This is a genomic window from Cytobacillus oceanisediminis 2691 (genome assembly GCF_007678455.1).
Taxonomy (GTDB): Bacteria; Bacillota; Bacilli; order Bacillales; family Cytobacillaceae; genus Mesobacillus; species Mesobacillus oceanisediminis_A.
Genome location: NZ_VEEP01000003.1, coordinates 192,912 through 250,582 on the forward strand (window position 1 = coordinate 192,912; position 57,671 = coordinate 250,582).

Sequence of the window (57,671 nt, forward strand, 5' to 3'; positions counted from 1 at the left end):
CATTTCTCCATTTACCTCAAATCCAATCCCTAAAAGCCTTCCTGTATAATGGAGCTGTTTTTTTGACCCTTTAAGCGCCTTGATCACATGGAAAACTTGATTTCTTTCTTCGCTTGAAAGATTTTCAATTTCTTTAAGAATATCGCTGGCAGCTGTCGTGATTCTTAACCCTCCTCCCTTTAAAGCTTTCTTACCCTTGTAATAATAGGATACTGGATCCAATTAAAAACGTCTACACTTTTCTGAATTTTTTAATAATGGTGAATAAAGCAATTCTCAACACTAAAATTTCCTCTATAAAATTATTAATAATTCTGATATAATATTTACTAAGATAGTAAAAATCTATAATTATAGTTGAGGATGACGTTAAATGGATATTAAACAATTAGAGGTTTTTAATACGATTTATAAACACAAGAATTTTTCAAACGCAGCTAAGGAGCTTTTCATTTCCCAGCCGACCGTAAGTGCTCACATTAAAAGCTTAGAGGAAGATTTAGGTATGCAGTTATTTAACCGGAAAAATAAAGCAATGGGCAATTTAACAGATGCGGGAAAAATTCTTTATCAATATTCTACCCAAATCCTTTCTCTTGTTAAAGAAGCTGAAAATTCTTTGGCCAATTATAAACAAGGACATACTGGCTCCTTGTCATTGGTAACCTCCCACTCCTTTTGTTATTGGGTCTTACCTAAAATATTAGAAAATTTCAATCATCTCTATCCTTCAGTGGACATTATCCTGCATACAGAATTCACACCAAAAATGATTGAAATGGTCTATAACCGGGAGGTTCATTTTGCAATTGCACGAACCAGTACTCCAGACTTTAGCGACGAGTTTCTTCATAGTGAACTCATTGGACAGGATCCCTCTGTATTTGTTGTTTCACCACATCATCGACTGGCCGATGCAACGGATGTATCAATTGATGATATTCTTCAGGAACAATTTATCGTGTATGGAAAAAAATCGAGCTATTGGCCACAGATTCAAAGTATGTTTGTCAATATGGGGTATACGCTTAAAACTGGCATGGAGTTAAATGATATCAATGCTGTAAAGAAAATGATTGAAATCAACATGGGTATATCCATTTTACCGCAAATATCTGTCCAGAATGAGCTTGAGATGGGAACAATCAAGATGGTGAAAGTAGAAGGTGTTCCCCAAATGATGCGGTACTCCAACTTAATATACCAAAAGGATTTAATTATGACAGGCGCTATCCAAAATTTCGTCAAATTTATTCATGATACCAAGCCTTACTCTTTGAATGGATAGAATTCTGTAAAGAAGCTGTTTTCGCATTGATTGGTGTTTTTCGTATAAAACCTATTTATTACACTACGCTTCGGGGTACTTTTCTTTCTGCTCCTGCCACTATAAAGCCTAAAGTCAGAAAAATTCAGCTGCTGATTTTTACTTTTCTTTGATAATGCAATAAAGAAAAGGGCATAAAAAAGGGTGTCTAAAAGTATAGCTTGGCACCCTTTTTTCAAGACAACAGCCTTAAAACCAATTTACTCTTCCATTCACCGCGAACCTGTAATGAATCCCCATAATTCCTGTGACTGAATAATTTTTTCTCCAAGGTTTCTGGCCAGAATGGTCTCCGATCCATATTCATCACGCCACGACCATAACCGTCTCGTGCTTTGATGCAGAGGATGCTCATCTGTAAACCCCATTGCTCCATGTACCTGATGGCCAATACGGAAGCCTGCCTCTGCGGCATCACCAAGCTGGATTTTTGCTATGGCAGCTTCTTCTGAACTTATATTTGAGTCTATATTTGAGACAATAAAATCGGCAACAGCCAGCGAAGCTGTTGTTTCACCAGCTAAAACAGCAAGCTGCTGTTGTACAGCCTGGAATTTGCCGATTGGTCTGCCGAACTGTGTTCTTTCTTTGGTGTAATTAACGGACAGCTCCAATGTTCTCTCCAGTGCACCGGCCATAAGCATGACTCTTGTCAAAGAAGCCAAATCAATAAAATCATTGAACATGGATGGTTCGATGGCCTTAACCTCATTATTGTTCAACCGTATTTGCTTCAGAATTACTTCATCACGTGGGTCTCCTGCCAAATTTTCATGATGGCGTACTTCACAAATTTCTATCGGAACACTTCCAATCATATATTGATTCTCAAAGGTCCTTCCCAAAATTATAATTGATTCAGCGTTTCTGGCCCATGGAACATATTTAGCAGTGCCAGCTAGCAACCAGCCTGAGTCAGTTTCGTCAAACTCAATTTCATTTTCAAGAGTGAATGTACTTATATGATTATTTATTGGCAGGCCAGCTTCTGCAAGGGCTAAATTAGCAAGAATATGTTCAGCCAAAGGGACAGGCAAAGCATAATAACCGGCAATCTTAACCATAGAGAAATAGTCGCCTAAATCTCCACCAGAGCCGCCTTTCTCTTCACTAATTCCCACCGAAACCACACCAAGCTCTTCAAGTGTGTTCCAGAGCATTGTAGGGAATGCACCTTTTTCTGCAGAAGCAATTAACTCTTTTGTACAAAGATCTTTTAATACCTTGCTAACGGTATCCTCAAGCATAGCTCTTATTTCACTCATCGAACCCCTAACCCCCTTGCGATTATTCCCCTCAATATTTCAGTTGTTCCACCCCGAAGAGTAAAGCCAGGGGCATGAAGAATGGCCTGGGCCAATAATTCATCAAACCTTGAATCTGCTTTTACAGAAGGATGGCTTGGAATCAGCAGTCTTGCAACCTTGATGATCTCATTTTCATATTCAGTTCCTAGATCCTTTACAAGTGCTGCTGCAATTTCCGGTGACTTTCCCTGTTCAAGTAAACCGGCTACACCTAAAGACATTTTTCGGAGTGTCCATAACCTGGCAACAAGTCTTCCAATTGCCACGCTGGCATAGTCGCTGTCAGAACCTGAAAGTCTTCTGATCAACTCTTCAAGCAGCGGATAAGTACTCATAAACCTCTCAGGGCCACTGCGTTCATAAGCAAGCTCAGCCATGCTTTGCTTCCAGCCTTCCCCTTCTTCTCCAATGATCATATCCTCTGACACTTCAACGTCTTCCATAATTACTTCGTTGAAATGATGCTCTCCTGTCATCAGATAAATCGGTCGAATCGTTATGCCTGGTGCTGACAGGTCCAGGAGGATTTGGCTTAATCCCTCATGTTTTTTATCTCCTATAGAAGTTGTCCGAACTAATGTGATCATATAATGAGCATGGTGTGCCCCGCTTGTCCATATTTTGCTGCCATTAACAATCCATTTATTGCCTGACTTTTTAGCCTTTGTGGAAACGGAAGCAAGATCGGAGCCGGAATTCGGTTCGCTTAAGCCTATCGCAAAGAAAATTTCTCCCCTGGCGAGTAAAGGCAAAAACCGCTGTTTTTGTTCTTCTGTTCCGTAACGCAGCAACAAAGGTCCTGTTTGCCGGTCTCCAAACCAATGTGCCGCCACAGGCGCCCCTGCTGCAAGAAGCTCTTCAGTCACCACAAAACGTTCCAATGCAGATCGTTCATGACCCCCATATTTTTTTGGCCAGGTCATTCCCAGCCAGCCTTGTTTACCTATTTTACGGCTAAATTCTGCTGAGTAGCCGCCCAGCCAGGTGTCACATTTCGGTTCAAAACTCCCAATCTCTTTTTCCTTGTTTAAAAACTCCCGTATTTCCCTACGTAATAATTCAGCTTTATCCGGTAATTCGGTATTGGGCAGAGTTAACTCCTTCACAATCTTACCTCCTATTCTTGTTTACCTGCCTTCAAATACAGGTTTACGTTTTTCCTTAAAAGCAGCAAGCGCTTCATTGCGGTCTTCTGTTTCCAAAACTCTTTCATATGCTTCAGCTTCATAAATTAGACCTTCATCCAAGCTTACTGACCGGCCATAATTAATTGCTGCTTTTGATTCTCTTACTGAAAGAGGTGCATTCTCGTTAATTTCTCCTGCTATTTCAAGGGCTCTTTCCAGAACTTGCTTCTCTGATACTGTCTCATTGATCAACCCAATGTTTAATGCCCTTTCCGCCGTTATCTTTTTGCCGGTCAGGATTAGCTCTTTTGCATATAAATCACCGACAGCTCTTAGTAGCCTTTGAGTGCCTCCAACGCCAGGAATGATTCCAATTTTGACCTCCGGCAGGCTAAATAAACTATGTGTGGACGCTATCCGTAAATCACAGGTCAGTGACATCTCTACCCCCCCGCCTATGCATAAACCATTTACAGCAGCAATTACAGGCTGAGGAAGATTCTCTATTTCACGGTAGGTTTCCCTCGCTTTTTTCAGGTAATCTTGTACTTCCTGTGAATTCATGTTTATCCTCTCTTTTAAATCCGCACCAGCTGTAAAGGCTTTTGCCCCTGAGCCTGTAATAATAACTGTTTTATAATAATTGGATTCCTTAATCTTCCCAAGCGAATCGTACAGCTGCAAGAAAGTTTCATAGTCTAGGGCGTTATAGCCATTTTCCCTATATAGCTGCAGGATTGCCGTCTCGCCATTTTCCTGAAAAATGATACTCAATATACTCCACTTCCTTGATAGCCTTTTTTAATAATCGTTTTAGCATATTGTTAGATTGCTTTTACCATGCCCCCATCAACCAATAAGGAAGTTCCGGTAACAAATGAGCTTGCATCCGATGCAAGGAAGGCAACTACTTTTGCAAATTCTTCCGGGTTGCCATATCGGCCTAAAGGAATCGTCTTCTTAGAGGCTTCTTCTATTTCTTCATGAGTTTTCCCCTGGCTGTCTGCTTTCATTTGATCAAGAAAAGCGACACGATCAGTCGCAATTCTGCCTGGTGCAACCGTGTTAACGAGAATATTATAAGGGGCCAGTTCTTCTGCCAGGCTTTTAGCCAGCCCGACAACTCCCAATCGGAAAGTATTAGATAAAATAAGGCCAGGAATTGGCGTTTTAATAGAAGAAGAAGCAATATTGATGATACGGCCGCCTTCCTTCTTTAGATCCGGCATGGCAGCCCGAATGAGTCTAATATAGCTTAATAGATTCAATTCGAAGGCATTTTGCCAATCTTCATCCTTAAATTTTTCGAATCCCCCTCCTGGAGGACCGCCAGCATTATTCACCAGAATATCTATCTTACCCAACTCTTCCTTTGTTTTTTGAACCAGAGCCTGGATCTCAGCAGGCTTTGTAATATCGCACTGAAAATAGGAGACTTTGCCTTCACCAAGAGTATTCAGTTCTTCTTTTACCTGCTGCAGTTTATCTTTATTCCGGCTCGTAAGCATAACATGTGTGCCTTCTTTGGCTAATTCTGCTGCGATTGCTTTTCCTAATCCCTGGCTCGATGCCACTACTAATGCTACTTTTCCTGCTAGATTAAGCTCCATTTAAAGACCGCCTTCCTTTTTCGATTTAATTTTAATCATTCTGCCTTCAATCTACGGCAGCCGGGTTACACAGAATTGTTCATCATGACCCAGAACTTCTGATTTTACATATTTACCTGAGGCCACTTCTAGAATCTCCTGATAAATTTCATATCCCATCTGCTCTAATGTTTTTTCTCCAGTTAATACCTGGCCGGCATTAATATCGATGTTCTCCCTCATTTTCGAGTAAGTTTTTGGATTGCCTGTGATTTTTATTACCGGGACACCAGGAAAGCCAGTTGGAGTTCCCCTTCCTGTTGGGAAAAGAATGATTTGGGCGCCCGCTGCCACTTCCCCTGTCGATACCTCTCCGTCATGGCCAGGAGAATCCAGTAAGAATAGCCCTTTGCTCTCAGGCTGGTGTCCATATTTAAGAACACCAGAAAAAGGAGCATTTCCAGATTTCTTCATGCTCCCGAGAGATTTTTCGACTACACTGGATAATCCCCCTGCATAATTGCCTGTAGATATTAAATGTGTTCTTTCCTTATTCGTAGAATCTTGAGTCTGTCTTTTTAACTTTTCTTCGGTCTTAAAAATGGTTTCTCTAATTTTTTTCGCGACCTCTTCATTGATGGCTCTTCTAGCCAATATATCTTCAGTGCCAATTAACTCGGTAATTTCACTTAAGATCGAGGAGCCTCCCTGGGTTACAAGCTTATCAGATGCTATTCCTAAAGCGGGATTGGCAATTAAGCCGGAAGTCATATCAGAACCTCCGCAATTTAATCCAATCATTAATTCCCTAACTGATACTTCTTCACGTACCTGTCTTGAAGCAATTTGCTGCATTTCCCTCGCAATTCTGCTTCCTTTTTGGATCGCAGCCAGAGAATCTCCTTCCGTCTGAATGACGACGGTCTCCAGCATTTTGTTTGCGGGTGCAATTCCATCTGCCAGTTCATATGGAGAGAATCTTTCACAACCCAAACCGACAACTACTACTCCTGCAAAGTTCGGGTTTTTCCCTATGGCGATAAGAGTTTTGGCGGTAACCTCCAAATCTTCTCCAACCTGGCTGCAGCCCACTGGATGCCTGAAATACACACTGCCCGGGACTTGATTGGCTATTCGCTCGGCCACTTTAGCTGAACAAAATACAGATGGAATGATCGCTATTTGATTCCTGACACCTACAGAACCATTTTGTCTCTGGAATCCCATAAATGTATCGGTCATTATTTCAGTCCCCTTTCGCAGTACATATTATGAAAATGAATGTATGCTCCTTTTTGGACTGCGACCATCATTTTTCCAATTTCTTCACCATATTTTAAAACGCTTTCACCCTTGTACAAATCACAGATTGCCAATTTATGGCCAAACGGTATGTCTTCAAGAAGTACTGCCATTTCATCACGGTCATTAAACCGAAGAGTGCACTCTTCTCCTTTTTTTAGATCTGCAAGCGCAACAGCAACATTATCAGAGCAATCTATCACGAGAGCAGCTTTTTGAAGATTAATAGCATTTTCCATCGCTAACCTCCTTAATTAACTAAACTGGTGCACAGTCAATTTCCTCTGTAAATCTCCGTTCTGGTCAAATGACAGCTTATGGGTGTCTTTAATATTAAACTTGCGGTTTGATTTTTCCATTTCCTTTATCACGGGTAATGTTGCAAATATACGATTTAAATGAAGTGTATTGGGGATTTGGACAATTTTAATTTTTTCCATGGCGATTTTTGGGCCAAGACTGTAGACGGCTGTTTCCACTGCTTCCTTTTCTGTATCATAAATCATCGGGAGCATTGCCCTCCTCAAATACGTTGCCGTAAGAGCATTCGTATATGTTGATTTACGGTCCATTTTGTCCACCAGTTTTTGTGTCGTAAAGTCAGCCAGTCCTATTCCCTGGGCATTGCCAAAAGATTTTTCTGCCAAATCAAGTACAGCCAGCTTACTGACAGCAGGATATTCCGGTTCCTGTACTCCATCAATCCTCCATCTTCCAATTATGTTGGGATCCATGCCAGTACCGCTAAAGCATTTGCCCATTTCTTCTACTAAAAGCAGATCGATTTCATTCACCGGCAGGCTTGGCATCATTGCTTTGGAATAATGGAGTAATTCCTCTTCCCTGGAATGCCAATTTTCCACAGATACACCAGCTATATCAGCCGTTTCATCATAACCATTTTCAATGATGGCCAATCCCATCAATACTGGACTATTCTTAAGGGCAAATAAAGAAACCTCTTCAATATTTCCGGCCATTTTTAAAGCACCATCACTATGGACAAAAGTAGCTCCTTTTATTTTGCCGAGTCCAATGGTAACCATTTTGCTCAAGCCGCTTTCGACTCTTCCTCTAAAAGCTGTATGTGCTTTTATACGGTTAATTACCAGGATGCCATCTGAATGATAGGCGTTTTTGTCCATATAAACCGGCTGACCTTTTGGTGTATGCCCTAACAGTTCTACCTCCATGGAAGATCGTATTTCTGCTCCAACCGTGTCCTCTGTAATGCCTAAATGTCTCAGTACCTCTATCTGTCCTTCAGCTGTTGCTCGTCCATGGCTGCCCATAGCTGGGACAAGAAAAGGCTTGAATCCTCTGTTCTTTAGGAAATCTGCTGTTTCTTTAAGGATAGGAACAATATTGGATATTCCTCTGCTTCCAGCTGTAATTGCAATCTCGGCATTTTTGGGCAAACTTTTATTTTCAAGATGTCTTTTTAGCTCGCTGTGAACCTTCTCTTTAAGATTAGAAAGTTTATCATCCGGAAACTGCTGTTCAATTTCATAAAGCTCGAACAACCCCTCACTCCCTTTCTTATTTTCCAACGCATTTATCTTTACGAAATTGGTATATATCTACTTTGAGTATAAAATGTTTCTGAAAATTAAGTCAATAAATTATTGATTTATTTTAATGATTTAATATATTTTATAGAAAATACCAATAGAATGAAATATAATTATATTCATAATTTTCAATTAAGTTTTCTTCATGATGGAAAAAAATAAAAGGTAAAAGGAGAAACAAACTATGACATCTGAAAATAAAGAAAAAAAACTGACCTCATATGGAGATAAAGGGTTTAGTCAGTTTATTAGACAAGCTTTTAATCGGCATCTGGGGTATGACCCGGAGGATTTTACAAAACCCGTGATCGGAATTTGCAATACGAAGAGTGAAATTAACCGCTGCCACTCTCATATCGAACCATTAGTGACAGCGATAAAAAACGGTGTCCTAATGGCTGGCGGAATTCCCTTAGAATTTCCAACTATTTCGTTAGGTGAAATTAACACAAGTCCAACCACAATGCTTTTTAGAAATCTCGCAGCAATGGATACAGAAGAAATGATTCGTGCCCAGCCGATTGATGGGGTTGTATTAATTGGCGGGTGTGACAAAGTAACGCCTGCTCAGCTAATGGGGGCCGCCAGTGCCAATATTCCTTCCATCCTTATAACAGGCGGGCCTATGAATAATGGAGAGTATGAGGGCCGGACATTGGGAGCCTGTTCTGACTGCAGGTTTTTCTGGCAAGAATATCGCGGTGAAAAAGTGAATGACGAGGAAATTAATGAAATAAATAAAGCGCTGGCTCCTACTGCCGGACATTGTATGGTTATGGGGAGCGCAAGTACAATGGCCGTATGTGCTGAAGCAATGGGGATGATGCTTCCCGGAGGCGCTGCTATCCCTGCAACACACAATCGCAGGCTTGAACATGCTGTTCAGACTGGTAAAAAGATTGTCGAATTAGTTAACAAGGAAATTACCCCTTCACAAATCATCACAAGGAAGTCCCTCGAAAATGCGATACGAATGTTAATGGCAGTTGGCGGTTCAACAAATGCCGTCATTCATTTAATCGCCATTGCAGGGCGATTAGATATCGAACTTCCACTCGAGCTTTTTGATGAACTGAGCAGAACCACGCCATTTATCGCCAACCTGCGTCCGGCAGGTAGATTTCAAATGGAGGATTTCTTTAAAGCCGGCGGTGCCCCTGTTGTAATGAAGGAACTAGAATCTTTGCTCCATACTGAAGAAATAACGGTCACAGGTAAAACGGTCTTCGAAAACCTAAAGGAAGTCAAATGCTCTGATACATACAGGGAAATTATAACAAGATTTGAAAAACCATTGCATAAGGAAGGAGGCATCGCTGTATTGAAAGGGAATCTTGCACCGCTTGGAGCTGTCATAAAACCAAAGGCAGCATCGAAGAACCTATTAAGCCATAGAGGCCGGGCTATTGTTTTTACATCTTTGAAAGATCTTGAAGAAAGAATCGATGACCCAGAGTTAGATATCACACCTGAAGACATTATGGTTCTTCAAAATGCAGGACCTGTGGGCGGACCAGGCATGCCTGAAGCAGGAATGCTCCCGATTCCCCATAAGCTTTTGAAACAGGGGATACGGGATATGATTCGCATTTCAGATGCAAGAATGAGCGGCACTGCCTTTGGTACGGTCATACTCCATGCAGCCCCGGAAGCTGCTGTGGGCGGTCCTATTGGCCTTGTTAAGACTGGAGATATAATTGAGCTCAATGTTGAGGAAAGGATCCTTCAGCTTCATGTTTCACAGGAGGAACTGGAAAAGCGCCGGATGGAATGGAAGGCGCCGGCGCATTTTGAAAGAGGCTACACTTCCCTTTACCAAAAACACGTTTTTCAAGCTGATAAGGGGTGTGACTTTGACTTTTTGGTATACAAGCCAGATAAACTTTTATAATCGAAAAATGGGCTGTTCTCAACGTGGAGAACAGCCCATTATTTAATTTACTTTCAGATCTTTCACTGTATTTTTTAATGTTTCAAAGCCATCAATCTGGCACTCTACTACATCACCATCACGTATCACAACTGCGCCTGGTGTACCCGTAGAAATAATGTCACCCGGAAGAAGTGTCATAACTTTTGAATGGAAGGATACTAAGTGCCAGGGATTAAAGGTCATATTTGACACAATGTTTTTCCGGTGCAATTTTCCATTAATGACAGTAGCAACATTTAAATCAAGAATATTGGTCACTTCATCAGGTGTTACCAATTGAGGGCCAAAACTAAAGAAAGTATCAAAACTTTTTGACCTGGTTAAATACCGGGGATTTAGCTGCAGGATATCTTCAGCCGTCATATCTATAATAGTAGTAAAACCTGCAATTACATTTGGTGCATCCTCAATGGAAACATCCTTGCATTCTTTTCCGATGATAACGCCCAGTTCGGCCTCAGCTGTTGTCCGCTGTGACTGATGCGGTATTTTGATTATATCACTTGGGCCAATTATGGATGTTGAAGGCTTCATAAAACTTGCCGGTTCTGTATTCGGCGCAGATTCACTTAAATCCGCTGCATGTTCGACATAGTTTAGCCCTATACCCCAAATCTTTTTAGGGAATCTGTATAAAGGACCGTATTCAATATTGCTGGCAGGGATCATCTCATGAAAATCTTCAATCACGCTTTTCCCCTCTTTATTATACCATTCTGTTAAATGTTTAAGCTGGCCTGACTCTAATAGATCCAAAACCTTTGTGGCCCAATTTGCATTCAGGTTTTTATTGATGGATTCTACTAGAACCGCACCCTGGCCAGTTATTATTGCAGCCTTCTCTTCTCCAAATCTATCGACAGTTGCTAATCTCATACCTTCATCCCCCTATAAAAATGTTTGATCGCCTGGTAATTTACTTAGCTATTACAATGTCATGTTATTATTTGTTTCTAGTTCAATCCCTTTTTTCCTTAAGATTTCATCCACCCATGACCGGTCCCATTTTCCCTGGCCAATAGAACGCATCGTTTCTTCTTCTTTTGACGTCAGTTCAAGAGCTTTTTCTAAAATAACATGGGCTTCATCCATGGGAATCACAACTACTCCATCGTCATCCCCAACAATAATATCACCAGGGGAAACGGGAACATTCCCGCAGCTAATGGTTGTGTTAACCTCACCTGGGCCTTCTTTATAAGGTCCTCTCGGAGTAGTTCCCTTTGCAAATACAGGCAGTCCCAGTTTCGCTATGCCTATACGGTCTCTGATAGCCCCATCTATGACAAACCCTCCGATTCTCTTTGTTTTTGCATAAAAAGACATGATTTCTCCAATTATTGCATGTTCTGTATCACCGCTTGCATCCACAACAATAATATCCCCAGGCCTGGCAATGTCCATCGCTTTATGTACAAGTAAATTGTCAGAAGCATGGGTACGCACTGTTAAAGCACTGCCAGCCATATGGACGCCAGGCTGATTGATTGGCTTAATCGCATAATTCATTACCATCATTCTTCCCATTACGTCTCCAAAAACAGAAGTGGCAATATTTTTAAATCCATCTACTAAACTCCGGTCCAGCCGGTCAAAATCAACTATTACACGATACCCTGTACTTGCCAATTGCCATACCCCCATGATTCTGTATTGTTGGGTTTCAGCTTTAGCTTAAGCCAATACTACCTCGCTGATAATAGAGTTGTATTGATAAGGGACGGTGGTGTTTCTCCAGATAATCCCCTTACCATATTTTCAGCCGCAAGGAAAGCCATCTTAGTTCTTGTTTCTGCTGTTGCCGAACCCATATGCGGAAGTGTTACTGTATTATTCAACTTCAGCAGCGGATGATTGGGATTTATAGGCTCTTCTTTATAGACGTCAAGTCCTGCACCTGCTATTTGTCTGGTCGTGAGGGCTTTAACCAGAGCTTTTTCATTCACGGTCTCACCCCTTGAACCATTAATAAAAATTGCATTTTTTTTCATTATTTCAAACTCTCGATAACTGATTAGATTCTTCGTTTCCTCCGTAAGCGGAGTCATTAAGCAGACAAAATCAGACTTTGACAGAAGGTCGTCAAGTTCTGTTTTCTTTGCGCCATAAAGTTTCTCAGCATTTTCATTTCTGCTTCTGTTGTGATATAAAATTTCCATATCAAACCCAAGATTGGCCCGTTTCGCGATCGCTGTTCCAATTCTCCCCATTCCGATGATGCCCAGGACTTTATGGTGAACATCTATCCCAAATAGATCTTCTCCTATAAGCCTATTCCACTTGCCATCCTTCACATATCTGTCCATTTCACAAATCCTTCTGGCAGCAGAAAGCAGTAATCCGAATATGGTATCTGCGGTAGTGTCGGTTAAAACATCAGGTGTATTTGTTGCCATTATTCCTCTAAGAGTGAGCTCATCCATATCAAAATTGTTATAGCCGACTGATGCATTGCAGACAATTTTTAATTGAGGGGCTCGATCAAGCAGCTTTTTATTGATGCTCATACCGCTGCCGAGCATTCCATGGGCGTCCTTTAAATCATTTAAGAACTCAGGATTTGACCAGCTTTCGAGATGTTCGTAATAGCTTACACGGCAATATTGTTTTATATAAGAAAGAACTTCCTGAGGAATTTTCTTATAAATAACTACTTTTGGTTTCATATTTGCTCCTTAAATTAACTTTTGAGATTTCAGGGATAGCTTAATCCGCATGATTCAGCAAGTAGTTCAACCAAATGGATCGCTTTGGTTTGCTCAGTTAATTTCTCCCTGTTGATTCCCAGCTTCATTTGAAGCAGGCAGCCAGGATTGGTTGTTACAATTAAGTCAGGCTCTGTTTTTTTTACGTCTATCATTTTATCGTCCAGTATAATCATGGATTCTTTATAGTTAACAATATTATAAATTCCTGCAGAACCGCAGCACATATGTTCATTTTCCATTCTTTTTAGAGATAATCCTTTTATGGAAGCGATAAGTGCGAGAGGCTCTTTTTCAACTTTCTGAACATTTTTCATATGGCATGAGGGCTGATACGTCACTGTTTTGTTTATTTCTTTTTTCAATGGAAGTTCCAGTTTGCTCAAAATAACGCTGATATCAATACTTTTTTTCGCAAATTTTTGAGCCCGCTCCCTCCATTCCGGCTCATCCTTAAGCAAATGGCCATATTCATTCAGCATGGCTCCGCAGCCGCCTGCATTGTTAACTAAAAAATCAAAGGTTTCATTCTCAAATACTGCAATGTTCTTCTTTGCAAGCTCTTTTGCCATTTCTGTTTCACCGCTATGGCTATGCAGAGCTCCGCAGCAGGTTTGTTCCGGTATAATGGTTACTTCACATCCCCCTGCCCGAAGGAGCTTAATGCTTAATTCATTAATTTTATGAAATACTGCATCCATAACACAGCCAGTAAAAAAGGCAACCCTATACTTTACATCACCATCAGGTTTGAGAGTCTGCAAACGTGTATTTCTTAAGGCTGGACTGGGCAATTCAGGGATCACTTTATCAAATGCAGCTAAATTCTCAGGAAGTATATTGATCAGCTTTGTTGAATGTGCTGCACTCTTCATCCCGGTTTTTTGGTAAAACCAGAGCAAGTGGCTAGCCATCGTTAAATTTTGTTTTTTCGGGAAAAGCTGTTTATATAATAGGTTTTTGACTGCCTTCCCGATAAAAGGCATATTCTTTGTCCTATTCCTTTGGAGTACCTCTTTAGCTGATTCCAATATTGTCCCATATTGAACATTTGTAGGGCAGACTCTCTCACAGGCCCTGCAGCCCAGGCATAGATCAATTGGTTCCATTAATTTTTCCAGCGGGATTTTCCCTTCAGCAGCCATCTTCACTAAATTGATTCTTCCTCTAGGTGAGTGAGTTTCTTTTTTCATCGTTTTATATGTAGGGCAAGCTGGAAGGCAATAACCGCATTGAACACAACTAAATGTTTCGTTATAGGCCAGGTTTTCAACATCATTCATTCGAATAACACCAGCTTTTGGCCCTTTTCGGGAAAAATTTTTCCTGGGTTGAGAATATTATTCGGATCCCATGCCTGCTTGATTCTTTTCATCATATCGACTCCATGCTCCCCCAATTCGAGCTCCATAAATGAAGACTTCATGGTGCCAATGCCATGTTCTCCAGAGAGTGTGCCTCCAAGCTCGATTGCAGTCTTAAAAATCTCGCTTACCGCTTTTTCAACTCTGCTCATTTCTTCCTTATCCCGTTTATCACAAATGATATTGGGATGTAAATTCCCATCTCCTGCATGACCAAAAACAACCAATTCTACATTATGCTTTTCCTTGATCTCCTTTAACCTTCTAAAAAATTCGGGGATTTGGCTTCTTGGCACAGTAGCATCTTCTGATATTTTAGTTGGTTTCGTTTTTACGATTGCTGGTGAAACGAGTTTGCGGGCTTTCCATAGTTCTTTTGCTTCCTCATCAGTCTTTGCAATAATACTCTTGACTGCACCATTGCAGTCCATTATTTCTTTTACTTTGATGATTTCATCATTTATCGCAGCCGGATGTCCGTCCAATTCAACTAGTAAAATGGCCTCTGCATCCAGAGGCAGCCCCAGCGGCTGATATTCTTCCACAGCCCTTATGGAAGCCTGGTCCATTAACTCTATTTTCGAGGGAATAATACCAGAGCTGAGAACCTTTGAGATGGCCTTCCCTGAATTGATAAGGTCATCAAATATGGTCATTAAAGTCTTGGATGCAGGTGGTTTTGGAATTAATCTCAAAGTTGCTTCTGTAATCACGCCAAGAGTCCCTTCAGACCCGACAATTAATTTAGTCAAGTCATATCCGGTCACATTCTTTACGGTTCTGCCGCCAGTCCTGATAATGTTTCCTTCTGGTGTGACAACTTCAAGACCAAGTACGTAGTCCTTTGTCACTCCATATTTTAAACCTCTAGGGCCGCCTGAGTTTTCCGCAAGATTCCCCGCTATCGTAGAAATGCTGGAGCTGCTCGGATCGGGCGGGTATATAAGTCCATATCGATTAGCAGCTTCATCAATCCTTGCCGTTATCACTCCTGGGGAAACCACAGCAATCAAATCCTCTGGATCGATTAGAATAAGATCATTCCAAAGTGAAACATCCAAAACAATTCCGCCTTTTACTGGCAGGGGACCGCCGCTCAGACTGGATGCACTTCCTCTAGGAGTAACCGGAATCTTTTCTTTATTTGCAATTTTTAAGACCTGTGATACCTCTTCCGCCGAAATAACCTGAACCACAAATTCAGGCATATAACTTCCAAAAGACGCGTCAAATGAATAACTACAGAGATCCTCAATATCCCTTAAAATTCGACTTTGATCAGAAACTACCTTTTTTAATTGCTGATAAACAGCTTCCGGACTTTTCATCGGATATCTCCTCCATGATAAAGGAACCTGCCGTCACAAGCTGATATTTCCTGGCTATGCATGGCGTTTCCTTTTCAAATGGCTCTCTTAAACTTACTGTTGTTTGACGTTTACACAAAAGGTTAATGCGCATCATTGACCACCCTTCGCTACCGCTCGAAGGGAAATGCGAATTTTTTTTCTTGGACTGAGTGCCTTCTGTAGCAAACAACAAAGTGCCTAACATTTTGGAAAAATTTAAATAAATCTACTAATCAACTTTTCCTTCATGCTTTCGTTCAGTATAAAATTCCCCTGCCTTAACATATTAGTGCCTGATCCTTTTGGCAGTGATTCCGTTAATAACTTTCTTTTATTCCTGTAAAGGACTCCAGTAAACATGCTAGAGGTTTCTTCAACTACATTAAATGCCATGCTCCGATTGGATGGATCGTATCCTTCCTTTTCATCTAAATTAACCAGATTCTTTTTTAAAAACTCATATGTTAATATTTTGTTGAAAGTCACACAGGGGCTAAATACATTGATAAAAGCAAATCCTTTATGCTTTATACCCTGTTCTATAAGAGAAGTCAGCTGCTTTACATCTCCAGAGAAAGCCTGTGCAATAAAGCTTGAACCTGACGCTAAAGCAATTTGCAAAGGATTGATGGGCTGTTCAGGATTCCCGCTAGGGCTTGACTTTGTCTCCATTCCCTGTGGACTTGTCGGTGACATTTGCCCTTTTGTTAATCCATAGATCTGGTTATCCATCACAATATAGGTGAGATCCACATTCCTCCTTGCGGCATGGGCAAAATGGTTTAGGCCTATTCCAAAGCCATCCCCGTCGCCGCCTGCGCAAATCACATGCAAATCAGGGTTAGCGAGCTTGACACCCTGGGCTACAGCCAACGCTCTTCCATGCATGGTATGCATGCTATACACATTTACATAGCCTGAAATCCTTCCCGAGCAGCCAATGCCAGAGATCAGAGCCATATCCTCTGGTTCGATATTGAGATTTACAGCACTTTTTTGAATAGCTGCGAGCACTGAAAAGTCGCCGCAGCCAGGACACCAATTGGGTTTAATATCCATGCGGTATTCTTTTAAAGTAGACATTAGACCAACTCCTTGCAAAATTTCAGGATATCTGACGGCGCAAATGGACGACCGTCAAATTTTGAAAGCTTTTGGATTTTCGAATGCTCAGGTATGTGCTGTTTAATCACATTAGCCAGCTGGCCAGTAAAATTATTTTCAACTACAATTACCTGCCTCGCCTTATTAATCATGCCCTCTAACTGGTCCGCAGGGAATGGATGCAATAAACGAATATGGGCAAGTCCTGTCTTTATCCCTTCTTTATTAAATTCCTCACAAGCTTCCTGGATTGCACCAAAGGTCGATCCAAAACCAATGATTAATAGGTCTTCTCCATTGCCTTCTGCCTTAATATCCTCTCCAAGAGAGACGGTTTCGATCTTTTTCATCCTTTTGATCATCATTTTTTTCCGATTTTCATAATCCTCTGTTGGATGCCCGGTCTGCCCATGCTCTATCCCTGTTGCATGGTGTGTTCCATATTTTTGTCCCGGTATGGTTCTTGGTGAGATATGATCATCCGTAAACGCAAATCGGTCAAATACAGATTTGTTCAGATAAGGTAATTCTTCATCGGCCACTCTTTTACCACGGTCGATTTCAATCCTGATTGGATCAAGTATCTCTGCACTTTGTTTTGATGTAGCCAAAACCAGATCGGCAGCAATAAATACCGGGCATTGATATTTTTCCGCGAGGTTAAAGGCTGTACCAATATCATACATAGCTTCCTGTACAGTACTTGGTGAAATGACGATTCTTGGTATTTCGCCATGAGTCCCTCCAAGCATAGCGTTTAAATCGCTTTGCTCCATTTTAGTAGCAAGTCCGCTGCTTGGGCCTCCCCGCTGGGTATCAATGATAACTAACGGGATCTCTACAGCGCCTGACAACCCAATTGCCTCCTGCATTAGCGAAATCCCGGGGCCAGAAGTTGCTGTCATTGAACGGGTTCCAGCATAGCTTGCGCCAATTGCCATTGCTACAGAGCTTAATTCATCCTCTGCCTGAACAACAACTCCTCCGAAATCGGGCATCATTTTTATCAAATTTTCCAATATTTCCGAAGCAGGCGTAATTGGATAGCCGGCCATAAAACGGCAGCCAGAAGCAAGAGCTCCAATAACGATTGCCTCGTTTCCTGATAAGAACATTTTTTTCGAATTTATTGTCGTCGTCAGCGGGATAGAAAACAGATTTTTTTCTTTGATAAAAGCATAGCCTTTTTCAAAAGCTTCGATATTTAATTGTGAAATTTTAACTCCTTTTTTTAAGAAACGGTCCTGAATGACCTGATGGAAGCTTCCGGCTGGATGGTTAATCAAGGCACAAATCATCCCAAGCGCCACCATGTTTTTCATAATCGCTGATCCAAGCTCAGTGGCCAATTCCTGGAAAGGGGCCTCAAGCATTAACACTCCATTTTCGCAGATGGGCAGGCTGTCTGGTTTCACGCTCTTAGAATCATAAAGAATAATGCTGTTTTTATCCATTTGGTCTATATATATATCTATTGAAGCCTTATCAAACGCGATAAGAATATTGACTTTTTCGGCATTAACATAGATTTCCTTCTCGGAGCTGATCCTTAAGTTAAAGTCTGAGTGTCCTCCTTTGATCCTTGAAGAAAAATTTCGGAAGCCATACAGAGAAAAGCCAATTTGACTTAATACCTTTGTAAGTACCTCACCGACACTTTCAATTCCTTCACCTTGCTCACCGCCAATTACAATCGTAAGTTCTTCCACGGTTTGCCTCCTAACGGATAATGGATTTTGTATCCCTTTTTATTTTGATAAGTTCTATTGCCGTTTTGCTTATAAATTTTCCTTGTTGATATCCGCTGGCATTAGCTTTCTGATGGGAGTGATAGACCCCTAGCTTCGCCGGTTTGGTCTCCGTTTTCGCAGGATTAAAGTACCCTCTGCTACAATCAACTCACCTAGACTGCCTACAAATAAAAAACAAAAATTAATCGACAGCACCTTTTCCGCCATCCACATTTACAGATGTTCCCGAAACATAGGAAGCCGCATCTGAAGCAAGAAAGACTATGACTTTTGCTGCCTCCGAGGTTTCCCCTATTCTTCCCAGAGGAATATCATGGTTTGGATCTCTTGAAAACTCTTCCCAGGTTAAATGGCTCGCCGTTTTCTTCCATTTTTTTTCTTCAATCTGGCTGCTTCTGATTAATCCAATACATACTGTATTTATCCGAATCGAGTATTTTCCTAGATCCCTGCTCATTGCCTTAGTCAATGCAATTCCAGCAGCTCTTGTCGCAGATGTGGGAAGGGATGAAACCGGAGGTGATTTGCCGATAACTGCCGTAATATTAACAATGGAGCCGCCACTATTCGTTTTCATATGCTTTACCGCTTCCCTTGAACAATGAATCGCTCCAAACAGCTTTAAACTTATATCATCTTCCCATATTTCCTCCGTAGCATCCTCAAATGAATATGCTGAAGAGGTCCCTGCATTATTAATTAAGATGTGGAGCGAGCCAAAGTGGGCGACGGTCTCATCTATTAATTTGATACAATCATCCTTTTTGGACACATCTGCCTGAATCCCCAAAACCTTTTCGCCCGTGCTGGCATAGATGGATTGAACTGCTTTATTTAAAGCTTCCTCTCCCCGTCCGCAAATAGCTACTTTTGCTCCTTCTTTGACTAACTGGCAGGCTGTTTCATAGCCGATCCCCTTGCTTCCTCCAGTAATGATCGCCACCTTGCCCTTGAAGCCTAAATCCATAAGGTGCACCTCCTTCTTTCAGCAGGAATCAGATGTTAAATAATCCCTTCTTCTCTTAATCTATTAATTTCCGTTTTATTGATTCCCAACTCTTTTTCTAAAAATTCATCCGTATGCTCTCCTAACAATGGTGGATGACTTTTGGTTTGTATTTGCAGGCCGGAAAACCTTATTGGGCTCTTTACCATTTTGACCATACCTAGAGTAGGGTGTGAAACCTCTTCTACAGTTTCCCTGGCTATTACCTGAGGATGTTGGAAAACCTGTTCTATATTGTTTACAGGACCGGCAGGCACGCCAGCATCGGAAAGTAATTGGAACCATTCGTCCGCTGTTTTCTGATCGAAGACATCCTGGATGAGGCTGGTTAACTCCTGTCGGTTTTCAATCCTTTTATTATTGGTTTTATATTTTTCTTCTTCGGCCCATTCGGCATGCCCAAGTACTTCGCAAAGCTTCTTATACAATCGGTCATTTCCTGCACATACCATCAATGGTCTGTCTTTGCACTGGAAAACCTGATAAGGAACAATGTAACTATGGCTATTTCCGATTCTCTTTGAAATCGATCCTGTATTTAGATAGCTGCTTGAGACATTAGCAAGAGAACTTAATTGAACATCTAATAGAGAAATATCGATATGCTGGCCTTCTCCGGTATGGTCTCTTAGTCTAACGGCTGAAATGATGCTGATGGCAACATATTGAGAGGTCATAATGTCAATCACTGGTACACCTACTCTTGTTGGCTCACCTTCAGAGAAACCAGTAACATCCATAATACCTCCAATCGCCTGAATAACGGGATCAAACCCAGGCTCATGGCTATATGGACCGGTTTGGCCATAACCTGTTACAGAGCATAAGATGATCCCTGGATTAGCTTTTTTAAGTTCTTCATATCCAAGTCCCATCCGGTGCAAAGTCCCTGTCTTGAAATTTTCCAGGACAACATCCGCATCTTTGACCATTTGTAATAATAATTTCCTGCCTGTTTGATTTTTCAAGTTTAGCGTGATAGACCTTTTGTTTCGGTTAGCACACATATAATAAGTGCTTTCTCCGTCCACAAAAGGCACCCAGTCTCTCATGCTGTCCGTACCGTTAGGAGATTCAATTCGAATTACATCGGCCCCAAGGTCTCCCAAAATCATTGATCCCCCAGGACCTGCATAAACCCGTGACAAGTCTAGCACTTTAATGTCCTCAAGTGGCTGCTTCATCTGTTTTTCCTCCTATGTATTTATTAACTTAACCCGGTGATTTACTTAACCAATCTTGTTTACTAATATAAAAATCTCTCAAAAAGGGGCCAAAACCTTATATCAGTTTAAATTTAAGATTTGGTTCAGGGAAAATCTTCCCAGGGTTCAGGATATTGTTTGGATCCCATGCCTTCTTAATTGATACCATCAATTCAATGCCCGCTTTACCTAATTCCATTTCCATGAAGGGAGCTTTCATCGTGCCAATTCCATGTTCACCTGAAAGCGTTCCTCCTAATTCCACTGCACAGCTGAAAATTTCCGCAACAGCTTCTTCTGCCCTTTTCATTTCCTCCCGATCTCGTATATCAGTGATAATATTAGGGTGAAGATTCCCATCGCCCGCATGTCCGCAAACTACCAGGCTTACATTATGCTTTTCCCTGATTTCTTTTAATCTCTTAAACATCTCGGGAATTTGGCTTAATGGTACTGTTGCGTCTTCCGATATTTTAGTAGGTTTTATACGAGTGATTGCCGGTGATATTAACTTTCTTGCGTTCCATAATTGATTGCTTTCTTCTATAGTAGAAGCTATTTTGACCAATTCTGCTCCCATTTCCCGGCACTTTTCAGCTGTTTCTTTAATCTCTTCCTTAGTAGCATAGGGATGACCGTCAACTTCTATTAAAAGAACCGCTTCTGCATCAAGAGGAAGGCCACTGGGTGAATAGGCTTCAACTGATTGAATACATCCCTGGTCCATTATCTCCAGTTTTGATGGCAGAAGTCCTGAAGTAAGAATTTCAGAGACAGCTTCGCCTGCTTTTTCAATTTCTGAAAAAGCTGCCAATAGGGTTTCGGAGGATTTTGGCTTTGGGATGAGCTGCAGAATCGCTTCAGTAATGATCCCAAGCGTCCCTTCCGATCCAACAATAAGTTTAGTCAGATCATATCCGGTGACATTCTTCATCGTTTTTCCTCCCGTTCGGACAATATCCCCTTTAGGAGTTACCATTTCAAGACCGAGAACATAATCTTTTGTTACACCATACTTCAAGCATCTCGGCCCTCCGGAGTTTTCTGCTAAATTCCCGCCAATTGTACAAATGGATGAAGAGCTGGGATCTGGAGGATACATTAGGCCATGCTTTTCTGCTGCTTTATGAATTTCAGCGGTTATTACACCAGGGGATACAATGGCAAGTAAATCATTTGGGTGAATTTCAAGTTTCCCCTTCATTTGGGATAAATCTAAGACGATTCCTCCCCTGACAGGCAGCGGCCCCCCTGATAAGCTTGTGGATTGTCCACGAGGATATATAGGAATTTTGTGCTTATTGGCGAGTTTGACAATCATTGAAATTTCAAAAGCTTTCAACGGCTGAATGACTGCTTCTGGTTGATAGCTTCCCAAAGAGGCGTCAAACGAATAGCTTAAAAGATCAACTTCTTCTGTCAAAACTCTCCTTCTGTCATGGATGATTCCATATAGCTCCTCTAGAATATATTGATCTATTTTCCGATAAGCCACAGCATCCCCCTCTTTTATATCCAAGTTTCTGGTTGGACATATTTTTACTTCCTTATTACCTTCCGCCACTCACAGTAATAATTTCGCCCATCATATACTCCGCTGAATCTGAAGCTAAAAAGGCTACCACTTTGGCGATGTCCTCAGAAGTTCCAGCACGGCCGATCGGAATGGTAGGAACAATTCGGTCTATACGCTCCTGTGTAGAGTATTTATCCTGGAAAGGAGTAAGGATAAAGCCTGGTGCAATTGCATTTACCAGAATTCCATGAGAGGCAAACTCCCTTGCGATTCCAACCGTCAAAGTGTTTACTGCTCCTTTTGCTGATGCATAATGAACACTTTCGCCTGGACCTCCGAGCCTTGCTGCAACTGATGAAATATTAATAATTCTTCCTGATTTTCGAGGAACCATATGCTTTAGAACTGCCTGGGATACCAAAAATACACTTTTAACATTTACATCGTAGGTCTTTTCCCAAAGCGCTTCATCAATCTCTAAAAAAGAACTCCGCTTTATAGCTGCTCCTGCATTATTGACTAAAATATCAATTTGACCGAATGCATTTATAGATCTTTCAACCAGCTCCTCGACCTGTTCCTTTACAGAAACATCCGCTTTGATAAGGAAACACTCACTTCCTACAGCTTCCACCAATCTCTTTGTCTCCTCTGCACCAGCTCGATTGGAATGGTAAGTGGCGATAATCGAAAATCCATTTTCAGCTAATACTTTCGAGGAAGCTTGCCCGATACCTGAACTTGCTCCAGTTATAAGGGCAACCTTTTTAGTATAATCAGCCATTCACACCGCTCCCTTTTTTACTATTCTGACTTTTAAGGCTGCAATGAAATTGCAGCCCGTAAATTCATCTATTAAATATTACTTGTTGTTTCACTTACATCAGGAGAAGCATTTTCTTTTAAAGCCGCTGCTGCCGACACTTTTTGCCAAATAACAACTAGGGCCAATGAAATCAAACCGATCGTATCGGTTATAAGACCTGGATCAACCATTAAGAAGCCAGTTGCCAGTAAGATAATCCTTTGTACGAGGGTGGTTTTGGTTATGAGCCAGCCTTGTAATCCTGCCGCAATGCATACAACACCTATAGTAGCAGTAACCAAAGCGATTAAACTGCTTCCAACGGAATCACCATTAAATAAGAGGACAGGATTGTAAAGGAAAAAGAAAGGCAAAATGAAACCAGTTAATCCTATCCGCACAGCTTCAAGCCCCACTTTGTTAGGTGATGCATTCGCAAGGCCTGCCGCAGCATAAGCAGCCAGCGCAACAGGCGGAGTAATGTTTGATAATCCGGCATAGAAGAATGCAAACATATGGGCAGCCAAAGGCGGTACTCCAAGCTTAACCAATAAAGGAGCTGAAATGGTGGCGACAATGATGTATGCAGCCGTAGCCGGTATTCCCATACCTAAAACTATACTGATCAGCATGGTCAGGAATGCGGCCAGAAATAAGTTGTCCCCTGCAATTGCTAGTATATTATTCCCTAATGTTAAACCCAGGCTGGTAAGAGATATTGTTCCTACTACAATCCCTACAATGGCACAGGCGATTCCCACCGCGATGGCGCCTTTACTTCCTTCAACTAAAGAATCGACAATGGATTTCAAGCCCATTCGAGTCGATTTACGCAGCCAGCTCGCCATAACAGTTGAAACCAGAGCGAAAACAGCTGCATATAGTGGCGTTACCCCAGTACTTAACAAAGCAATTAAAACGACAAGAGGAATTAAAAGATGTCCACCTTCTTTAAGGACTTTCATCATTTGTGGAATGTTTTCCTTTGAAATCCCTGTCAGTCCGATTCTTTTTGCTTCAAAGTGGACAACCATAAAAATAGTTACATAATAAAGAAGTGCCGGAATAATCGCTGCCAGCATAATGGTTCTGTAAGGAACACCCAAAAATTCAGCCATAATAAATCCGGCTGCTCCCATAATTGGCGGAGCAAATTGTCCTCCCGTAGAAGCAACTGCTTCAACCGCAGCAGCGAATGTTGGCTTGTAGCCTGTTTTTTTCATTAGCGGGATCGTAACAGCCCCCGTTGTTACAACATTGGCTACTGCACTGCCGTTTACCATTCCCATAAATCCACTGCCAATGACTGCTACTTTAGCCGGCCCCCCAGCTGTCCATCCAGCAATCGACAAAGCGACATCGTTAATAAAGTCAGTAAAACCACTGTTTTTCAAAAATGCTCCAAATAGGACAAATAAAAAGATATAAGTTGCAGATACTCCTAATGCGATGCCGAATATACCCTGGCTTCCCCAGAACATAATATCTGTTACACGTTCAAAGCTAAATCCTACATGCCCCATTGCTCCAGGAATATAAGGCCCTACGAAGTTATAAGTCAAAAATCCGGCACAGATTATTGTAAGAGCATTCCCTACGACACGACGGGAAGCTTCGAAGGCTACCAGGATGCCAATAGCTGCCATATAGTAATCCATTTCTACATGAATACCAAACCTTTCTCTTGCAAAGGTATCATAGGTCAGCAGCAAATAGCCGATGGAAATGATGGTTAACAGAATACACACCATATCCCATATGGTAGGCATTCTTCTGCTTGCAGATGACTTTTTGGATGCTGGATAAATTAAGAAGGATAGAATAAGGAGGAAACCAAGATGCCACGCACGCATTTTTATAGCTTCCAATATTCCAAAGCTGCTAGTATAAAGCTGAAAAATAGACCAAATAATCAATATGCCTGTAACTACTTTGGCGGTAACACCAATATAATCCCTTGTTCGGAATTCACTGTCATATTTTTTTAGTAACTCTTCTTCATTATGTGACTGGTTGATTAATTGACTCATTTTCATTCCTCCTTTTTAATTCTAAATTCTAGGTTTTTTCTTTATTGACAAATGTTCCAGTGGCAAACGCAACCAACTTTTCCTGCGCATCATAAATTTCACTTTTGCAGACCGTAATGGATCTGCCATGCTGAATTACCTCTCCTTTTCCAATTAAATAGGGGCCAGATGCTGACCTTAAGTAATGAATTTTCATTTCTGCTGTCACTGAAAAAACATGATCTTCCAGAACAGAATTAATTGCTGATGCCATAGTAGCATCTAAGAGTGTTGCCAAAATCCCCCCATGAACCTTCCCAAAAATCTGCAGAAACTCGTTTTTTACAGGCATACCGACTTTTGACTTCCCTTGGTCAGCATCTAGCAGTTCGAGTCCCAAATGAATCCAGACAGGGGAAGATGACAGCGTTTTCAATTTTTCTGTTAACATAAGAAAACCACCCTCGTTATTCTCATTTCCTATAATTCTAGATGTTTTATTTAATTTTATAATAAAACAACGCAATAAATCTACAATTATTTAAAAATTACAATAATTTAATATATTTTATTTATTTTAAATTTTACAAATATAACATTTAGAAAGATTTTTTGATCTCCTTCGCAATTGTATTACGCAATATTTCGTTGCTGCCTCCTGCTATCTCATAGGATTTCGCATCTCTTAAATAGCGTCCAAACGGAGCATTAATGGTCGTCCCGTACGCCCCGCAAACCTGAATGGCATCAGAGCAGACCTTAGTGGCCATTTGTCCCGCAAAAAGCTTGGCCTGGCTTGATTCTGAAATAGATGCTTTTCCAATATCATGAAGATTTGCAGCCTGGTAAGTCAGCAATCTGGCTGCACTTATATTCATGAGCATATCTGCAAACATCCATTGAATGCCCTGAAAGTCTATGACATTTTGGTCAAATGCTTTTCTTGATGCTACCCACTGCAAACTTTTTTCATATGCAGCCTTCGCAATTCCCACGCTGATTGCTGCCGCGGCTGTCCGGCTGCTATTTAAAGTGACCACCGCCTGTTTTACCCCTTTGCCTTCTTCTCCTAAAAGACAGTAGTCAGGAATAATAACATTATTAAAACAAGCATCTACATGAGGGCCATTCCTCAGGCCAAAGGTTTGGGAGTTTTCTCCAATATCAATCGTTATTCCAGGGAGATTCCGGTCAACTGCAAAGATGGAAACACCTTTATCTGTTTCTGCAAGCAAAATAAAAAACTCGGCTGCAGAGCCCGAAGTAATAAACGTTTTTTTTCCATTAATAATCCAGCTTTCTCCCTTTTTTACTGCCTTTGTATCAACACTTCTGATATCTGATCCTTTTTTGGATTCGGTTAAAGAATAAGAAGCAATTAACCCTTCCCGAAATAATGGAAGGTAATGTGATTTGACTTTCTCATTTCCGTAAAGAACCAGCATCGTTTCTGCCTGAAAAATGGTAATAAGGGAAATCGCTGTGGCTGCACAGCCATAAGCGACTTCCTCCATTAATATACAAGCATCCATTTTCGTGCGGTTCAATCCATTATATTTTTTGGGAACAGTTAAAGCTGTGTATCCCAATTTAGCCATTTCTTTAATAATTTCTTTTGGGTAAACATCTTTTTGATCTCTTTCATCAGCGGTAGGTGCAATACTCTTGCATGTAAATTCTCGAATTTCATTCTGAAATAATAATTGTTCCTGGGTCATCTGCAAGTTCATGCTAGACACCTTACTTTCTGTTTTTTTTCATTTCTTCAAGCAGAGTCATGTATTCTTGAATATCTGTGACAACTGCCATATGGGAGGAAACCATGTCAAGATGATTTCTGAGACTTACCTTGTTATGATTCTTAACAAGCCTTTTGATCATCCTTATAGCATTTTGAGGTTTAGAGCAAAGGATTTTTGCAAATTCCAGCGTTTTTTCAAATACTTCATTTTCAGGATAGACGTAATCAACCATCCCAATTTCCAAAGCACTTTCCGCACTCAGCTTTTTACCAGTCCATAATAATTCAAGCGCTTTCGCTTCCCCTACAATTTTTGGAAGGAAGTATCCACCGCCATCTCCTGGAACTAGTCCCAGATGGATATAACCTTCCCCGAGCCTGGCCTGGTCCGCACAAAAACGCAAGTCGCACATCAGAGCCATATCAAGCCCTGCGCCGATGGCATCACCATTCATGCAGGCCAGAACCGGCTTATCGATTTCTTCCATCAGCAGCGGGATTTTCTGAATGTTTTCCCATAGGGATGCTTTTCTCTTAACAGCATCACTCCAAAGATCCTCTTTTGGGTCCCCGATAAAACCATCGCCCTTTGACAAAGCTTTAATATCTCCGCCTGCTGAGAAGGCTTTTCCCGTCCCAGTCAAGATCAGAACCTTCAATTCTTTACTTTCTTTAAATTCAACCAGAGCTTTATACCAGTCAGATATCATTTCATGGCTGAATGAATTAAGATAATCTGGCCTGTTCAATTTTAGTACAGCGATCTCTTGCGTGATATTTTCCAATACAATATGATTATTTTCCATCTCTCAAGCTCCTTTTTAACGATGTATTTTATGTTTTTCTCGATCCCAAACATCTTCAGTGCCTTCGTCTATAAGTACCTGCAATTTTATTTTCTCGGAAGAGGTTTTTTCAAAGGCATTCCGAATTTCCAGATACCTTGGAACCATATGAGAAGGCAGTGTTTCTTTTAACCAGCTATCAAGCTCTGAAATTGATAATTTCTGTCCTTGCCTGCAAACAATACTTAACTTAATTTCCTGCCCGGCAATGGGGTCCCGGATCGGAACAACCGCGTTTTCAAGAATTTTCGGATGCTGCTGGACAAGATTTTCAATATCATAAGCGGAAATGTTTTCACCTTTTCTGCGGATCAAATTTTTCTTACGGCCTTTAAAATAATAGAAGCCATCTGAGTCCTTTTCAGCTAAATCCCCTGTATGGAACCAAAGGTTTTTCATTGCGGACAATGTGGTTTTTTCCATATTGAAATAGGATGTAAACATTGAAAAAGGCACCCGCGGTCTTACTGCCATTTCCCCTGTTTCCCCATCAGGCAATTCATGGTCATTTTCATCAAAAATACGAATGTCATAGAGTTCCCGCGGTCTTCCTACACTGCCAATCTTACATTCATCCAGCGAATTCATTACCGCGAATCCGCCTATTTCAGCCATCCCATAGCCCTCTATAATTTTGGCATTCGTTTTCACTTCAAGGCTTTTCCATATCTCTGCCGGTGCACCACCTCCATATGCTGCCCGGAGGCTGGTACGGATCTGCTGAGGAGTCACTTTGTCTAAAATACTGAGAACAGTCCCTACGTAAGTGAAAAGTGTAACTTCGTAACGATTTACTGTTTCCCAGAAGGAGGATGCAGAAAATTTCCTCCCTAAAACCAGTACTGCACCATTCCGCAGAAGAGCCGGTATTCCCATTAATTGCGGGTTCGCATGAAACAGAGGTAAAAATAAATACAATGTATCTTTGTTGGTCATTCCCACTGCATTGCCAATATCCCTTCCTGAAAGAATAAAGGTTTCGTGGGGATTCACGACACCTTTCGCTGGCCCTGTGGTCCCAGATGTATAAACGATGGTAAGAGGCCATCCAGGCTCCAGGTTATATTCAATTAAATGGTCTTCTATTTCGTTTTCCTTCAAAAGCAGGCAGAAATTAATTATGTGCTGAGATTTAGCATATTCTTTCCTTTTGTCATCTGAAACTATGATTAAATGACACTTGCCTAATTTATAAACCTCCTGGTCAAGTAAAGCGGATAAATATTTTTCTTCAGAAACAATAGCCATGCTCTCACTATTTTTTAATTGATGATTTAAAAGCGATCCTTTTAATCGTGTATCGATTGTAACAGCAATGGCTCCAATTTTCGCCAGAGCGAACCAGCTCCAAATGAATTCCGGCCGGTTGGAAAGTATGAGTGAAACATGGTCCCCTTTTTTAATGCCCTGCTTTGCAAAACCATTTGCAAGCCGGTTTGTGATCTCCCACATGGCCGAATAGGTGTATATTTCATCCTCAAATTTTAAAAAGGTGTTTTGGCCGTTCTTCTTCCTGGCATCTAAGAGCAATGTGTTAAAATTCAATTTTCACTGCCTCCTGATTCGTATTTAGGCACCGGGAGTAATGGCATTAACATCTATTTCCAAATATTCAAGGCACTCGATTACCACCCTTTTGCCTGCCCTGCTTAATGCATCGTAAGTCAGCCCTGCAATATGCGGGGTAGCAATAAAGTTATCGAGAGAAAATAGAGGGGAATGGTTGCAAGGTTCTGTTTCCTGGACATCAAGGCCGGCAAAACGAAGATGATTATTTTTCAAATATTTAAAGAGTGCATCCTCATCAATAATCCCGCCGCGGCCTGCATTTAATAAAATGGCATCCTTTTTCATCTTTTTCATTTCTTCTTCGGCAATCATATGAAAGGTTTCTTCTGTAAGAGGTGCATGAATGGTTACTACATCAGACTTGGCTAAAAGTTCATCAAGTGATACTAATTTTGCTCCGCTGTCTTTTGCTTCCCCTTCTGTGATGTATGGATCAAATGCAAGGACATTCATTTTAAAGCCATTTCGCAAAATGTATCCGACATTCTTTCCAATATTTCCAAATCCAATGATGCCCACCGTTTTCCTATGAAGCTCGAGCGCTGAAGTGAAACCATGCTTATTCCAAATTGAATCCTTCATTTGCTGATATGCAAGGAGAATATGCCTCATCCCGCATAAAAGAAGTGAAACCGTATGTTCGGCCACTGATACCGAATTTACACCAGGAAGATTAATTAATTTAATCCCTTTGGAGGCTATGTAATCCTGATCAAATTGATCAAGGCCAACTGAAGCAATGCCGATCACCTTTAACTTGCCGAAGTTATCCAATAAAGGCTTTTCAATTCTTCCTGTTAAATGGGTTGCACGTCCCAGCAAAATATCATATTGTCCTACGATGGCTGCCAGTTCCTCAGGGGGAAGATTATGATTTATATCCACTTCACAAAATTGATTCAAAAGTTTAATTCCTTCCTCATGAATATGGTCAATCACTAATGCTTTCATATTTCTCCTCCTTTTTTATTTGTATTTTTGAATATTCTAGAAAAACCCTTTCGAATTTCTGTTTTACCTTTAGAGAATGACATTTTAAAAGTTAATGTACAATCCGGTAAGGCTGTATAGAGAAGATATCTTCCCTATACATTTTTTATTGCTCATCCCTTATAAAGCTAGTGAACTTGTATGCGAGAACAGCTGGGTCGTCGTTTATAAAAGAAGTTTTGTGGTTTTCTGGGCTAATTTTCGCATGGATGACGATTGGTCCTTCCTCTTCAATTGACTCCAGCACTGCCCTTTCAAAGTCTTCCACATTATCTGTCTGAATGGCTTTTAAATTGAATCCTTCTGCAACTCTGGAGATATCAATACGGCTGGCCAGGGAGCATTGTCCGCCTGTCGAAGCAAAGCATTCATTATCAAAAACAATCAGCAGCCATTTGCCCGGGTTTAAATAACTTGCTGATGCCAGGGAGTTCGGATTCATTAAAATGCCCCCATCTCCTTCAATCCCGATGCACTTTTTAAAGCCTTTTTTCCTCAGGGTTAAGCTCACACCGATTGCAACTGAGGGGGTTAACCCCATCGTATCCACCATGTATAAATGGTTATCCCGCCTTCCAAGGCTCGCCCACTCTCTTGAAGTATTTCCGCATGAAGATATGACAGGAATATTTTCTGTGTATTTATACAGTATTTTTAAAGCGTCCAGTCTTGACATCATTGTTCAGCACCCCCTTTGATATTGAACATCACTATAATAGGGCGATGAGTGTCCTTCGCATATTGGGCCCCCTGCTTTATCGCTGTACTCCATTCCTTTAATGGCAAACGGTAATCTAGCTTAAACGTTTTTATTCCTGCAGCATCCAAGATCTGCGGCAATGGCTCTGAAAAATGATTCACAGCTGAATTGATTTCGCCGAAGCCTCCCCTGCGGGTAACAAGAATAAGCATTGGAACATGGTATGCCTTGACAAATGTGGTGATTGCCAGGATCGAGTTGCCAATCCCTGTATCCTGAATGAGCATGATGGGAAATTCCCCGCCCAGGCTAATGCCGGAAGCAATCCCTACGCCATCTTCTTCTCTGCTGATAGGAAAGGAAGTAATCTTTTCGGATCCTTCAAAATGTTCAATAACCTGGCCAATCGTACTGCATGGCAATGTTAACAGATAATCAGCCTCTGTCTCTTCAATCCCTTTAATAATTTCTCTGCATGCTAAATCCTGAAATGTCGCCATCTTTATCCCTCCTACCATTTGCTCGGCGGCAGGATTTTGCTTAATTCCTCAATCGATGCGCCGCTTTCAAATAATTTAACTACTTCCTCTTCTCTCCTCGCTGCAGAGATTGTTTTCTCCAGAACCTCTACTGCTTTTGAGCCGGGCACTACACAAACACCACTATCATCGGCAATGATTAAATCCCCTGGATTTACCCGGATACCTGCAATAGAGACAGAGCCATTAATCTCCATTGCTTCTACTCTGTACTTACCAGTTAAAGGTGTTTGACCAGTGCTCCATACTGGATAATCGAGCTTTCTTACCGTATCAATATCTCTTACACCGCCGTCAACAATATTGCCGGCCATTCCCCATTGTTTGGCAACTAGAGTGGAAAGTCCGCCCATGACGGAAATCTCACCCAAACTTGCAGCGTCAAAAACAGCTACATCACCCTTTTCAGCAATAGCATACACATCCCGGTCAGCAAGTTTTGCACGTTCCATTTTGTAATATCCATTATCAGGTGTATTGCTTTCTGGAATATAGCGAATGGTTACGGCAGGACCAACAATCTTTTTGCCAGTAATAATTGGCCGCAGCCTGCTGGCTGAAATTGTTCCTTTAATCCCCATGGAGTCCAGGACATCTGATACTGTAGGTGTTAAACCATCCATTTCAAGGAAGGCTTCAATAACTTCCCTTGGAGGCCGCGCAAATTCCACTTTTACAATCCTTTCTGGCGGGATTAATCCCATTAGCTTATTTTGATAATTGACCAATTCTTCTGTCTTCATTTCTTTGCCTCCTTTTGCTCTGTAACAATATAACTCTATCGATACAGAAAGGAAGATCGATAGAGTTATATTGGTGTTCATCTGAAATTACTTTTTTATTATGCCCTTTTCCTTATAGAACTTCTCAGCACCTGGATGGATCGGTATGCCAGAGGTTCCCTCAAGAGCTTTTTCAATATCAAATTGTGCAATAACAGCGTGGGAACCCTTTAATTCTTCAAGACCTTCCCATAATGATTTTACAAGCTCATAAGCAACTTCATCCGGCATATCAGCAGTAGCTACCAGGAAGTTATTTTGAGCAACTGATAACACATCCTCCGGCTGGTTTTCATAGCTGTTTGCTTTAATTGTATATTCCATCGTCCAAGGGTATTTCTCTTTAAGATAGGCAACAGCCTCCTCAGAATAGGGAAGCAATTGGCCATTTGCTGTTGCAAGCATTTCAGTAACAGCAGATGTTGGAACTCCCGCCATCACCATTGCGACATCAGTTTGTTTATTCCTCATTAAATCAGTTGCTTCTGTAAATCCTACAAAATCTTTTTTCGTGCCTTCATAATCAACATCATAAGCTTCCAATGCCCGCTGGGTTTCAATCTCAGTAGCACTTCCTGTCGCACCCGGAACGATTTTTTTCCCTGCAATGTCAGCAATTGTTTTGATACCTGCATCTTTACGAGCAACCAAGTGATTGACATTTGGATATAAACCGGCAAGAATGCGAACATTCTCAACCTTATTTCCATCAAATGAAGCCTCTCCGTTATATCCCTCATAAAGAGTTCCTGTTGGGGTTAAAGCGACTTGTGCCTCTCCATTTTTAATGAAAATCAAGTTCTGAACGCTTCCGTTTGTTGCCTGTGAAGAAGCTTGAACATTATCGAGCTTTTTGTTCCAAAAGTCTGAGAAGATGGCTCCCAGCGGGTAATAAGTTCCTGTTGTGGTACCAGTTGCAAACATAATGGAATATTTTCCAGATTTGCCTGAAGAACCGGAATCCTTCCCTGAAGCTGAACCTGAGTCAGCTCCGCCGCCAGTACTGCTGGAACTGCAGCCGATTAATGCAAATGCTAGCAATGCGATCATTAAAGTGGCTAAAAATTTTTTCATCTCTAGATCTCCCCTCAATTTTTAGATTGGCATAAAGTTCACTAATTCAGATAAAGAAAGACAGTTACTCTAAATCATCACCTCCCTAAAGTAAAAGATTGTTGACAACGCTTTCAAATTGATGTTTTTATTCCTGGCTTGGGCTAGAAAAATATATTCATAAGATAGATTGAAAGTGATGAAACCAGGATGATTGAGACTGTATAAACTGAATTCCATCTGCCAATTTCCAGTGCTCTGGTCTTAAACAAACTTGATGCAAGCAGGTTGGCTGCTGAAACAGGTGATAATAGAGGAGTGATCCCCCAGCTTATTACTAAAGTTAAGACATATAGTTCAGGCTTTAATCCAATGACATCCGGGGATAAAGTTGTGGCAAAGATTGATATTGGGAGCACCTGGTGAATGAAAAAGGATGAAAGGACACATGTCAGAATAATTGTCATCACCGTTAAAATAAGTGAGAGCTTGCTTATGCTGAAAAAAAGTGCTGATAAATATTCTGGGAAACTTGTAAGCAAGACCATTTGAGAAAAGAATGTGGCAGATATAATCATGATGGATTCTGTATGGACATTAGGTGCCACTTCTGTGAAATAATCTTTTAAAGAGAAAGCGAATTCCTTTATTTTATTAATCGCAAGTGACCAAACAATGGAATATGAGATTGCCAGAATGGAAATAAGCAGCAGCACATTATAGTGAAACCATTTCTCCATTAGGAATAGTGCAAGGAATAATCCCAAAAAAGCAATAATTAATTCTATTCCTCTTTTATGCTCAACCTTTTTCACTTGCATTTCTTGATGCTCATCATCAATACTCACTGCAACCAGCGGATCTGTATTTGTTGTCTTTTCCCTGGAAAGATAATGAAAATTTATAGCCGTTGATAATACGTAACATAATAGAACTGATACCAGGCCATAGGGGAAAAAAGAGACAAAACTTACACCTACAAGATGCAAAATGATTGCTACTCCTGCAAAATAAGGAGACCAGAAAGCTGCCAGTGAAAATCCCTGTACAAGGCTTCTTACAAATATTCTATTCAGGTATCTAAAGCGTACAGCGAACAAATCGTACATGACTCTTATAGAACCCATATTTAAGAAGGAGCTTACAATACAGGTTAGCGCGGTGACAAAGGCGACCCTCTTTATATCCTTGTTTAAGAAGTTAACAACAAAATAATCCATATACTCAATATATCCGCCATTCTTCAGAGGATAGGACAGCAAAGGAACTGTTATAAATAAGGAAACAAGTGCAACATTATCAAGGATGGCTTCTACCCAGTAAGCACCATTGCCATTATTGAGAAAAAAAATCAAGTTTCCGAAAATAAGAAGAACACTGCTCATTACTTTTGGAAAGGGTGCCATCCAGGGCAAGGATATGAAAAAGGCAAGAACCACCAAAGTTACAAGAAAGAGATCGAGAGGCAGCGAGAAAAAAGAGTAGAGCATATAGGACCATGCCAAGGTTAATAAGATTAACCCTCTTGTTAATGTTAAAACCGGCATTAAGTGCTGCATAACTTCACGACCTTACCTATTTAAAATTTCCTTTTGTGGGTTAGCGAAAAAGAAATGGTTATAAACCTCTTTCTTTTCTTCCCATTCTTCCAGGAAAACAGTATGCTGCTGTACAGCAGCCAACGATTTTACTGCTCTTTCAGCACTCGGATATAAAGGGATTTTAGCCCTGCGGAGCTGATTCATCCCTTCTCTCGCCAGTGACTCTGCAATAGTCCATGCCACGTAAATGGGCTTATCTGTTTTTTTTGAAATTTCAATGATATCTTCTGCTGCCTTTGAAGCAAGGGAGCCTCCAACTGTAGTCAGCATCAATACGAGTGCATCAATATTTCCATCTTCAATAAAAACTTCCACACTCTTTTTAAGTGATTCCGGATCATTCAAAATTTGGGCAGTTGTGTCAAAGGGATTCTGAGGAGTAGAAAATTCGGGTGATATTTCTGTTAATGTTTGTATACTTTTTGAAGAAAGATCAGGTACGCTTAAACCATATTTACTGCATTGATCTGTTACGATGGTACATGCACCGCCAGAGGTTGAAATGATGCCAATCCGGCTGCTTTTCGGCTTATTAGGATAATCAAAGGCTATGGCATAATCAAACAAGTCATCTAAATCCTCCGCATTGATGGCTCCCAATTGTTTAAAAACAGCCTTGTAAACCTCATGGTTTCCTGCAAGTACGCCGGTATGTGATTTGACCGATTTTTGGCCAATTTGACTTCTTCCATTTTTATAGATAATGACCGGCTTTTTCACATTGGCAGCTTTAGTAAGCGCTGCTTTAAAGCTTTCTCCTTGATCCAGCCCTTCAAGGAACAGGCAAATCGTTCCGGTAGAAGAATCATCAACGGCATAATGAAGATAGTCTGATGCGTTCAAATCAGCTTCATTGCCTGAGCTAATCCATTTGCTTATGCCTATTTGTTTTTCCCATCCCTGGCTCAGCATCGCTCCGCCAATAGCTCCGCTTTGTGTAATATAGGAGATCTTGCCATTCATCGGTATATAATTGGTGGTCATTGCCATACTGAAGCTTGCAAATACTCGTTTATTTACATTGGCTATTCCAATCGTATTTGGGCCGCAAATCCGGATATCGTGTTCCCTGGCAAACTCTACGATTTGTTTCTGCAGAATTTCTCCGCAATTGCCTGTTTCCGCAAAACCGGAAGCATGGATCATAACCATCTTAATTTTTTTTGCTGAACAGGACTTTAAAGCTTCCATGAGAAGGCTGGGTCCTATTAAAAGGCAGGCAAGATCCGGTGTGACAGGAATGTCTTCAATAGTTTTATAGCAGGTTAATCCCTGAATTTCCCCTCCTTTTGGATTCACCGGGAATATCTCACCCTGGTATTGATGCTTTAGCAAATGCTGAATTAATCTTCCGCCATGCTTTTGAACATTATGCGAGGCTCCTACAACAGCTATCGAAGACGGACTCAGTAATTTTTCTATGGCATCATATTCACTCAACTGGCTGCCACCTCCTCATTTCCATGACCAAGTATGATCCGTGCATCAAGTGCTACTGCTCCCATGCCCTGTTCATGAACCACCACAGGATTTAGCTCAAGTTCTGAAATTTCAGGAAACTCTCGCGAAACTCTGGCCACTTTTTGAATCATTTTCTTCAGACTTGCAAGATCTGCAGGTTTTGTACCACGGAAACCAGTCAATAACTTGCTAGCTTGAATCTCATTGAACATATTCTCAATATCTTTGTCGGCTATAGGCAGTACTTTTAAGGTTATATCCTTTAAAACCTCCACAAATATCCCACCCACTCCAAAGAGAAGCACTGGGCCAAAAACTCTGTCCCTGTTCATGCCGATGATCACTTCTTTATTCCCTCCAATCATTTGCTGAACAGAAACACCGATAATATCCGCTTTGGGATTATACTCCTTGGCATTCTGGATAATTTCTTGATAAGCAGCTCTTAACTCCGGCACGCTTTTAATATTAAGCAGTACCCCTCTTGCATCAGACTTATGGACAATCTCCGGCGAAACGATTTTTAGTGCCAGTGGAAAGCAAAGGGATTTTGCCTGTACCACCGCTTCATATTCAGAACTGGCCAGACGAAAGTCCGGAACAGGTATTCCTAAATGCTGCAAAATTTGTTTCGATTCTATCTCGGTTAGCGCTATCCTATTTTCTTTCTTTACACTGTCAATTATTTTTTGGATCGCTGTCATCGTCATCAAAAATTCCCTTTCTTATTCTTTACTCTTATTAAGATTGCAGTTATCCCACCTCAGGAATTTCTTGTCATTTCCTTAAACCTGAAATGCCAAAATCAACAATAAAAATGACCGAGAGCTATTCAGTTCATTAATATATTGTGTTCCTCGTTAAATGATATAGGAAATGGGCTGCTGAGAATATTAACACGATTATGCGCCTGTGCATTATTCAGCAGACCTTCCGATATCCAAAATTCATTTAAATGCAGCGTATCTTTAATAATCATAATTTTTAGCTCTGAAACTTTGTCTGGCTTTAATGCTTTGAACGCAGTTTGAAATAGATCCAGGTCGTTTTCCGTTATCATTGGAATGGCCACCCGCATGACATTTCCGCTTGTCAGGACATTTGTATAGGTCTTTTGGTAATCAATTTTCTCAGTAAGCCGTCTTGTGGTAAAATCAGCAAGGCCAACTCCAGTCGCATTTCCGTGAGATTCGGGAGAAATATCCAATACCCCGATAAATTTAATGCGCGGTTCAGTTGGTTCAGGTATCCCGTTAATGCGGATTCGGCCAATAATATTTGTATCCATTCCAGTGCCGCTGAAGTTTTTCCCTATCTCCTGAACGATCAGGAGGTCAAGATCTTTAAATGGAATGGAGGGCATCATATTCTTTGCCTCTTTCAGCAATTCCGGTTCCCTATCTAGGATCTTGCTTGCTGGAATCGCTTCAATAATGGCTGTCGAATCATAAGCGTTTTCCACAATAGCAATACATCCTAGCAAATTTAGTTTTTTTAAGGCACCAGTTCCAATCGCTTTAATCGCATTAGGCATATGTTCATTGCCCAATTTGTGGACTGTGGCTGCTCCCTTTTCCCTCCCCATGCCAACTGAAAGCATTTTCAAAATTCCGCTCTCAAATTCCCCCCTGAAGTTTGTATGCGGCTTAATTCGATTTACTGCCAGGACAAAATCTGCTTCAACTGCTTCTTTTGCCGTAAATATGGGCAAGCCCTCCAGATACACATCGCTATAGCCAATACACACTGTTTCAGAAGAACAGGAAATTCTTGCACCAATATAGCCTTCTGTAATCCCCAGGCTTTCAAGCAGTTCTTTTTGTCCCTTGGCTTCTCCTCCACCATGGCTCCCTTTGGCAGAAAACAGAAAAGGTGCATACCCTTCTTTTTGCAGCTTTTCAACGATATATTTAAAGATATCAGCAATACGGTCAATTCCCCGGCTTCCAGCTGAAATTGCGATCGAGGAGCCTTTTGGAACTGAGTCTGTTTTTAAAAGCCTTTCAACATTTTCAAATACAGAGTCTCTTATATTTTTGCAAGTCTTATTAGAAAACCTTTGCTCGGCCTTATAGAAGATAGGCATTTCATCCATGTGCAGATTCTACTTTCCTGCTTTCCCCAATATCGCTGCTCAAAGGAAATCTTCTTTGAATATGATGTCTGTTTGCATTTTTTAATCCTAAAGCATCGTTTGCAATTAAGATCCGCTGAATATTTGCAGAACCTTCACCAAAATGGAGCATGTTTGCATAATTCACATATTTCATGATGGGATATTCATCAGATATTCCATTGCCGCCAAAAATCTCTAGTGCATTTCTGGAAACCTTGGCGGCTACTTCTGAGGCAAAGTATTTAGCATATGAGCTTTCTCTTGTCGCCGTTTCGCCTTTATCCTTCAAAAAAGCACTTCGATAGGTTTGAAGTCTTGCGGCATCTGTTTCCACCACCATGTCTGCAATCAGGTGCTTAACCATCTGATAATCGCCAATTGGGTTCCCGCCAACTATTCTTTCATTGCAATATTTAATGGCTTCCTCTACGCATCCCTGTGCAATTCCAACCAGCCTGGAAGATACAGTAAGCCTCCCATAGTCAAGCGCATTCATGGCAATTTTAAATCCCTCCCCTTCTTTTCCAAGAAGGTTTTCTTTCGGGATGCGGTAATCATCAAAAAATACTTCACAGCTCCTCATCATATAGCCTAATGAGTTGATTTCTATCGGCTTTGCATTATACCCAGGCCGTTTGGTTTCGATGATAAACGCAGAGATTCCTTTATGGCCTGCCTCTAAATCAGTTTTAGCAAACAATACACCAACATCTGCTTCATTTGCGAAGGTAATCCAGGTCTTTGACCCATTAATTACGTATTCATTTCCTTCCAGACGTGCTGTCGTTTTCATGGAACCAGCAGGATCTGAACCGCCGCCTGACTCTGTAAGTCCAAACATACCGATCAGGTTAGCCTTTATTAAATCGGGAACATATTTTTGAATTTGTTCCTCCGTACCCCAATTCAATATTGTAAAAGGACAGGTCATTGACTGCATATTGAAAGCGTATCCAAAAGCAGGGTGGGCTCTTGAAATCTCTTCAGCAATGATAGCCAAATTCAGAAAACCCATTTCGGAACCGCCATACTTTTCGGGGAAACAAGCTCCAAACAATCCTGCTTCCCCCATTTTTTGCAAAATCTCCTTTGGAAACCTTCTTTCTTTTTCATAATATTTTACATGGGGTAAAATCTCTTTTTCTGCAAAAGTCCTTGCCATGCTTTTAACCTGGAGATTATCATCGCTTAAATCAAAGTTCATATAATCATTCATTCCTTTCTTAAAATTTTATTTCCCCAGAATCTCTATCCTTTTTTCTAGTGAGTCTTTATACGGCTGTTCCCATTCAATCAACTGCAGCAGCAGGCCTAGTGAACTTTTAGGATGGGTGAAGAATTCTTTCCTTACTCCGTGTTCTTCTCTGTCCCCTATAATTCTAACTCCATTTCCCTCTAATTGACTATGTACATCGCTGGCACTTTCAACTTTTAAGGCAAGATGATGCAACCCTTCCCCCTTACGGTTTAAAAATCTGTAAATCTCCCCTTCATCACTCAAGGGAGTTTCAAGGCCTATGATTAACTCTCCCAGTAAAAAATAAGCTGCTTTTGCATTTTGTTCAGGTAAATCTAATTCTTTTATAAACCTGGCCTTTAATCCCTTCGTAAGGAACTGTTTGCTGTGTTCCAGGTCTTTTACAGCAAAGACTATGTGGTCAATAGAAAATCCAGTCATTTTAGCCTCCTTTTCAGCAAAGTGACAGCCTAATTAGAATTTTTTGAATGTTTGAAATTAATTATGTTTTTATATTATTATATATATAAATAAAATTCAATATTTTATAGATATTTTCTTATAATGTGAGGATTAAATATAATGTGAAGGGATTGTTATATGTGTTAAATGGGAAACTGGCGGCCAATCCAAAGTTGAAATTATTTAATCCGCTTTTGGCTCAGACCATTTCAGCTTTTGGGGTTCTTACTCTTCCACCTCTTTCAAGTTTCATAGTTCAAGATTTAAAGCTTTCCACTTTTTTAATGGGCTTTATAATGGCTTCATTTTATTTGGGCTGCATTATCTTTTCATTTTTCACAGGCAATATTATAAATTTCTTAGGGATCCAAAAATCAATTGTTTTATCACTTATCATTATTGGATTTTTTATTATGCTAGGCAGCTTGACCCATTCTACTTGGATTATGCTTTTTTTACTGGCCATCGCTGGAATGGGCTATAGCCTTATCAATCCTGCAATTAATCTATTAATCACACAGGATTTCCCGATGGAAGTCAGGGGTTTTGTCATGAGCGTTAAGCAAATGGGAGTAACATTAGGAGGGGTATTGACAGCCCTATTGCTCCCAAAGCTTGCTTTTCTTTTTAGCTGGAGGATCTCACTATTTATTGGCGGAGCACTTGTAATGTGTTTTTCACTATACTTCTTGCATATTCTTAAAGACTATCCTGCTAACTCTTCTAATAATGCGGGCGTAAACCATTTTAACAGCATAAAAATTTTCTTTAAGAATTCCAGGCTGTTCCGCTTAAGCATTCTTTCTTTTTTCTTTGTAGGTGCACAATTTTCTTATTTTATGTATCTGGTTTTGTTTTTGAATTTGGATTTAAAGTATTCAGTGGCCGTTTCGAGTGTTTTGCTTGCCCTGTCCCAGGCATCCGGAGCGATCGGTAGAGTCATCTGGGGAGCGGCAAGCGATCGTGCAGGCGATAAACGAAAAATACTGACAGTGATAGGGATCCTTTCTTCCTGCTCGCTCCTCTTTTTATCGTTGAGTCCTTTTATGTCTGTCCCATTTGTAGTAATGGTGCTGCTGACGATCCTTCTGGGATTTACGGTAAGCGGTTGGAATGGAATTTATCAAGCTGCCATTATAGAATATGGTGGAGAGCAATCTGCTGCAGTATCCAGCGGTGTCAGCTTAACCTTCACCTATTTAGGTATATTTTTATTTCCTCTCTTTTTCGGATGGACTAAAGATACTTTTTCAAGCTTTAGCATCTCATGGATACTCGTTTCTGTATGTTTGGTTATTTCCACATTTATCATCCATAAAGAGACAAAATTACCTTCCAGTAAAATTGACAAATATGCAGGGTAAGGCGCCTTGGCTTATAGAAATTTGGATCTTTTAGTCCTCATAGTCGCAAAACCTTTTAGAAAAGCAGCTTAGTTGCAAAGCTAAGCTGCATATAAGAATACTTAAGATAATTAACTGTTACCCGCTCATATTGTGATATGTCTTTCTCCCCTTTCTCCTAACCATATAATCGTCTACATATCCCGTTCCCAGAACAACACCGACGACTATAAATAAAAAACCGATAAGTTGTTCAAACAGGATCTTTTCTTTCAAGAATAATACAGAGCCAACCAGAGTAAAGAAAGGCATTAGGTTATTAAATACAGAGGTTTGGCCAGGACCGATTTCTTGAATTGCCATATTGTAAAGGAGCTGGCCGAATCCTGTCGCCACGATACCAGACAGGAAAAATATAATCCACACTTTTGTTCCCGGAACAGCCACGCTTGTGACCCCCTTGCTGTCTATAAAAAAACTGCACAAAAACATGACGATGGCCCCTGCTGTAAGCATGATGGCCGTCATGAATTTTGGGTTAACAGACTGAGAGTTTTGTTTAATAAGAATAAAGCTAAAGGCCTGTGTGATCATCGCCATGAAAATTAAGAAATCTCCAGGCGAAATACCGCCGAGCGTCCCATTGCCGTTGAGAATAACAAAAACGACACCACCAAATCCTAAGAAAATTCCTATCATCCTCATTTTGGTAAGCCGGTCCTTTAAAAAGAATATTCCAAGAATAGAAGTGGTTAATGGACTAAGTGCCAGAATAATGCCTGCATTGGAGGCTGTTGAGTGTAAAAGGCCGATTGCAAGAAACAAGTGGTGCCCTGTAACTCCCAGGACGCCTGCAGATATGGTTATGATCCACTCTTTTTTTGTCATCTTCTGCAGGTTTTTACTCCACCAAAAGAACAGGATTAGAAGCAATCCGCCAAGAAATATGCGTGTGCTTTGCATGAGAATAGGCGGAAAGTATTCAATTAATATTTTTATAGCAACTACATTTAATCCCCACATCATCATGACGAATATGAGAATAAAATAGGTGCCAATCTGTGACATAGGTTTCGCTCCCTTATAGCCGGAAATTGCCGAATACGGCTGTATCCGGCAATCTGGTCTACCAATTACTTAACTATCGTAACAACGCGGTTCTTACCAACCTGCTCTGTCGGGTATTGGTCAAAAACGGCAATGTCATGCCCGGGAATAATGCTGTCTACATTTCCTCCGACCAATTCATTTACTTTATGAATGGACATGACTTGTTCAAGATTATCAAGACCAAGTCCTAAAGGTTTATAGTCAGTCGCATTTTCATATGTGTACACGACATCCTGGGCAAGAGCATAAGTTCCTTTCTTTGTTTCAACCGAAACAGCCTGCGTGCCAAATGTATGGCCCTTTGCTTTATGAACCTTTACACCTTCTGCTACTTCAAAATTGTCCTCTTCGATCAGCGTAAGCCTGTTTTCAGCAGCCACTTCCATCAAATCATTGATATGGTCAATATCGGTAGCTAACCAAACCCACTCTCGGACCTTATCTGGGAGTGATAAGGAAGACACCCAGCCATCAAGCTCCTCTTTTTGGACATAAAAGTGGGCTTTGGGAAACTGATCAATATTCCCGGCATGGTCAAAGTGAAGATGGCTTAAAATGATTGTATCTATCTCATTTGGAGTTAAGTTTACTTTTTTCAACACCTCGGCTGGAGCTTCGATATCGGACCCTCCAAATAATTTTGACCAATCCTTTTGGCCATCTGCTGAATCATTTCGATAACCGATGTCAAAAAGGATATTGTGGTCCTTATTTTGGATCAAATTATAAAAAAACGGCAGATAAGTGGTTCCTTGATTATGGGCTCCATATACCAATCCAGATTTCGGATAGCCTTCAATCCCTCCATACTCCAGCAGTTTTACGCTATAGTCGCCTTTTTGAGCCGCAAAAGCGCTCCCCGATAGGATAAAAGAAAAAATTAGAGTGAAAATGAAGATAATCTTCTTCATGACTTCCTCCTCCTTTTAGTTAGGATTTAATTCATCTGACCACATTTCGAAAAGGACACTTTTAATATTGTCATTTGCTTGATTCGAACGTCTAAGAAATTCATCCAAAAACCTTTTATCATCAGTTTCAAAATACTGCTCGAAATATGTGATGGACTCTTTATAAGACTTAACAGATTCCAAGTAGACAGCAAGAATATGCTCCATGGAGGGTGGAGGGTCCAGTTTGATTAATTCATCCTCTATAAATGCAATCTTTTTAGAGGTCTCTTCCCTTACCTGGATAAGGTCTTCTTCATCTGTACCTCCGCTTAAAAATAGTATGCCGGTTCCTGTCATACGCAAGATCATGGTTTTTAAATCAAAATGAAGCGGCCTAATTTTCTTAGCAAATTCCAGCTCCTCCTCTGTCAAGTCATCAACAAACTTAGCATCATGTAATGCCTCTTCTTTTACTGTTTCATAATTGCTGTAATCCTTAATTCCACTCGAGTCGACTGTTTGGTGTTGCACAAAGGTACTTGTTTGCTGAGCATCCCCTGCTTCCCTTTCTGGTGAAGATATCGAACTGCAACTCGTTAGAGTCATTAGCACTATGGTAATAGGTAGAATTTTCTTCAAAAAGGCCACTCCTTGATCCTATCGGCTGTGTATTACTGGGAGACGGTCTTGCTCTCTGGTACGATTACTTCCGCACCGTAAATATGATCAATAAACTCCTGAGACATTGGTTTGGTTAACAGAGTTACCACAACCATTACTGCAGAAGCTACTAAAATGGAATAGCCGGAAGCTGCAAAAGGATTTGTAATCGCTTCAATTCCTGGAAGCCACCCCATATACAAGACCGCGTAACTGATAACACCTACACAAAACGAAGCGATTGCACCCTGTTTGTTCGCTCGCTTCCAAAGAGCACCTATCGCCAGGGGACCGGCAAGTCCTGATACCATGCCTCCTACACCAATCCACAAGAACATCGCCAGTGATTTAGGTGGGTTATACGCAAGAAGAATACCAAGAAGAAGACATGCTACCACTGCAACTCTTCCGATGATTAAAGAGTTTCTTTCTACCTTTTCTTGATCTGGATTGTTTTTCGCAAATGTTTTCCGGTAAAGATCATTCGCAAAGATTTGCGAAAATGAAACGACAAGCCCGTCACCAGTTGAAAGAATTGCCGATAATACGACTACCGCCATCAGGGCAGCTGCAAATGGGGGGAATACTTCAATAAACAATGCCGGGATTACAGCATCAGCACTCTCAAGCGTACCCGGAATCACCGCAGCCCCCAGTAATCCTCCAAGTGCCATCATTGGCATCAGGGCACCGCCAACTATACAAAAACTCAAGAAGATCTTCATTTGCTTCCCGTTTTTTAAAGCAAAAAATTTATTTCCGATATGTGGCAATACGCCAAATGGAATATGGGCAATCAAAAGCAGGAAGATAAGCCAAGCGCTGCCATAAGTAGGATCCCCTTTAATAAAGAGTGTGTCCCATCCGCCCTGCGGATTCTTCGCTGTAATTGCATCATTGATAGCAGAGACTCCCCCGTCTACCCCAAATCCAGTAAAGAACATCACTGTTACAATGACTGCTATAATAAACATTAGGAAACCTTGAACAGCGTCCGTTAAAATATCTGAATGCGATCCGCCAAGTACCAGATAAATGCCAAGAACTATGGCGGTTAGCCAAAGTCCCGCTTCATAGCTTAAGCCCATCATCGTTTGGAACATTAATGCGGCTGCAACCAGCTGGGAAACAATATAGAAAATAAGAAGTAAAGATAGCAATGCCAGCCCAACACGTAAAAATTCACTGTTAAAACGTTCTCCAACAATTTCTGGAATGGTTCGGTTGCTGAATTTGTCGCCCATTTGCTTGACCATTTTTGCTGTTAACAGCATTCCGCCATAAATGCCAATCGGATAGATCAGGGGATACCATAAGCTTGGGAAACCCGAAGTATAGGCAGTACCCGGAATTCCCATGAAGGTAGATCCGGAAGCCGTGGTGGCACATACTGCAAGCCCTAGTGCAATCGGGCCATAGCTTGAACGAGCCGTGGCAAAATCATCCGCATTTTTTGTCATCTTCATTCCTGCATAGCCAAGATAAAGCATTAGTCCAATAAAAATCACCATTAAGATCCATGACCAGGCGATTACTGACATAAACAGCCCCTCCTTTTTAGTCCATTTTAAATAAATCGGTTTTAAAAATTAAATACCCAAGCACTACCCAGGATCCAAAAACGTAAATGGCACCATAATGCAAGACAGTCATATTTTCACCTCCACCATAGGCATTTTGAGTGACAGCGTTTTCAAAATAATTAATTATTGCGATATGCCATACTTTCCAGCCAGGAATGCAATTCTTTCATTTTTCTGGCTTCGGCTGTTACACCGGTTAAAGCTTCTGTGACCATCAGAGTTTTCTTGCCAAATGACTGCTCAAGGAATACGTGGTAAGGAAGATAGATTCTTTCCATTCGGTTCAAATCATAAATAGGCGGCTTTAATGGGCGCATTAATTTATAAACATAATTCTCTAGAGCCCGCCTGCATTCATTATCAACTGACTCTGCCGTAAATCGGAATGGCAAACAGTTCTCTGTTTCTGCCTGAACAGTTTCGTAATCAGGCCAAATTTCTGTTTGAGCTGCAACATTCGTTAAGCCATTCACACCAATTCGTATTAGTGCTTTTCCGTCTTTGAAAAGAAACCTTGGTACAGTCACCTTCCATTCATAGAAGACATACGGGTAATAAAAAGTAACCATAGCAGCACGCTGACTTGCAGAAGCAAAACCAAACCGCTTTTTCTTTCCCGATCTATTTATAATCTCTTCGTGAGTCAGTTCACTCTTTGCTGCCTGAATAGCAACGGTAGGCTTGGTTATAATAGTCTGAGTCATTTCTTGGCCTCCTTTTTATTCTTTTTTCGAAATAACTAGCTCGATTCCTTCAATTTTCATATTTTTTCACTCAAATTCTGAATGCCGTATAGAAACTCTCAGTGTATAATGCACCTGTGAAGTGATTGACTCAGTGTACATGTTAAATTTGAAACGAATACCAGGATAAGTAAACGGCTTTTTATTCCCCTGCTCGACTATTGAGTTTCTTCATACTCCGACCTGCATGTAATACCGCAGAAGGCAAGCATTCCAAGAAGAAAACGCCATGCATTTTCAAAGTTCTCCTGCCTTCCGCCCCTATCAGCAGAAAAAAACAAAAAGGTATAAATGACCTACAAGTTAATAATCACTGTCTTAAGATAAGTCATTTCCTCTATTGCGTAACGCGGGCCTTCTTTTCCGATTCCACTGTCTTTAATTCCGCCGTATGGCATGGCGTCTGCACGGAACGTTGAAGCATCATTTATGATTACTCCTCCCGTTCTGAATTTTTTGACTGCCTTCATTGCTGTGTTGATGTTGGTTGTGAAAATTCCGGACTGAAGACCGTAATTTGAATTGTTGGCCTGTTCAATGGCATCGTCAATATCATCGAAAGGCATCACTGTTAATACAGGACCGAAAATCTCCTGGCAAACCACTTTCATTTCGTGGTTCACATCACTTAAAATGGTGGGTGCCACAATAGACCCGTCCTGTTTTCCACCTGCGATCACTTTAGCCCCCTGCGAAACAGCTTCCTTAATCCATGCCATAACGCGGTCCGCTTCCTTTCTGCTGATCAGAGGTCCGATATTCGTTTTGGCATCAAGCGGATTACCTACCTTTAACTGCTCTGTCTCCGCTTTTAGCTTATCCAGGAACTGGTCATATACTTGCGAATGAACAAGGATCCTTTGGACGGAAATACACGCTTGGCCAGCCGTATTAAATCCCTTAAGCACACACATTTTTGCAGCCAGATCCAGGTCTGCATCATGGTGTACAATGTTTGGAGAATTATTCCCAAGTTCGAGCGAAACAGGGCGGAGTCCGCTATTTTCCTTAATGTAGCGGCCTACTTCTGCACTGCCGGTAAATGTATATTTAGCAATTCTTTCGTCCTTAAGCAGCCACTCGCCGACTTGCGCTCCTGAGCCGCATACAAGGTTTACATAACCTGAAGGCAATCCGGCTTCTTTTAAAATATCTATTAAATGGTACGCGGAAGTGGCAGTATCTGAAGCCGGCTTCCATACAACCGTGTTTCCGGAAGCAATTGCAGGACCGACTTTATGACATGCAAGGTTAAAAGGAAAGTTAAATGGAGTAATCGCCCCAATAACGCCAAGCGGAGTTCGGATTGCATATCCCATGCGGTTCTCAGCCCCTGGGCTTGCTGAAATAGGAATTACTTCTCCGTCAATCCGCTTTGCTTCTTCCGATGATAAAGTGAGCGTTTGGATGGCACGATCCACTTCTCCCCGGGCATCGGTTATCGTTTTTCCGACTTCTCTTGACAGAGTAATCGCAACATCTTCTTTTCGATCCTTTAAGATTTCTGCCGCACGTTTTAATATTTCGTACCGTTGATAAGGTGTAAGCTGGTCCTGGTCAAATGTCTTCTGGGCAATGGATACTGCCTGATTGATATGCTCTTTGTTCGCCTTGGCTACATTAGCTATTACTTCTCCCGTATATTTATCTAAAACTGCAAATTCAGAATCTGTAAAAATTTCCTGGCCTCCAATAATAAGACCTTTTCTTTCCGCAGTTGTTTGTTCTATAGGCATATTGATTCCTCCCTCATTTTTTCTATAACTTTTTTATTTTTCGCCAACAACCACTTTAACCGGAAGCACAATAGAAGCCCTCGTTACTTCTCTGGATGCAGATTTATCAAGTGCCTCCTGAAGATTGTCAAATTCAAACTCTCCATCCATCATATTGACAAATGGATATTTGTCGATATTATTTGAAAGGAATTGCAGAGCCTTATCCAAATACCAAGGATCGTATCGGACAATCGCCTTAATCTCAATTGATTTTCTTGTAAGCAAACCTGGATCAAATTCTGTATACTTTCCTGGAGATACATTTCCAATCGTTACATACTTTCCGCCGCTTCGCACCAGATGAATCCCTTCATGAAAGGCAGCGGGAACACCGCTTAATTCAATTCCAACGTCAGCTCCGAGTCCATTCGTTAGCTCGCGGATGGCTGCTGCCCTTTTTTCTGTCGTATCATATTCGGCCATGCTAATTGTATGGTCTGCTCCAAAATTTTTAGCCAATTCTAACCTTGATTCTACCCCATCAATAATAATTACTTTTGCCCCTTTTTCTTTTGCCACAGCAGTGGCGTTTAACCCTAGGCCGCCTGCACCCTGGATGACTAGCGTGTCACCGTAAGTAATGGCAGCCTTATCAAGGCCGAAATACACCTGTGACAAAGCACAGTTTGCACTTGCTGCAGCAATATCAGGTACATTATCAGGCACCTTATAGAAGAACATATCAGGGTGGATATAATAGTGGGAAGCAAAGGTTCCATGGAAATGAGGAGCTTCCTCAGGGTCTTTGTTCCAGAAGTTATAAGCGTTTTCACAAAGATGGAAATGTCCTTTCATACACATATTGCACTTTCGGCACGTTAGATAATAGACAGTTGCCACCCTATCACCTTCTTTAATCGGGCGTCCGGCATAGTCCGTTGTGACACCTTCGCCAAGCTTTTCTACTACTCCAACCATTTCGTGGCCCAATACACCTTTTCTCTTGGTAGGGTGCTCTCCCCGCCAAATATGTAATTCTGATCCGCAAACATTTGTACGTGTTACCCGCAATAATACAGCACCTTTTTCAGGCTCAGGCAATTCAAATTCACGAAATTCCATCTTCATTGGCTCCACCATTACCGAAACTTTACCTTTCATTAAAACAATCCCCTTTCCTTATTAAATAAATTTTGAAGCTATTCATTTACAATGCAATTATCGTGCCAACTTGGGAGACGTATGAAAACTGGATTTTGGATACAAGAGAATTGCAAATTTACAATATTTTATAAATATTCTGACTCCTTTCAAGAGCAAACAGCTTCACTATAGGTTTTTTAAACTGTTGCAAAACTGCAACACACCTTGCAAATTTACAATCTCAAAAAAAAACACCCACTTTGCAATGGGAGTAAAGTAAGCACATAGCTGTGCCGTTCATCTTTTTTAATATAAAAGTAGAGCCTAGATATTCTTTATCTTTTCCCAAACCTCACTGTAAACTTGTTTTAAAGGAACCTGGTTATTTTTAGCGATTCTTTTGCATTCTTCATATTCTGGTGATTGCTGAATTACCATTCCCTGATATAAACCTTCTTTAACTGTAATATCTCCCCATTTTGTCAGGACAGTAGTAAATCTTCGCTCTAAACGATGGACTGATATAGGATAATAGCGGATTCCAAATGTTGTCGTTTCACTAAATAATATCCTCTTCATGTCATCAACTCTATCAAATTCGCACATCAAATTTAAAAGAACTCCTGGACGATTTTTCTTCATATAAATTGGGGAATAAAATATATCATTTGCGCCTGCTTCCAATAACAGATCCATAATATAGCCAAGCCACTCAGCAGGCATATCATCAAGGTTCACTTCCATCTTTACCATTTGATCATCAATATGCTCTTCAGAATGTTGAAATGGATAGCCCAATTTAAAAATCCCCTTTGCTATTTATTATGACAATTACCAACAATAGCTCTTAGGACATTGGGGTGGTGTTCAAAATCTTTAGATCCAGCACCGTATCCAATACTTGTAACTTCCATTGAAGGAAAACAGGAAAATTCATCAACAATTGTTGCTAAAATGCCTGCACCTGTGGGAGTTGTTAATTCTCCTTTTATATCGGTCGATTTTATAGGCACATTTTTAAGTAATTCAAGTGTTGCTGGCGCTGGAACTGGATAAATCCCATGATCAATTTTAATTCTTCCATTTCCAACAGGTACACTCGAAGAAAAGATCTTATTTACCTGAAGGGAATCAATTCCAATGGCGATTCCCACGATATCTACTATTGAGTCAACCGCACCTACTTCATGAAAATGGACTTTTTCAAGTTCGATATTATGAATCTTGGCCTCAGCTTTTCCGATGTTCTCAAAGATTCCTAATGATATTTGTTTTACATGGTCGTTTAATGATGAACCTTCAATCATGTGTTTGATATCACTGTAATGACGATGATGGTGGTGATGATGGCGCTCTTCATTTGGATTGTTATTCACTATTTCAACATCAAATTTAGTTGCGGAAATTCCTTTTTTCACAACTTTATTCCATTTTAATATGTATTCATCTTTCAAACTTAATTTCTTTAATTCTTGTTCAATTAATTCTGGATTTACACCTAAATCACAAAGTGCCCCCAATGTCATATCACCACTAATTCCAGAAATACAATCTAAATATAAGATTTTCACCTATTTTTCCTGCCTCCCTGAAATACGAAGGATTTGAGCGGCGTTATACCCTGCACCAAATCCATTATCTATATTTACTACATTTATTCCTGGTGCACATGCATTCAGCATAGATAATAAAGCTGATACCCCGTTTAAATTTGCACCATATCCTATACTAGTTGGAACAGCAATTAACGGATGATCAACTAACCCTCCAAGAACACTGGGCAACGCTCCTTCCATACCTGCAACCACTATTGAGGCAGAGGCATTCCGAATCTCTTCTATGCAATTAAATAAGCGATGGATTCCTGCCACTCCGACATCATAAAATCTTTCTACCTTACAGCCGAATGTTTCTGCAGTTACAACTGCCTCCTCTGCTACTGGAATATCAGATGTCCCCCCACACACAACAGCAATATAACCTTGGTACCTAGATTGCGGTTCATCTGGATGTATCCATGAAAGTGTTCTTGCTGCTGGATTATAATGCAACTCAGGAAGTACTTCATGTACAATAATTGCTTGTTTCTCCGATACTCTTGTTGCTAAAACTCTATTCGTTTTCTTTTTAAGTTGTTTTAAAATATCAACTAATTGCTCCACTGTCTTTCCTTCTGCATAGACAACCTCTGGGAACCCCGTTCGTTCATGCCGGGATATATCAAGCTTTGCAAATCCAATATCATCGAATAAAGTGAGTCTATTCTTTGCTTCTTCAATACTCAGCGTACCATTTTGTACATTTTTTAGTATGTGTTCTATCTTAATCCTTCCCATAGATTTCTCCTCTGTGTTCGACTTGTATTTTTAAGGGTGATTAGGTTGAAGTGTTTTAGATAGGGCCTTATTCATACTGCCGCTTTTGTATCCAAGTAAATCAAGGGATACAAATTTATAACCAAAGATTTGTAATTTCTCTGAGATTGCTTTATTATGCTGGATGATAAAGTTCATATCCTCAGGTTCCACTTCTATTCTTGCAATATCACCATGAGTTCTAACCCGCACTTGCTTTACTCCAAGATCCAGTAAGTACCTTTCTGATAATTCAATTTTAGTTAGCTTTTGTATTGATATTTTTTCTCCATAGGCAATCCTGGATGATAGACAAGCTAAAGACGGTTTATCCCAATTAGATAGGTTTAAAATTTTGGCTAATTCACGAATTTCATCCTTATATAATCCAGCTTCCTGAAGCGGCCCCCTGACTCCTTGCTCCACAGCTGCACGAGCTCCCGGCCTGTATTCATTAATATCATCAGCAATCAGGCCATATACAATGTTTTTAAATCCGATTTGATCCAGGATTGGATTGATTTCTTCGAATAATCCATTTTTGCAATAGTAACAACGATCTTTATCATTGTTAGAATACCCAGGTATATTCAACTCTGATGTGTCTATTATTTTATGAGGTGCTCCTAGATCATTGGCAACTTCAACCGCAGCCTTTAGTTCACTTTGAGGATAAGTCTCTGAATTAGCCGTTATGGCTAAAACATTTTCTGGTCCTAATGTGTCCAGAGACACCTTTAACAATAAAGTACTATCGATACCACCTGAAAAAGCCACTATAACACTTTCTAAATCTCTTAATATCCTCTTCAAATGCTCATATTTTTCCTGAAGCATCAAATTCCCTCCATCATAATCACTTTCAAGTTCTGAGGCACTCAGCATTCATTCATATAAAAAAGTAAGTTTGATTTCACTTCTTTTTTTCTTTGATAAGTAAACTGGCCCAGTTTCATAAAGCAAAAATTAAATAACTGCGAAATCTAAAAGAGATTATATTTTTATGGTACATAGGAAATTTATCATCTATTCACAAAATTGTAAATAGTCAAAATAATTTTAAGGTTTTTTCCTAATCTTTAATAATAACAAACAATACCTCTTTTGCTCTAAATCAGTTCCTCTCTCTATAATGAATAATCTTCGGATTGCTCGAAAAAAATCTTGTGCGAGTCTTTATACTTTTTGTACTGTCTGAATTATTGTGTTCGGCTCCTTAAATTGCATACAGATCTCCAAAACTGTAACTGAAAGTTGAGGTTGTGTTTATTTTCATAGTTTATGATGTTCATTGTTCAGTACTCGTTCTAATCTCCCCTAACCCCTAAAATTCCCAGAACGAGTGCTGAAGGTAAATTCGATTACAGTAACGGACATAGGAGGCTATATTCATGAAGAAATTGCTTTATTCCATCACTGACTGGGTTTCAACGAAACGCGGGATGTGGATTACGATCATCGCCTGGCTAGTGTTGATGGTTGGCTTAAGTGCAGGCCCTCAGCTTAGCAATTACAAAGTCAACAACTTTCAATCTCTCCCGGATGATGCAAAATCGATCATCGCTCAAAATAAAACCGAGGATTTTTTCCCGAATGAACAGGGTACTCCGGGTATTCTTGTATTCCATAATGAGAAAGGGGACATCAATCTTGATGAAGTGAATCAGATTCTCGATGGCATTATTTCTAAGAATATCGAAGGAATCAGAAACATCGTTGATACCCGCTCTCTTCCGCCTCAGACGCTAAGCGGTTTTATTTCCGAGGATAAGTCGACGATGATTATCCCGATGGAACTGGAACAGGGGCTGGGCAATGATGAGTATGCTGAGATCAATGACCGTGCAACCGAAATCGGCACAGGTATCGCTGACAAGCTTGAAAGCACTTCTTTCTATATTACTGGTCCTGCAGGGATTTCAGGTGATACCATCAAGCTATTCGAACGGGCGGATTTTGTTCTGTTACTGGCAACGGTCGGAATCATCCTGATCCTTCTGATTGTCATCTATCGTTCACCGTTGCTGGCGATCATTCCGTTATTGGCGACAGTCATCGTCTATCAGGTTGTGAACCAGAGTGTTGCCCTGTTGGGAGCAGGAGGATTGGAGATCAATAACCAAACGACCTCAATCATGAGCATCCTGCTTTTCGCAGCAGTCATTGACTATTCTTTATTTGTCTTCTCACGTTTCCGCGAGGAGCTAAACCATTACGAAAATAAATTCGATGCAATGAAGCATGCAATGCGTGCAACAGGCGAGCCTGTCTTTTTTGCCGGCGGAACCGTGCTGGCTGCGATGCTTGTGCTTCTGTTCGCCGATTTCCGCGATTATCAGAACTTTGCTCCTATTTTCGGAACAGCGATGTTCTTCATCATGCTCGCTTCCGTTACCCTGGTGCCTGCATTGTTCACCCTATTCGGACGCAAGGCTTTCTGGCCTAAGGTTCCTAAGTATGGGAAGGAAACAGAAGTTAAGCATGGGGTCTGGGGACCAATTGCCAAGTTTGTTGTCAACAAGCCTGGCCTTTCAGGAGGGATTGTCGGAATTTTGCTCGTCCTTTCCGCGTTGAATGTCTTCAATCTTGACTATGAATTCGACATGGTGAAAAGCTTCCCTGAAGATTTGCCTTCCCGTGTCGGTTATGAAATAGTGGAACAGAGATATGATAAGGGAGAACTTGCCCCTACCACGCTGTTGATTGAAAGCGACAATAAGTTAACTGAAGAAAATGTTAAGGAACTCTCAGGTACATTGAATGATGAAAAAGAAATTGCTTCGGTTCGTCCGGCAGGATTAACAGAAAATGGCGAAGCGGCAAAATTCAGCATTGCACTCGATATGAATCCATACTCAATAGAAGCAATGGACTACATCGAAAAACTAAGGGACGATGCCCCTCAAATACTCGATGATTTAGGGCTGAAGGCTGACGCTTATTTCAGCGGGATCACGCCGAAGCTTGTCGATGAGCGAGAAGTCAACAACGGTGACATCCTTAAAATCGTCCTGCTGGAAACAGCTCTGATTCTTGGTTTGCTCGTTGTCCTGACACGAAGTGTGAAAATGTCCATTTACATGATGGCCACCATCCTGCTTTCGTATGTATCGGCGCTTGGCCTGGGTGTATTCCTGATTGATGCCCTGTTCGGATATGATGCGATCAGTACACGTGTGCCTGTATATGCTTTTATCTTCCTTGTGGCCCTGGGAATCGATTATAATATTATTCTGGCTTCCCGTTTTATCGAAGAACGGAAGAATCACAAAGTAAAAGATGCTTTGGAAATTTCCATTCGCAACACGGGCGGTGTCATTTCATCAGCAGGGGTCATTTTGGCGGCTACATTCGCTGCTCTGACAACAATGCCAATCGCTGACCTGTTCATCTTTGGATTCATGGTCGCTGTCGGCATCCTGATCGATACTTTCCTTGTCCGCGGCATGCTTTTACCGGCACTGATCCTTTTCTTTGAAAAAGATAAAAAAACAAGTCCTGAGATTCAATAAGGAACGGAGAGGCCTCCTCTCCCCTTCCTTTTAAGGAGGCATGACCAATGAGAATCCTGGTCGTTGATGATGATATAAATATCCAAAGACTCGTGACGATCCATTTGACCCAGGAAGGATACCAGGTTTTCAGGGTCAATGATGCCGAGGAGGCATTATCCTTATTGGAAAAGCAAAATGTTGATTTGGCGATTGTTGATGTGATGATGCCCGGCATGAATGGCTTCGAGCTGACAAAAATCCTGACCGATGATTGGCAAATCCCTGTCATCCTCCTTACCGCTAAGGGGCAATTAAGCGATAAAGAAGAAGGGTTCCTGTCAGGCAGCGAGGATTATATAGTAAAACCTTTTGAAGTGAAGGAACTTTTATTCAGAGTGGCTGTCGTCCTTCGGCGCATGCAGCGTGCTGTCGACTCCTTGATACAGGCGGGAAATATGGAGATTGATCGGAACAGCTTCGAAGTCGAAATCAATCAGGAGACGATTCTGTTTCCATTGAAAGAGTTTGAACTGCTCAGCATCCTGGCATCGCGTTTGAATAAAACAACCCCTCGTGCGTCCTTGATTGAACAGGCGTGGGGAGCGGATTATGAAGGCAGCGAACAAACGCTCAACACTCATATCAACAGGATACGGGATCGCTTGAAAAAGCATGAGGCTACTGTAGAAATCCAAACAGTCCGTGGAATTGGCTATAGACTTGAGGAATTGAAGTGAAGACATTGTACAGGAAGTTCATCATCGCCACCCTGCTCATTCTCGGGATCAGTATCTTGATTGCCTTCGTTCTAGCCAACTGGGTGTATATGACCTCGACAAAAGAACGGATTGACTCACAAAATGTAAAGGTTGCTGAAGAGGTCGCCTCAAGACTTGAGCAAATGCATTCGACCACCCATTTTAGCTTCACGGGTTATTTGGATTCCATCAGTAAACTGGGCTATCAAATCTATGTTTTAAGTGAATCTGGCGAGGAGTTTGAGTTTGGCGAACCTTTTTCGAAAAAAAACCTGCCAGCTGAAGCAATGAAGGTAGTAGAGCATAAGAAAATCTACCATGGCATGGACAGTTCGGGCTCGCCATGGATGATGAGTCATTTTTCCAACCAGCTTGGCAATACGGTCGGAGTCCCCTTTACAATTGGAGAGGAGGACTACGGGTTATACCTGAGGCCCAATAACAAACTGTTATTCTCCGATGTGCATGTCATTTTCGCCTGGTTTTTTGTCGCAGTTTCCATCGTGAGTATTACCGGGGTAATCTGGTTTGCCAAACACTTGATCCAGCCAATCACCAAGCTGACAGAAGCCACCAGGGAGATTACCAGGGAAAACTTCAACTTCCCATTGAACATCCGTCGCAAGGATGAAATTGGCCAGCTTGCCGAAAGCTTCAGCACGATGCAGGTTCAATTGCAGCATAATGATGAGGCACGAAAATCTTTCATTAATAACGTGTCCCATGATTTCCAATCACCTTTGATGAATATCCAGGGATACGCGGAGCTGTTAAAAACGCAGGCGCTCGACGATGAGCACCGTGAATATGTCGAAATCATCGACCAGGAATCCAAGCGGCTGTCCAACTTGACGAAACAATTGCTGCTTCTTACCTCGCTTGATCAAAAGTCTTATCCGATGAAGCGTGGAATGACTAGAATTGACACGCAAATTAAGGAAACGGTCAGAAGGCATCAATGGCGATTGGAGGAAAAGGAGATCGAAATCTCTTACCACCTCCCCCCTGCCACGATTCTTGCTGATCCCGAACTATTGATGACGGTATGGGACAACCTTTTAACAAATGCGATTAAATACAATCAACCTGAAGGCAGCATTTTTATCCAGCTTGCGCAAACCGATGAAGCCATCAACATCACATTCAAGGATAGCGGAATCGGAATGAGCCTGGATCAGGCCTCGAAGATTTTCGAACGCTTTTACCGTGTCGATGCCGCACGCAAAAAGGATGGAACCGGTTTGGGCCTGTCGATTGTCAAACATATTATTGAATTGCACAACGGAAAAATTGAAGTGGAGAGCGAGATTCAAAAAGGTACGACTTTTACCATAAAGCTCCCTATAGAAAAACAGACGGAGGAATAAAAAATGGAACAAACTTGGAGTATTCGACTAATACGATTTGCAGCGATTTTTGGATTGATTGGAACATTCATGGGCTCACATATGGCGGGTGCCGGCGACTATGCCATGCGCCCAATCCACGCCCACATCCTGCTTGTCGGCTGGCTATCCGTATTCGCCTGGGGTATTTTTTACAAAAACTATCAAATCAAATATAAAAAACTCGTATCCATCCACAGCATTACCGGTATGGTCGGTGCACTAGGACTCACTGTCGGAATGTGGATGTACAACCTCAACCCATTCAATCTGGGCGAAACATTCGTAATGGTCCTTTTCATCGTCGGCGGATCATTGCTGTTGCTGGCCTTTATCCTGTTTGTCGTCGTTACGTTTTTTATTGAGAAGAACTAGGATAATGTAAGCTGGCAAATTCGCTAATCTGGGACTGCATTGAATA

General features: G+C 41.0%; 53 protein-coding genes (1 of these 53 only partly in view). 7 read left to right on the forward strand and 46 right to left on the reverse strand.

Going from position 1 to position 57,671, the window contains the following annotated elements:
* On the reverse strand, positions 1-222 hold the start of the coding sequence (locus FS736_RS07355) for a PaaI family thioesterase (RefSeq protein WP_144475733.1). 327 nt of this gene lie to the left of the window's left edge; 222 of the gene's 549 nt are visible here — the first part of the coding sequence; it begins with the start codon at positions 220-222; its stop codon lies off the left edge, out of view.
* A 151-nt stretch (positions 223-373) separates the two neighbouring features.
* Between FS736_RS07355 and FS736_RS07360 the strand changes: the two genes are divergently transcribed.
* A complete protein-coding gene (locus tag FS736_RS07360; protein WP_144475734.1) occupies positions 374-1,288 on the forward strand; it encodes a LysR family transcriptional regulator in 915 nt (304 codons plus the stop codon).
* 251 nt (positions 1,289-1,539) lie between these two features.
* Here FS736_RS07360 and FS736_RS07365 read toward each other — a convergent pair whose 3' ends face one another.
* From FS736_RS07365 to FS736_RS07395, 7 genes are read right to left on the reverse strand one after another with little or no spacing between them, the layout of a single operon-like run.
* Positions 1,540-2,592 carry an acyl-CoA dehydrogenase family protein gene (locus tag FS736_RS07365; RefSeq protein WP_144475735.1) on the reverse strand — a complete coding sequence of 351 codons (1,053 nt, stop codon included), beginning with the start codon at positions 2,590-2,592 and terminating at the stop codon, positions 1,540-1,542.
* Entirely contained in the window at positions 2,589-3,740 is a 1,152-nt protein-coding gene (locus FS736_RS07370) for an acyl-CoA dehydrogenase family protein (RefSeq protein WP_313959709.1), read from the reverse strand. Before FS736_RS07370 ends, FS736_RS07365 begins: the two co-directional genes overlap by 4 nt.
* Before the next feature lie 21 nt (positions 3,741-3,761).
* Positions 3,762-4,535: an enoyl-CoA hydratase-related protein gene (locus FS736_RS07375; protein ID WP_186326712.1), complete on the reverse strand. Its 774-nt coding sequence runs from the start codon at positions 4,533-4,535 to the stop codon at positions 3,762-3,764.
* 50 nt (positions 4,536-4,585) lie between these two features.
* Complete coding sequence (locus FS736_RS07380) at positions 4,586-5,371, reverse strand: SDR family oxidoreductase (protein WP_144475738.1); 786 nt, start codon at positions 5,369-5,371, stop codon at positions 4,586-4,588.
* Positions 5,372-5,422: 51 nt separating this feature from the next.
* The gene (locus FS736_RS07385) at positions 5,423-6,592 is read right to left on the reverse strand and encodes a UxaA family hydrolase (protein WP_144475739.1); all 1,170 of its coding nucleotides are present in this window, start codon (positions 6,590-6,592) and stop codon (positions 5,423-5,425) included.
* Positions 6,592-6,891 (reverse strand): UxaA family hydrolase, encoded by a 300-nt coding sequence (locus FS736_RS07390; protein ID WP_144475740.1) that lies wholly within the window; start codon positions 6,889-6,891, stop codon positions 6,592-6,594. The genes FS736_RS07385 and FS736_RS07390 overlap by 1 nt, the downstream gene beginning before the upstream one ends.
* Before the next feature lie 15 nt (positions 6,892-6,906).
* Positions 6,907-8,175, reverse strand: a complete 1,269-nt coding sequence (locus FS736_RS07395) for a nickel pincer cofactor-dependent isomerase, group 22 (RefSeq protein WP_144475741.1) — start codon at positions 8,173-8,175, stop codon at positions 6,907-6,909.
* A gap of 232 nt (positions 8,176-8,407) precedes the next feature.
* Here FS736_RS07395 and FS736_RS07400 point away from each other — a divergent pair, with 232 nt between their 5' ends.
* Positions 8,408-10,114: an IlvD/Edd family dehydratase gene (locus tag FS736_RS07400; protein WP_144475742.1), complete on the forward strand. Its 1,707-nt coding sequence runs from the start codon at positions 8,408-8,410 to the stop codon at positions 10,112-10,114.
* Between the two features lie 42 nt (positions 10,115-10,156).
* Here FS736_RS07400 and FS736_RS07405 read toward each other — a convergent pair whose 3' ends face one another.
* The 27 genes from FS736_RS07405 to FS736_RS07535 all read right to left on the reverse strand — a co-directional run bounded on the left by FS736_RS07405 (position 10,157) and on the right by FS736_RS07535 (position 40,045).
* Entirely contained in the window at positions 10,157-11,032 is an 876-nt protein-coding gene (locus tag FS736_RS07405) for a fumarylacetoacetate hydrolase family protein (RefSeq protein WP_144475743.1), read from the reverse strand.
* A gap of 51 nt (positions 11,033-11,083) precedes the next feature.
* On the reverse strand, positions 11,084-11,785 hold the full coding sequence (locus tag FS736_RS07410; RefSeq protein WP_186326713.1) for an RraA family protein: 702 nt from the start codon (positions 11,783-11,785) through the stop codon (positions 11,084-11,086).
* A gap of 56 nt (positions 11,786-11,841) precedes the next feature.
* A complete protein-coding gene (locus FS736_RS07415) occupies positions 11,842-12,822 on the reverse strand; it encodes a 2-hydroxyacid dehydrogenase (protein ID WP_144475745.1) in 981 nt (326 codons plus the stop codon).
* Positions 12,823-12,851: 29 nt separating this feature from the next.
* Positions 12,852-14,144 carry a (Fe-S)-binding protein gene (locus FS736_RS07420; RefSeq protein WP_144475746.1) on the reverse strand — a complete coding sequence of 431 codons (1,293 nt, stop codon included), beginning with the start codon at positions 14,142-14,144 and terminating at the stop codon, positions 12,852-12,854.
* Positions 14,141-15,553 carry an FAD-binding oxidoreductase gene (locus FS736_RS07425; RefSeq protein WP_144475747.1) on the reverse strand — a complete coding sequence of 471 codons (1,413 nt, stop codon included), beginning with the start codon at positions 15,551-15,553 and terminating at the stop codon, positions 14,141-14,143. The genes FS736_RS07420 and FS736_RS07425 overlap by 4 nt, the downstream gene beginning before the upstream one ends.
* Before the next feature lie 237 nt (positions 15,554-15,790).
* Entirely contained in the window at positions 15,791-16,657 is an 867-nt protein-coding gene (locus tag FS736_RS07430; RefSeq protein WP_144475748.1) for a 2-oxoacid:ferredoxin oxidoreductase subunit beta, read from the reverse strand.
* The gene (locus FS736_RS07435) at positions 16,657-18,387 is read right to left on the reverse strand and encodes a 2-oxoacid:acceptor oxidoreductase subunit alpha (RefSeq protein ID WP_144475749.1); all 1,731 of its coding nucleotides are present in this window, start codon (positions 18,385-18,387) and stop codon (positions 16,657-16,659) included. The genes FS736_RS07430 and FS736_RS07435 overlap by 1 nt, the downstream gene beginning before the upstream one ends.
* A 223-nt stretch (positions 18,388-18,610) precedes the next feature.
* Complete coding sequence (locus tag FS736_RS07440; protein WP_144475750.1) at positions 18,611-19,396, reverse strand: SDR family NAD(P)-dependent oxidoreductase; 786 nt, start codon at positions 19,394-19,396, stop codon at positions 18,611-18,613.
* A gap of 35 nt (positions 19,397-19,431) precedes the next feature.
* A complete protein-coding gene (locus FS736_RS07445) occupies positions 19,432-20,619 on the reverse strand; it encodes a CaiB/BaiF CoA transferase family protein (RefSeq protein ID WP_144475751.1) in 1,188 nt (395 codons plus the stop codon).
* A gap of 97 nt (positions 20,620-20,716) precedes the next feature.
* Positions 20,717-22,135 carry an FAD-binding oxidoreductase gene (locus FS736_RS07450; protein WP_144475752.1) on the reverse strand — a complete coding sequence of 473 codons (1,419 nt, stop codon included), beginning with the start codon at positions 22,133-22,135 and terminating at the stop codon, positions 20,717-20,719.
* A 55-nt stretch (positions 22,136-22,190) separates the two neighbouring features.
* Positions 22,191-22,940, reverse strand: a complete 750-nt coding sequence (locus FS736_RS07455) for an SDR family NAD(P)-dependent oxidoreductase (protein ID WP_144475753.1) — start codon at positions 22,938-22,940, stop codon at positions 22,191-22,193.
* Between the two features lie 71 nt (positions 22,941-23,011).
* Positions 23,012-24,991, reverse strand: a complete 1,980-nt coding sequence (locus FS736_RS07460; protein ID WP_144475754.1) for a TRAP transporter permease — start codon at positions 24,989-24,991, stop codon at positions 23,012-23,014.
* A 28-nt stretch (positions 24,992-25,019) separates the two neighbouring features.
* Entirely contained in the window at positions 25,020-25,421 is a 402-nt protein-coding gene (locus FS736_RS07465) for a PaaI family thioesterase (protein ID WP_144475755.1), read from the reverse strand.
* Between the two features lie 148 nt (positions 25,422-25,569).
* On the reverse strand, positions 25,570-26,700 hold the full coding sequence (locus tag FS736_RS07470; RefSeq protein ID WP_144475756.1) for an acyl-CoA dehydrogenase family protein: 1,131 nt from the start codon (positions 26,698-26,700) through the stop codon (positions 25,570-25,572).
* A 10-nt stretch (positions 26,701-26,710) separates the two neighbouring features.
* Entirely contained in the window at positions 26,711-27,517 is an 807-nt protein-coding gene (locus FS736_RS07475; protein WP_144475757.1) for an enoyl-CoA hydratase/isomerase family protein, read from the reverse strand.
* Between the two features lie 15 nt (positions 27,518-27,532).
* Entirely contained in the window at positions 27,533-29,101 is a 1,569-nt protein-coding gene (locus FS736_RS07480; protein ID WP_144475758.1) for an AMP-binding protein, read from the reverse strand.
* 24 nt (positions 29,102-29,125) lie between these two features.
* Positions 29,126-30,076, reverse strand: coding sequence for a hydroxyacid dehydrogenase (locus FS736_RS07485; RefSeq protein ID WP_144475759.1), 951 nt, complete (start codon positions 30,074-30,076; stop codon positions 29,126-29,128).
* Between the two features lie 145 nt (positions 30,077-30,221).
* Positions 30,222-30,794 (reverse strand): thiamine pyrophosphate-dependent enzyme, encoded by a 573-nt coding sequence (locus tag FS736_RS07490; protein ID WP_144475760.1) that lies wholly within the window; start codon positions 30,792-30,794, stop codon positions 30,222-30,224.
* Positions 30,791-31,315 carry a hypothetical protein gene (locus FS736_RS07495; RefSeq protein ID WP_144475761.1) on the reverse strand — a complete coding sequence of 175 codons (525 nt, stop codon included), beginning with the start codon at positions 31,313-31,315 and terminating at the stop codon, positions 30,791-30,793. Before FS736_RS07495 ends, FS736_RS07490 begins: the two co-directional genes overlap by 4 nt.
* A gap of 11 nt (positions 31,316-31,326) precedes the next feature.
* The gene (locus FS736_RS07500; RefSeq protein WP_186326714.1) at positions 31,327-32,097 is read right to left on the reverse strand and encodes an RraA family protein; all 771 of its coding nucleotides are present in this window, start codon (positions 32,095-32,097) and stop codon (positions 31,327-31,329) included.
* Between the two features lie 87 nt (positions 32,098-32,184).
* Positions 32,185-33,210 (reverse strand): TAXI family TRAP transporter solute-binding subunit, encoded by a 1,026-nt coding sequence (locus tag FS736_RS07505; protein WP_144475763.1) that lies wholly within the window; start codon positions 33,208-33,210, stop codon positions 32,185-32,187.
* Positions 33,211-33,353: 143 nt separating this feature from the next.
* Positions 33,354-34,748 carry a hypothetical protein gene (locus FS736_RS07510; protein ID WP_144475764.1) on the reverse strand — a complete coding sequence of 465 codons (1,395 nt, stop codon included), beginning with the start codon at positions 34,746-34,748 and terminating at the stop codon, positions 33,354-33,356.
* Positions 34,749-34,760: 12 nt separating this feature from the next.
* Positions 34,761-36,230, reverse strand: a complete 1,470-nt coding sequence (locus FS736_RS07515) for an acetate--CoA ligase family protein (protein WP_144475765.1) — start codon at positions 36,228-36,230, stop codon at positions 34,761-34,763.
* Positions 36,227-36,955 (reverse strand): acetate--CoA ligase family protein, encoded by a 729-nt coding sequence (locus FS736_RS07520; protein ID WP_222125060.1) that lies wholly within the window; start codon positions 36,953-36,955, stop codon positions 36,227-36,229. The genes FS736_RS07515 and FS736_RS07520 overlap by 4 nt, the downstream gene beginning before the upstream one ends.
* 128 nt (positions 36,956-37,083) lie before the next feature.
* A complete protein-coding gene (locus FS736_RS07525) occupies positions 37,084-38,346 on the reverse strand; it encodes a nickel pincer cofactor-dependent isomerase, group 22 (RefSeq protein WP_144475767.1) in 1,263 nt (420 codons plus the stop codon).
* Entirely contained in the window at positions 38,339-39,571 is a 1,233-nt protein-coding gene (locus FS736_RS07530) for an acyl-CoA dehydrogenase family protein (RefSeq protein ID WP_144475768.1), read from the reverse strand. The genes FS736_RS07525 and FS736_RS07530 overlap by 8 nt, the downstream gene beginning before the upstream one ends.
* Before the next feature lie 27 nt (positions 39,572-39,598).
* Positions 39,599-40,045: a VOC family protein gene (locus tag FS736_RS07535; RefSeq protein WP_144475769.1), complete on the reverse strand. Its 447-nt coding sequence runs from the start codon at positions 40,043-40,045 to the stop codon at positions 39,599-39,601.
* 143 nt (positions 40,046-40,188) lie between these two features.
* On the opposite strand from FS736_RS07535, the gene FS736_RS07540 reads away from it, so the two are divergent.
* Positions 40,189-41,430 carry an MFS transporter gene (locus tag FS736_RS07540; protein ID WP_186326715.1) on the forward strand — a complete coding sequence of 414 codons (1,242 nt, stop codon included), beginning with the start codon at positions 40,189-40,191 and terminating at the stop codon, positions 41,428-41,430.
* 117 nt (positions 41,431-41,547) lie between these two features.
* Here the strand turns inward: FS736_RS07540 and FS736_RS07545 are convergent, their stop codons facing one another.
* The 11 genes from FS736_RS07545 to larE all read right to left on the reverse strand — a co-directional run bounded on the left by FS736_RS07545 (position 41,548) and on the right by larE (position 52,450).
* The gene (locus tag FS736_RS07545; RefSeq protein WP_144475771.1) at positions 41,548-42,477 is read right to left on the reverse strand and encodes a DMT family transporter; all 930 of its coding nucleotides are present in this window, start codon (positions 42,475-42,477) and stop codon (positions 41,548-41,550) included.
* A 65-nt stretch (positions 42,478-42,542) separates the two neighbouring features.
* The gene (locus FS736_RS07550) at positions 42,543-43,430 is read right to left on the reverse strand and encodes an N-acyl homoserine lactonase family protein (protein WP_144475772.1); all 888 of its coding nucleotides are present in this window, start codon (positions 43,428-43,430) and stop codon (positions 42,543-42,545) included.
* A gap of 15 nt (positions 43,431-43,445) precedes the next feature.
* Entirely contained in the window at positions 43,446-44,051 is a 606-nt protein-coding gene (locus FS736_RS07555; protein WP_144475773.1) for a hypothetical protein, read from the reverse strand.
* A gap of 32 nt (positions 44,052-44,083) precedes the next feature.
* On the reverse strand, positions 44,084-45,613 hold the full coding sequence (locus tag FS736_RS07560; RefSeq protein ID WP_144475774.1) for a sodium:solute symporter family protein: 1,530 nt from the start codon (positions 45,611-45,613) through the stop codon (positions 44,084-44,086).
* Positions 45,614-45,774: 161 nt separating this feature from the next.
* Positions 45,775-46,359 carry a hypothetical protein gene (locus FS736_RS07565; protein ID WP_144475775.1) on the reverse strand — a complete coding sequence of 195 codons (585 nt, stop codon included), beginning with the start codon at positions 46,357-46,359 and terminating at the stop codon, positions 45,775-45,777.
* 335 nt (positions 46,360-46,694) lie between these two features.
* Positions 46,695-48,134 (reverse strand): aldehyde dehydrogenase family protein, encoded by a 1,440-nt coding sequence (locus FS736_RS07570; protein WP_144475776.1) that lies wholly within the window; start codon positions 48,132-48,134, stop codon positions 46,695-46,697.
* 33 nt (positions 48,135-48,167) lie between these two features.
* On the reverse strand, positions 48,168-49,277 hold the full coding sequence (locus FS736_RS07575) for a zinc-binding dehydrogenase (protein WP_144475777.1): 1,110 nt from the start codon (positions 49,275-49,277) through the stop codon (positions 48,168-48,170).
* A 306-nt stretch (positions 49,278-49,583) separates the two neighbouring features.
* Positions 49,584-50,012 carry a nickel pincer cofactor biosynthesis protein LarC2 gene (gene larC2 / locus FS736_RS07580; RefSeq protein WP_144476065.1) on the reverse strand — a complete coding sequence of 143 codons (429 nt, stop codon included), beginning with the start codon at positions 50,010-50,012 and terminating at the stop codon, positions 49,584-49,586.
* A gap of 62 nt (positions 50,013-50,074) precedes the next feature.
* Positions 50,075-50,830 carry a nickel pincer cofactor biosynthesis protein LarC gene (gene larC, locus FS736_RS07585; protein ID WP_144475778.1) on the reverse strand — a complete coding sequence of 252 codons (756 nt, stop codon included), beginning with the start codon at positions 50,828-50,830 and terminating at the stop codon, positions 50,075-50,077.
* Positions 50,831-51,595 (reverse strand): nickel pincer cofactor biosynthesis protein LarB, encoded by a 765-nt coding sequence (larB, locus tag FS736_RS07590; RefSeq protein WP_144475779.1) that lies wholly within the window; start codon positions 51,593-51,595, stop codon positions 50,831-50,833. It abuts the gene before it with no gap.
* Positions 51,596-51,625: 30 nt separating this feature from the next.
* Positions 51,626-52,450, reverse strand: a complete 825-nt coding sequence (gene larE / locus FS736_RS07595) for an ATP-dependent sacrificial sulfur transferase LarE (RefSeq protein WP_144475780.1) — start codon at positions 52,448-52,450, stop codon at positions 51,626-51,628.
* A 554-nt stretch (positions 52,451-53,004) separates the two neighbouring features.
* On the opposite strand from larE, the gene FS736_RS07600 reads away from it, so the two are divergent.
* The 4 genes from FS736_RS07600 to FS736_RS07615 are packed head-to-tail and all read left to right on the forward strand — an operon-like array spanning position 53,005 to position 57,625.
* Positions 53,005-55,125, forward strand: coding sequence for an MMPL family transporter (locus FS736_RS07600; protein ID WP_144475781.1), 2,121 nt, complete (start codon positions 53,005-53,007; stop codon positions 55,123-55,125).
* Positions 55,126-55,172: 47 nt separating this feature from the next.
* Positions 55,173-55,844 (forward strand): response regulator transcription factor, encoded by a 672-nt coding sequence (locus tag FS736_RS07605; RefSeq protein ID WP_144475782.1) that lies wholly within the window; start codon positions 55,173-55,175, stop codon positions 55,842-55,844.
* Positions 55,841-57,232 carry a sensor histidine kinase gene (locus tag FS736_RS07610; RefSeq protein ID WP_144475783.1) on the forward strand — a complete coding sequence of 464 codons (1,392 nt, stop codon included), beginning with the start codon at positions 55,841-55,843 and terminating at the stop codon, positions 57,230-57,232. Before FS736_RS07605 ends, FS736_RS07610 begins: the two co-directional genes overlap by 4 nt.
* 3 nt (positions 57,233-57,235) lie before the next feature.
* A complete protein-coding gene (locus tag FS736_RS07615; protein WP_144475784.1) occupies positions 57,236-57,625 on the forward strand; it encodes a hypothetical protein in 390 nt (129 codons plus the stop codon).
* Positions 57,626-57,671 lie beyond the last annotated feature (46 nt).

What these genes read in the sequence shown, in the direction of transcription:
- FS736_RS07360 (WP_144475734.1), top strand. Translation starts at nt 374, where the DNA reads ATGGATATTAAACAATTAGAGGTTTTTAATACGATTTATAAACACAAG.
- FS736_RS07365 (WP_144475735.1), bottom strand. Translation starts at nt 2,592, where the DNA reads ATGAGTGAAATAAGAGCTATGCTTGAGGATACCGTTAGCAAGGTATTA.
- FS736_RS07380 (WP_144475738.1), bottom strand. Translation starts at nt 5,371, where the DNA reads ATGGAGCTTAATCTAGCAGGAAAAGTAGCATTAGTAGTGGCATCGAGC.
- FS736_RS07385 (WP_144475739.1), bottom strand. Translation starts at nt 6,592, where the DNA reads ATGACCGATACATTTATGGGATTCCAGAGACAAAATGGTTCTGTAGGT.
- FS736_RS07390 (WP_144475740.1), bottom strand. Translation starts at nt 6,891, where the DNA reads ATGGAAAATGCTATTAATCTTCAAAAAGCTGCTCTCGTGATAGATTGC.
- FS736_RS07400 (WP_144475742.1), top strand. Translation starts at nt 8,408, where the DNA reads ATGACATCTGAAAATAAAGAAAAAAAACTGACCTCATATGGAGATAAA.
- FS736_RS07405 (WP_144475743.1), bottom strand. Translation starts at nt 11,032, where the DNA reads ATGAGATTAGCAACTGTCGATAGATTTGGAGAAGAGAAGGCTGCAATA.
- FS736_RS07415 (WP_144475745.1), bottom strand. Translation starts at nt 12,822, where the DNA reads ATGAAACCAAAAGTAGTTATTTATAAGAAAATTCCTCAGGAAGTTCTT.
- FS736_RS07420 (WP_144475746.1), bottom strand. Translation starts at nt 14,144, where the DNA reads ATGAATGATGTTGAAAACCTGGCCTATAACGAAACATTTAGTTGTGTT.
- FS736_RS07425 (WP_144475747.1), bottom strand. Translation starts at nt 15,553, where the DNA reads ATGAAAAGTCCGGAAGCTGTTTATCAGCAATTAAAAAAGGTAGTTTCT.
- FS736_RS07430 (WP_144475748.1), bottom strand. Translation starts at nt 16,657, where the DNA reads ATGTCTACTTTAAAAGAATACCGCATGGATATTAAACCCAATTGGTGT.
- FS736_RS07440 (WP_144475750.1), bottom strand. Translation starts at nt 19,396, where the DNA reads ATGGATTTAGGCTTCAAGGGCAAGGTGGCGATCATTACTGGAGGAAGC.
- FS736_RS07445 (WP_144475751.1), bottom strand. Translation starts at nt 20,619, where the DNA reads ATGAAGCAGCCACTTGAGGACATTAAAGTGCTAGACTTGTCACGGGTT.
- FS736_RS07455 (WP_144475753.1), bottom strand. Translation starts at nt 22,940, where the DNA reads ATGGCTGATTATACTAAAAAGGTTGCCCTTATAACTGGAGCAAGTTCA.
- FS736_RS07460 (WP_144475754.1), bottom strand. Translation starts at nt 24,991, where the DNA reads ATGAGTCAATTAATCAACCAGTCACATAATGAAGAAGAGTTACTAAAA.
- FS736_RS07465 (WP_144475755.1), bottom strand. Translation starts at nt 25,421, where the DNA reads ATGTTAACAGAAAAATTGAAAACGCTGTCATCTTCCCCTGTCTGGATT.
- FS736_RS07470 (WP_144475756.1), bottom strand. Translation starts at nt 26,700, where the DNA reads ATGAACTTGCAGATGACCCAGGAACAATTATTATTTCAGAATGAAATT.
- FS736_RS07475 (WP_144475757.1), bottom strand. Translation starts at nt 27,517, where the DNA reads ATGGAAAATAATCATATTGTATTGGAAAATATCACGCAAGAGATCGCT.
- FS736_RS07485 (WP_144475759.1), bottom strand. Translation starts at nt 30,076, where the DNA reads ATGAAAGCATTAGTGATTGACCATATTCATGAGGAAGGAATTAAACTT.
- FS736_RS07490 (WP_144475760.1), bottom strand. Translation starts at nt 30,794, where the DNA reads ATGATGTCAAGACTGGACGCTTTAAAAATACTGTATAAATACACAGAA.
- FS736_RS07495 (WP_144475761.1), bottom strand. Translation starts at nt 31,315, where the DNA reads ATGGCGACATTTCAGGATTTAGCATGCAGAGAAATTATTAAAGGGATT.
- FS736_RS07500 (WP_186326714.1), bottom strand. Translation starts at nt 32,097, where the DNA reads ATGAAGACAGAAGAATTGGTCAATTATCAAAATAAGCTAATGGGATTA.
- FS736_RS07505 (WP_144475763.1), bottom strand. Translation starts at nt 33,210, where the DNA reads ATGAAAAAATTTTTAGCCACTTTAATGATCGCATTGCTAGCATTTGCA.
- FS736_RS07510 (WP_144475764.1), bottom strand. Translation starts at nt 34,748, where the DNA reads ATGCAGCACTTAATGCCGGTTTTAACATTAACAAGAGGGTTAATCTTA.
- FS736_RS07520 (WP_222125060.1), bottom strand. Translation starts at nt 36,955, where the DNA reads ATGACAGCGATCCAAAAAATAATTGACAGTGTAAAGAAAGAAAATAGG.
- FS736_RS07525 (WP_144475767.1), bottom strand. Translation starts at nt 38,346, where the DNA reads ATGGATGAAATGCCTATCTTCTATAAGGCCGAGCAAAGGTTTTCTAAT.
- FS736_RS07530 (WP_144475768.1), bottom strand. Translation starts at nt 39,571, where the DNA reads ATGAACTTTGATTTAAGCGATGATAATCTCCAGGTTAAAAGCATGGCA.
- FS736_RS07535 (WP_144475769.1), bottom strand. Translation starts at nt 40,045, where the DNA reads ATGACTGGATTTTCTATTGACCACATAGTCTTTGCTGTAAAAGACCTG.
- FS736_RS07545 (WP_144475771.1), bottom strand. Translation starts at nt 42,477, where the DNA reads ATGTCACAGATTGGCACCTATTTTATTCTCATATTCGTCATGATGATG.
- FS736_RS07550 (WP_144475772.1), bottom strand. Translation starts at nt 43,430, where the DNA reads ATGAAGAAGATTATCTTCATTTTCACTCTAATTTTTTCTTTTATCCTA.
- FS736_RS07560 (WP_144475774.1), bottom strand. Translation starts at nt 45,613, where the DNA reads ATGTCAGTAATCGCCTGGTCATGGATCTTAATGGTGATTTTTATTGGA.
- FS736_RS07565 (WP_144475775.1), bottom strand. Translation starts at nt 46,359, where the DNA reads ATGACTCAGACTATTATAACCAAGCCTACCGTTGCTATTCAGGCAGCA.
- FS736_RS07570 (WP_144475776.1), bottom strand. Translation starts at nt 48,134, where the DNA reads ATGCCTATAGAACAAACAACTGCGGAAAGAAAAGGTCTTATTATTGGA.
- FS736_RS07575 (WP_144475777.1), bottom strand. Translation starts at nt 49,277, where the DNA reads ATGAAAGGTAAAGTTTCGGTAATGGTGGAGCCAATGAAGATGGAATTT.
- larC2 (WP_144476065.1), bottom strand. Translation starts at nt 50,012, where the DNA reads ATGGTAAAGATGGAAGTGAACCTTGATGATATGCCTGCTGAGTGGCTT.
- larB (WP_144475779.1), bottom strand. Translation starts at nt 51,595, where the DNA reads ATGGGAAGGATTAAGATAGAACACATACTAAAAAATGTACAAAATGGT.
- larE (WP_144475780.1), bottom strand. Translation starts at nt 52,450, where the DNA reads ATGCTTCAGGAAAAATATGAGCATTTGAAGAGGATATTAAGAGATTTA.
- FS736_RS07600 (WP_144475781.1), top strand. Translation starts at nt 53,005, where the DNA reads ATGAAGAAATTGCTTTATTCCATCACTGACTGGGTTTCAACGAAACGC.
- FS736_RS07605 (WP_144475782.1), top strand. Translation starts at nt 55,173, where the DNA reads ATGAGAATCCTGGTCGTTGATGATGATATAAATATCCAAAGACTCGTG.
- FS736_RS07615 (WP_144475784.1), top strand. Translation starts at nt 57,236, where the DNA reads ATGGAACAAACTTGGAGTATTCGACTAATACGATTTGCAGCGATTTTT.